The sequence below is a fragment of the Pseudoalteromonas sp. UBA6610 genome (assembly GCF_002433295.1).
In the GTDB taxonomy this organism is placed as follows: Bacteria; Pseudomonadota; Gammaproteobacteria; order Enterobacterales; family Alteromonadaceae; genus Pseudoalteromonas; species Pseudoalteromonas atlantica.
Map to the genome: position 1 here is coordinate 1 of NZ_DJHW01000038.1, position 44,073 is coordinate 44,073.

At 41.5% G+C, this 44,073-nt stretch carries 34 protein-coding genes; 23 read left to right on the forward strand and 11 right to left on the reverse strand.

Features of this window, described 5'->3' with window-relative positions; translation table 11 throughout:
- Positions 1 to 231: 231 nt before the first annotated feature.
- From B4F91_RS05190 to B4F91_RS05210, 5 genes are all read left to right on the forward strand, one after another.
- The gene (locus B4F91_RS05190) at positions 232 to 1,029 is read left to right on the forward strand and encodes a VOC family protein (RefSeq protein WP_288635407.1); all 798 of its coding nucleotides are present in this window, start codon (positions 232 to 234) and stop codon (positions 1,027 to 1,029) included.
- Between the two features lie 118 nt (positions 1,030 to 1,147).
- Positions 1,148 to 1,513, forward strand: a complete 366-nt coding sequence (locus B4F91_RS05195) for a hypothetical protein (RefSeq protein WP_029774302.1) — start codon at positions 1,148 to 1,150, stop codon at positions 1,511 to 1,513.
- Entirely contained in the window at positions 1,510 to 3,843 is a 2,334-nt protein-coding gene (locus B4F91_RS05200; protein ID WP_029774303.1) for a fatty acid cis/trans isomerase, read from the forward strand. Before B4F91_RS05195 ends, B4F91_RS05200 begins: the two co-directional genes overlap by 4 nt.
- Before the next feature lie 158 nt (positions 3,844 to 4,001).
- A complete protein-coding gene (locus B4F91_RS05205; RefSeq protein WP_286936619.1) occupies positions 4,002 to 5,726 on the forward strand; it encodes a response regulator in 1,725 nt (574 codons plus the stop codon).
- 77 nt (positions 5,727 to 5,803) lie between these two features.
- Positions 5,804 to 7,216 carry an ATP-binding cassette domain-containing protein gene (locus tag B4F91_RS05210; protein WP_286936620.1) on the forward strand — a complete coding sequence of 471 codons (1,413 nt, stop codon included), beginning with the start codon at positions 5,804 to 5,806 and terminating at the stop codon, positions 7,214 to 7,216.
- A 36-nt stretch (positions 7,217 to 7,252) separates the two neighbouring features.
- Here B4F91_RS05210 and B4F91_RS05215 read toward each other — a convergent pair whose 3' ends face one another.
- Positions 7,253 to 8,131 (reverse strand): TraB/GumN family protein, encoded by an 879-nt coding sequence (locus B4F91_RS05215; RefSeq protein ID WP_004589293.1) that lies wholly within the window; start codon positions 8,129 to 8,131, stop codon positions 7,253 to 7,255.
- Between the two features lie 866 nt (positions 8,132 to 8,997).
- Between B4F91_RS05215 and ilvG the strand changes: the two genes are divergently transcribed.
- From ilvG to B4F91_RS05255, 8 genes are all read left to right on the forward strand, one after another.
- Positions 8,998 to 10,647: an acetolactate synthase 2 catalytic subunit gene (gene ilvG, locus B4F91_RS05220; RefSeq protein ID WP_286936621.1), complete on the forward strand. Its 1,650-nt coding sequence runs from the start codon at positions 8,998 to 9,000 to the stop codon at positions 10,645 to 10,647.
- Positions 10,644 to 10,886 (forward strand): acetolactate synthase 2 small subunit, encoded by a 243-nt coding sequence (ilvM, locus tag B4F91_RS05225; protein WP_248531388.1) that lies wholly within the window; start codon positions 10,644 to 10,646, stop codon positions 10,884 to 10,886. Before ilvG ends, ilvM begins: the two co-directional genes overlap by 4 nt.
- A gap of 105 nt (positions 10,887 to 10,991) precedes the next feature.
- Positions 10,992 to 12,848, forward strand: coding sequence for a dihydroxy-acid dehydratase (gene ilvD / locus B4F91_RS05230; RefSeq protein WP_024032149.1), 1,857 nt, complete (start codon positions 10,992 to 10,994; stop codon positions 12,846 to 12,848).
- 2 nt (positions 12,849 to 12,850) lie between these two features.
- Positions 12,851 to 14,404, forward strand: coding sequence for a threonine ammonia-lyase, biosynthetic (ilvA, locus tag B4F91_RS05235; protein ID WP_004589297.1), 1,554 nt, complete (start codon positions 12,851 to 12,853; stop codon positions 14,402 to 14,404).
- A 144-nt stretch (positions 14,405 to 14,548) separates the two neighbouring features.
- Entirely contained in the window at positions 14,549 to 15,535 is a 987-nt protein-coding gene (locus B4F91_RS05240) for an ABC transporter substrate-binding protein (protein WP_288635408.1), read from the forward strand.
- A gap of 62 nt (positions 15,536 to 15,597) precedes the next feature.
- Entirely contained in the window at positions 15,598 to 16,773 is a 1,176-nt protein-coding gene (locus B4F91_RS05245; RefSeq protein WP_286937844.1) for a methyltransferase, read from the forward strand.
- A gap of 64 nt (positions 16,774 to 16,837) precedes the next feature.
- Positions 16,838 to 17,497: a carbonate dehydratase gene (gene can / locus B4F91_RS05250; RefSeq protein ID WP_024032154.1), complete on the forward strand. Its 660-nt coding sequence runs from the start codon at positions 16,838 to 16,840 to the stop codon at positions 17,495 to 17,497.
- 8 nt (positions 17,498 to 17,505) lie between these two features.
- Positions 17,506 to 18,153 carry an NAD(P)H-binding protein gene (locus tag B4F91_RS05255; protein ID WP_286937842.1) on the forward strand — a complete coding sequence of 216 codons (648 nt, stop codon included), beginning with the start codon at positions 17,506 to 17,508 and terminating at the stop codon, positions 18,151 to 18,153.
- A gap of 79 nt (positions 18,154 to 18,232) precedes the next feature.
- Here B4F91_RS05255 and ubiK read toward each other — a convergent pair whose 3' ends face one another.
- The gene (ubiK, locus tag B4F91_RS05260) at positions 18,233 to 18,496 is read right to left on the reverse strand and encodes a ubiquinone biosynthesis accessory factor UbiK (RefSeq protein ID WP_004589302.1); all 264 of its coding nucleotides are present in this window, start codon (positions 18,494 to 18,496) and stop codon (positions 18,233 to 18,235) included.
- A 161-nt stretch (positions 18,497 to 18,657) separates the two neighbouring features.
- Between ubiK and rep the strand changes: the two genes are divergently transcribed.
- Positions 18,658 to 20,676 carry a DNA helicase Rep gene (rep, locus tag B4F91_RS05265; RefSeq protein WP_248531386.1) on the forward strand — a complete coding sequence of 673 codons (2,019 nt, stop codon included), beginning with the start codon at positions 18,658 to 18,660 and terminating at the stop codon, positions 20,674 to 20,676.
- On the opposite strand, the gene B4F91_RS05270 is transcribed toward rep, so the two are convergent.
- The 3 genes from B4F91_RS05270 to elbB all read right to left on the reverse strand — a co-directional run bounded on the left by B4F91_RS05270 (position 20,669) and on the right by elbB (position 24,671).
- On the reverse strand, positions 20,669 to 23,242 hold the full coding sequence (locus B4F91_RS05270) for a sensor domain-containing diguanylate cyclase (RefSeq protein WP_273586605.1): 2,574 nt from the start codon (positions 23,240 to 23,242) through the stop codon (positions 20,669 to 20,671). The genes rep and B4F91_RS05270 overlap by 8 nt on opposite strands.
- 182 nt (positions 23,243 to 23,424) lie before the next feature.
- The gene (locus B4F91_RS05275; RefSeq protein WP_004589305.1) at positions 23,425 to 23,820 is read right to left on the reverse strand and encodes a c-type cytochrome; all 396 of its coding nucleotides are present in this window, start codon (positions 23,818 to 23,820) and stop codon (positions 23,425 to 23,427) included.
- Between the two features lie 203 nt (positions 23,821 to 24,023).
- Entirely contained in the window at positions 24,024 to 24,671 is a 648-nt protein-coding gene (elbB, locus tag B4F91_RS05280; protein ID WP_029773398.1) for an isoprenoid biosynthesis glyoxalase ElbB, read from the reverse strand.
- Between the two features lie 524 nt (positions 24,672 to 25,195).
- Between elbB and polA the strand changes: the two genes are divergently transcribed.
- From polA to B4F91_RS05295, 3 genes are all read left to right on the forward strand, one after another.
- On the forward strand, positions 25,196 to 27,925 hold the full coding sequence (polA, locus tag B4F91_RS05285; protein ID WP_029773397.1) for a DNA polymerase I: 2,730 nt from the start codon (positions 25,196 to 25,198) through the stop codon (positions 27,923 to 27,925).
- A 710-nt stretch (positions 27,926 to 28,635) separates the two neighbouring features.
- Positions 28,636 to 29,223: a YceI family protein gene (locus B4F91_RS05290; protein ID WP_029773395.1), complete on the forward strand. Its 588-nt coding sequence runs from the start codon at positions 28,636 to 28,638 to the stop codon at positions 29,221 to 29,223.
- On the forward strand, positions 29,220 to 29,738 hold the full coding sequence (locus B4F91_RS05295) for a DUF1285 domain-containing protein (RefSeq protein ID WP_286937838.1): 519 nt from the start codon (positions 29,220 to 29,222) through the stop codon (positions 29,736 to 29,738). Before B4F91_RS05290 ends, B4F91_RS05295 begins: the two co-directional genes overlap by 4 nt.
- A 10-nt stretch (positions 29,739 to 29,748) precedes the next feature.
- Here the strand turns inward: B4F91_RS05295 and yihA are convergent, their stop codons facing one another.
- Positions 29,749 to 30,405: a ribosome biogenesis GTP-binding protein YihA/YsxC gene (gene yihA / locus B4F91_RS05300; RefSeq protein ID WP_054982948.1), complete on the reverse strand. Its 657-nt coding sequence runs from the start codon at positions 30,403 to 30,405 to the stop codon at positions 29,749 to 29,751.
- A 280-nt stretch (positions 30,406 to 30,685) separates the two neighbouring features.
- On the opposite strand from yihA, the gene B4F91_RS05305 reads away from it, so the two are divergent.
- From B4F91_RS05305 to B4F91_RS05315, 3 genes are all read left to right on the forward strand, one after another.
- A complete protein-coding gene (locus B4F91_RS05305) occupies positions 30,686 to 31,318 on the forward strand; it encodes a c-type cytochrome (RefSeq protein WP_004589311.1) in 633 nt (210 codons plus the stop codon).
- A gap of 741 nt (positions 31,319 to 32,059) precedes the next feature.
- Positions 32,060 to 32,659, forward strand: a complete 600-nt coding sequence (gene yihI, locus B4F91_RS05310) for a Der GTPase-activating protein YihI (protein ID WP_004589312.1) — start codon at positions 32,060 to 32,062, stop codon at positions 32,657 to 32,659.
- Positions 32,660 to 32,671: 12 nt separating this feature from the next.
- Positions 32,672 to 33,187, forward strand: coding sequence for a DUF2489 domain-containing protein (locus tag B4F91_RS05315; protein WP_004589313.1), 516 nt, complete (start codon positions 32,672 to 32,674; stop codon positions 33,185 to 33,187).
- Positions 33,188 to 33,291: 104 nt separating this feature from the next.
- Here B4F91_RS05315 and hemN read toward each other — a convergent pair whose 3' ends face one another.
- Together hemN and yjgA are read right to left on the reverse strand one after the other, a co-directional pair.
- Positions 33,292 to 34,665, reverse strand: coding sequence for an oxygen-independent coproporphyrinogen III oxidase (gene hemN / locus B4F91_RS05320; protein ID WP_154944599.1), 1,374 nt, complete (start codon positions 34,663 to 34,665; stop codon positions 33,292 to 33,294).
- 112 nt (positions 34,666 to 34,777) lie between these two features.
- Positions 34,778 to 35,311: a ribosome biogenesis factor YjgA gene (yjgA, locus tag B4F91_RS05325; protein ID WP_004589315.1), complete on the reverse strand. Its 534-nt coding sequence runs from the start codon at positions 35,309 to 35,311 to the stop codon at positions 34,778 to 34,780.
- A 144-nt stretch (positions 35,312 to 35,455) separates the two neighbouring features.
- On the opposite strand from yjgA, the gene pmbA reads away from it, so the two are divergent.
- From pmbA to B4F91_RS05340, 3 genes are all read left to right on the forward strand, one after another.
- Complete coding sequence (gene pmbA, locus B4F91_RS05330) at positions 35,456 to 36,805, forward strand: metalloprotease PmbA (RefSeq protein WP_286939254.1); 1,350 nt, start codon at positions 35,456 to 35,458, stop codon at positions 36,803 to 36,805.
- 117 nt (positions 36,806 to 36,922) lie between these two features.
- Positions 36,923 to 37,405 carry a DUF721 domain-containing protein gene (locus B4F91_RS05335; RefSeq protein WP_004589317.1) on the forward strand — a complete coding sequence of 161 codons (483 nt, stop codon included), beginning with the start codon at positions 36,923 to 36,925 and terminating at the stop codon, positions 37,403 to 37,405.
- A gap of 250 nt (positions 37,406 to 37,655) precedes the next feature.
- Positions 37,656 to 39,731 carry a M13 family metallopeptidase gene (locus B4F91_RS05340; protein ID WP_138577683.1) on the forward strand — a complete coding sequence of 692 codons (2,076 nt, stop codon included), beginning with the start codon at positions 37,656 to 37,658 and terminating at the stop codon, positions 39,729 to 39,731.
- 154 nt (positions 39,732 to 39,885) lie between these two features.
- Here B4F91_RS05340 and B4F91_RS05345 read toward each other — a convergent pair whose 3' ends face one another.
- The 3 genes from B4F91_RS05345 to secA form a co-directional block, all read right to left on the reverse strand.
- The gene (locus B4F91_RS05345) at positions 39,886 to 40,953 is read right to left on the reverse strand and encodes a phosphotransferase enzyme family protein (protein ID WP_248531381.1); all 1,068 of its coding nucleotides are present in this window, start codon (positions 40,951 to 40,953) and stop codon (positions 39,886 to 39,888) included.
- Between the two features lie 5 nt (positions 40,954 to 40,958).
- Complete coding sequence (gene mutT / locus B4F91_RS05350) at positions 40,959 to 41,357, reverse strand: 8-oxo-dGTP diphosphatase MutT (RefSeq protein ID WP_248531379.1); 399 nt, start codon at positions 41,355 to 41,357, stop codon at positions 40,959 to 40,961.
- A 60-nt stretch (positions 41,358 to 41,417) separates the two neighbouring features.
- Positions 41,418 to 44,073 (reverse strand): preprotein translocase subunit SecA (gene secA / locus B4F91_RS05355; protein ID WP_288635410.1); only part of this gene is annotated, 2,656 nt, incomplete at its 5' end.

Sequence of the window (44,073 nt, forward strand, 5' to 3'; positions counted from 1 at the left end):
AGGTCACTTCGGTGGCCTTTTTTATTGCCTGAAAAAAAGTGATTAGTTTTTAGCTATCAACTTTTAGCTGCTTGGCGTTAATGTAAATAATGTTGTTTGGCTTGGCTTTACAAAGCCCGAGTAGAAGTGGTCACTGATGTGTAAGGGGGTTTATTGAGTGAATAACTATCGACACTTACATGGTATTAGCCTAAGCTAAAAATGGCTTAAATTTACAACAGGAAATGGGCGATGAATAATAAAAATAATTATCCGCAAGGTATATTTTGCTGGGCTGAACTGTGTACTCATAATTGGCAAGACGGGAAAGCTTTTTATACCTCGTTGTTTGAGTGGGGAAATGACGATCAGCCCATTGGCGATGATGAGTATTACACTATGCTACAAAAGCAAGGTGACGATATTGCTGCCATGTATCAAATGCCTAAAGAGCAAGTGGTCTCTACGCCTAGCTACTGGCTTACCTATATTGCCGTAGATGATGTTGATGCATGTGCAATTAAGGCGCAAGAGCTCGGTGCGCAAATTATAGCAGGCCCTCACAATGTTATGGATGCAGGGCGTATGTTAATGCTTAAAGACCCCGCGGGTGCCACGGTGGCATTGTGGCAAGGTAAAGAGCATATAGGATGTAAGCGTCCTTGTGAGCTCAACACGCCTTATTGGCATGAAATGGCAACGCGCGATAGTGAAACAAGCCGACATTTTTACTGTGAACTACTGGGGTGGAAAAGTGAAACAAAGCCTATGGAAGGTATGGATTACACCTTGTTTTTAGTTGCAGGTAAGCCGGTAGCAGGCATGCTACAAATGACTGATGAGTGGCCACAAGACGTACCCCCCCATTGGATGATTTACTTCGCCGTGGATAACTGCGATAGCTATGTAAAAAAAGCGGCGACTCTTGGAGGGCAAGTATGTGTACCTGCTACAGATATTCCTGATGTAGGGCGTTTTAGTGTTATTTGCGACCCTCAAGGGGCTGTATTTTCTATTATCGAATCGGCAATGGATGATATTAAAGCTTAGTCATTAACAGCGCTTAAGGCTAAATTTTAGACTTTAGAGTGGTTATTTAGGCGCAGTAATTATGTGCTTTTTTGCTATAATGGCGGGTAATTACACCGTCAGTCAGCAAGAGAGCACAATGGAATTTGAACAAGATAGTAAATTAACCTTACCGTTATTTATTTTAAATGAGTCGCTTAGTGAGCGAGATGTAGAAAAGCCCGATTTAGACATTTCATTTGCTCTTGATGATGAGCTACTGACGCAGATATGCCAAAACCCAGCACCTGATAGCAGTATCGCTATTAGTTTAAAAGAGTATGAGCTTGCGCCGCATAGCAGCGAATTTAATGCGTTGTTAAACCAAGAGCACGATGCACAAATAACGCTGACCCACGGGCCACTGTTAAGTGTGGTGTTAAATACCCACGACAACCAAACTTTTGTCTCTCCACAAATGGATATGATGCCAACCTTCGACCTGGGTGATGAGGACGAAGAATGAAAAAAATTCTGATCAGTACATTCGTCCTTATTATCCTCAGCGGGTGTGCTTATTTAGGCAATGCTCACTACAACGACTTATTTGGTGATGAACAAACGCAGCAGCGTATAGTGCCGCATGATACAGGTGCTGGTGCCGAGTTTTTGCAAGAAGTAAAACCTGTGCTAGATACACGCTGTGTAGTATGCCATGGCTGTTATGATGCGCCTTGTCAGCTAAAGCTTTCGTCCCCTGAAGGGATAGATAGAGGGCTAAGCAAAGAGCTTGTTTATGATGGTACACGGCTATTAGCCACTACACCAAGCCGGTTGTTATTTGATGCAACCAGCACTGAGCAATGGCGTAAAAAGGGCTTTACTCCGGTACTTAACGAACGTGACCAAAACCCAGAAGCAAACCTTGCCGGTGGGGTGTTATTTAATTCATTAGTGCTTAAGCAAAGCGCACCCTTACCAGAGAATGAAATTCTTGATGACGAATTTGACTTTTCACTTAGCCGCTCTCAAACGTGCGCCACTATGGGAGAATTCGATCGTTTAGCTGCAGAGCAGCCTCATGGCGGTATGCCTTACGGTTTACCGGGCGTGTCTAGCCAGGAATTTTATCATTTACAAAAATGGCTTAAAGACGGTGGAAAAATGGCGCATATTAAACCGCCCACCAAAGCCGAGCTAACAAACGTTAAAAACTGGGAAGCGTTTTTAAATCAAGACAGCTTAAAATACCAATTAGCCGCACGTTATATTTACGAGCATTGGTTTTTAGCCCATATTTATTTTGGTTCTGATAAACCACAGAGCTTTTTTAAACTGGTTCGTTCAAGTACGCCGCCAGGCGAAGAAATTAAGCTAATTAATACGCGCCGACCATACGATGACCCTAAAGTGAGTCGTGTGTATTACCGTTTACTACAGGATCGCTCAACTGTTTTATCAAAAACACATTTACCGCTAAAGCTTGATGATGCAAAGCTTGCACGTATTTATGAGCAATTTATAGCTCCCGATTATACGGTTACTAAAATGCCAAGTTATAAGAGCGAGGCGGCATCTAATCCTTTTAAAACGTTTGAAGTAATTCCTATTAATTCTAAGTATCAATTTATGCTTGATGAAGCTGAGCTAATTATTATGGGCTTTATTAAGGGCCCTGTATGCCGCGGCCAAATTGCACTTAATGTGATTAACGATCATTTTTGGGTTGCCTTTGCAGACCCTGAAAAAGTCGCGACTCCAGCAGTGGAAGATATGTTGCTTCAGCACGAAGAAGCCCTTGAATTACCTGCAGCAGAAGAAAGCAATGCATTGCCTATCTCTAGCTGGGTTAAATACTCAGTGCGTGAGAAAAAATACTTACAAGCCAAAGTTGAACTGGCTAACGAGATGTTTAAAAACGGAGAGCATTTAACAACCGACCTATTGTGGAAAGGTGAAGGCCATAACAAAAATGCAGCGCTTACAATATTTCGCCATTTTGATAGTGCCACGGTAGTGAAAGGCTTTATTGGTCAAGAGCCTAAAACTATGTGGGTATTAGATTATGCGCTATTTGAGCGTATTCATTACTTACTTGTTGCAGGCTTTGATGTATACGGAAATATCGGCCACCAATTAGTGACCCGCTTATACATGGACTTTTTACGTTTAGAGGGTGAGCAAAACTTTTTGGCTTTATTACCTGAAGCGAAGCGCCATCAAATTAAAAAAAGCTGGTATAGAAAGTCTCCGCCAAGCTTATCTAAGTTTTTTAAAAACAACCGAGAGTTTAGCCAACCTAGCGGTATTGAATATAAAACGGATGACCCACAACACGAGCTGTATGGGTTAGTTAAGCAAACTTTAGCGCCAGTACTGAGTGAGCACTACGACTACACAAAAGTACCCACGCCATTAAATGCACTGAACAATATGCCAGCTAAGGCTATAAATTTATTACCGCAGTTATCGTATATTTTGGTTAAGCAAGACGATGCTTCACATAAAGCTTATACGCTTATTCATCACAACGCGCATTACAATATTTCCAGCTTATTAAATGAAGATGGGCAGCGCGCTTATGATGAAGATACCGCCACCCTAGTGCCAGGCTTTATTGGTGATTACCCTGCGGCTATTTGGTATTTAAATGATCAAAATGAAGTGGGTGAATTTGCACAGCTATTACCTATGATGCAAATTGAAGCAGATTATGCTGCAATAAAAGTAAAATTTGGTATTCGTCGCTCACATCCAGAGTTTTGGAAATACAGCGACATAATGCACCAAGTAGCTAAAGAGTATCGCGGCGTTGAATTTGGTATGTTTGACTACAACCGATTAGAAAATCGCTAACTGGTAATTACAAAAGTGTCGCAAGTATTGCCCTTTTTGCCTAACACTTAATACATTTAGCCCAGTCATGTTACTGGGCTTTTTATTTATATAATTACTAAAGCTGATGTTGAGTTTTCTATATATAGGCTACACTTAAAATAAAAAAGCGGCCTTGTATGTTTAAAATTATTGCCAATGTAAGACAGCGTTACCGATGGGCGCTTATTGCTATTGCTCTGTTAATAAGTGGCTCAGCATTGTTGCTGCAGTATGGCTTTTCTGTACAAAAGTACGATGCCAAAATTATTAATATGGCAGGTAAGCAGCGCATGCTCTCGCAAAAAATTGCTTGGCATAGCAATGCACTTCTTTCATCACGAATCGATATTGCTACCCATACCAATTCCCTCGAACACTCTCTCGCACAATTTAAAACAGCTCATGAGGTATTACTTACTAAGCAAGGTAGTAGTTACCGTTATTTAACGCCAGAATTAGTAAAGTTATACTTTGCTGAGCCAGCTAATCTAGATAGCGAAGTGAATGAATTTATTGCCCAAGCTAGTTGGCTGCTGTACCAAAAAGGCGAGGTAGACACACAGGTGCTCAACGTAGCACATGTAGAAAACCTGCTAGCTAAGCTTGACCGCGCGGTTACTTTATTTGAGCAACATGCAGTAAAAAAAGTTAACCGCGTGTCTAATTTAGAATTGCTGTGCTGGTTAGTCGCCATGGTGTTATTGCTCGTTGAGCTAAGATTTGTGTTTATGCCGATGGAAAAAGAGGTGGAACGCACCTTAACAGCTCTTCAAAAACAAAAGGACTTTGTAGCGCAAATGAGCCAAAACAAAGAGCACTTTATTGCCAGAGCAAGCCACGAATTTAGAACACCGTTACAAGGATTAATTACGTCGATTGATGAGCTAACCATCGATTCCGAGCAGCAAAATATTAAAACGCAAGCAAGCTACTGCGCCCTTAGACTTCTATCTATGCTTGATGAGCTACAAGACCTACAAGCACTAAGCACAGGAAAGTGGGCGCCAATTCTTAAAAACGAAAACCTTTTAGAATCCATAAACAAAGTGGTGTTGGCGTATGAGTATGCAGCGCAGCAAAAAGGGCTAACATTAATCACTCATTTTGATGAGTCTCTTAATTGTTTTTGTAAGTTAGATCATCAGCGCTTACAGCATGTATTAACCGAGCTAATTAGCAATGCAATAAAGTTTACCGACAAGGGCGAGGTTGAAGTTGCTGCAAACATGCAAAACTCGCAATTACAATTAACCGTTAATGATAGTGGGTGTGGTTTTTCTAGCGAAATAACAGAACTAGAGTTTGACTCATTTAAACAAACTAACCACTTTCAAGGCCTAAGAACGGGATTAACACGGGCGCAGTATGTTGTTAAAGCGCTGCATGGTTCGCTTTCATTTAAAAACAACGCAGCGAGTGGCGCTCATGTTACGCTTAACTTGCCGATTGAAATTACTAACCAGCAAACAGAAAGAGAAGTCGAAAAAAAGCTTTTTTGCCTTGTGGTTGAAGACAACGAATTAAACACCTTGTTACTCACACGTATTTTGGCAACGTTAGGTGTGGACTATGAATGCGTTGTAAATGGCCTAGAAGCCTGCGAAAAGGTAGGTAAGGCTCACTATGATGTGGTGTTTATGGATTTAAATATGCCGGTCATGGATGGCTTTGAAGCGACTAAAAAAATACGCAAAGAGCTAAATAAAACCATGCCCATAATCGTTGTTACAGCAAATACCTCAGCCGAAGACATGGACTTGATTTATGAATATGGCGCGAGTGAGCATATTCATAAACCCATAAGTAAGCAGGCAGTGGCTGATGCATTAGTAAATGTGTGCATAGCTAATGAAATAAATTAATACGCAATTAAATACGCTTGCTAAAGCAATTTACTATACGTTAAGTTGTTTATTTAGCTTATGGTGAAGGCAGTATTGTGCAAAGTATTGTATTTGAACAATTTAGTGGTTATTTAAAAGGGCAAGGTAAAAGCCGTTTCACAATTAATGACTTAAGTTGGCAAGTGAATGCTGGTGAGCACTGGCTATTATTAGGCGCTAATGGCGCAGGTAAATCGGCATTGAGCGCCGCATTAACGGGTGAAGCTAAGCAGCAAAGTGGTACTTTTAAAAGTACCTTTAATAGCACGCAGCTTGTGTCATCTGATGTGCAAAAGCAGTTAATCAAAAACGAAATTGAGCATGAACATCACAGCTTAGTAAAAGATTTTATCTTCCCTCAAAATAGTAGCTACAATCATGAGCTACGTACAAAACTAATAGATGCCTTTAATTACAGCGCCCTTTTAGAGAGGCATTTTAGAGATCTCTCTACCGGCGAAACCCGTAAACTCCTACTTATAAATGCGCTAAGTAGTCATGCTGATTTAGTGGTACTAGATGAGCCATATGATGGCTTAGATAAACATTCGTGTGAGGTGCTAAACACTTTATTAGAAACACTTAGCTCAACAATTAACTTTGTGTTTGTGTTAAATAGGCTTGATGAAATCCCACCGTTTATTACTCATTACGCTTATGTAAATCAGGGGCAGTTGCAGCATGTACTTAATAATCCAAACGCAGAGCAGCGTGCTGACTTGCTTAAACTACTGCATTTAACCCATACCGCTTTAGAAATACCTCAACCGGATGACTCCCAAGGCCGTGCAGAGTATACCGCCGATACATTGGTTAAGCTTAGTAATACAAAGGTTAGCTACGCTGGGGTTGATGTATTTAAAAATCTCAATTGGCAAATTAATAAACATCACCACTGGCAATTGAGTGGTAAAAATGGCTCAGGTAAAACCTGCTTATTAAATTTAATAACTGGCGATAACCCTCAATGCTACAGCAATGATATTCAGGTATTTGGTTTTAAACGCGGAAGCGGTGAAAGTATTTGGGATATAAAACAGCATATTGGCTATATATCAAATGCACTGCATATGGATTATCGAGTAAGTATATCGGCATTGAATACGGTTATTTCTGGGTTTTACGACAGCATTGGCTTATATCAAAAGCCAACAGAGTCACAGGTAAATACAGCTAAGCAATGGTTAGCGCTGATTGGGTTAGGCGATAAACAAAATAGCTCATTTACGCAACTTTCATACGGCGATCAGCGCATGCTGTTAATAGTGCGTGCTATGGTAAAACACCCCACGTTACTTATTTTAGATGAACCTTGTTTGGGGCTTGATGAAGCAAATAGACAGCGAGTACTAATATTAATAGAGAAAATTTGTGCCGCAAATACCAGCACTGTAATTTATGTAAATCACCATGCGGCAGACAAAATTAAAGGGATTGAGCATTACTTAAAAATGGAAGATTTTAATTAAAGGCTGGGCTGAATATGCCCAACCTTTAACGCCACGTTATAGGCGAGTAATGGTAAAGCCTGCATCAGTTAACTGTTTAATTAAACCATGCTGCTCCGGTAAGTGCAGCGCGCCTACAGCAATAAATAGCTTTTCGTTAGTTAAGCGAGGCACTAATTGCTCCACCCATTTATTATTACGATTAACTAGCATAACTTGCTCGCTTATTTCACCGTAGTTACTCTCGTCAAAACTCATGTTGTAGTATTCAGTCAGCGTATCCATATCACCATTTTTCCAGGCGTTTACTAACTTAATAAAATAAGTATTAATATCGGCAAGCTGTTCAAACGTTTCTTCAATCATTTCATTACTGAGCAAAGCCATGCCATCAAACATTTGCAGTTGTTGCTCTAGCGTTTCTAACTCTCCAATCGTGATATTTTGCTTTTTAGCGTAAGCAAGTACTTGCTTGTCTATGCCTGTTTGGTCAGAAAACCCTGCATTTTGAAATTCAATCTGCATCATGGTTACCATTACAGCCCAAGGTTTGAGGCCATTAAACATAGCTATATCAATCGATTTTTTAGCAAAGTAGTCTTTAAGCTTATTGTAGTTTTGTTTTGAGAGTTCTGTTTGTAATGTTTTGCCATCTTTAAGCATCATAAAGGGCATTGAACGCTGCTGCATTTGCAAAGGCGTGAGTTTACTAATATCTACTTCAACAACAACTTGCTCGCTTTGATCTATAGCTTTAGTTACTTTTTCTGGTAAGCCTTTCATGCTGGCATCGCCTACGTGAACCGTGCCAAACAAGTAAGAGCTAGTACCGTTTTTTTCTACTTTAAATAATGCCGGTGCCGCGACACTATTAAAACTAGTTGCTATAAAAAGTGCCAGTATAAAAAACTGACTAATTCGAGAGAGGGCTTGCATGGTTTGTCCTTAAATCTAATTGAGTTGCCTAAATACTAGCTTAAATTAAAGCGCTTTAATAAACCTATTTGGTTATATTAAACACTTTTAAATGCGCTTATGAGTTTAGTTGCACTAGGGCACCTTGTTTAAATTGGGTGAATGTAATTGAGTGGTGCGTAATAGGGCTCGCGGAGTAAACCTGCCTAATTAGCAAAGTTTTAAGTTATTTACCGTGCTGCGCTGTTATTTGTACTACAATGTATCAAAAATTAATCAAGCCCTATATGGCTATTATGTGGCTAGTGAATTTACTTGTTGCAAATTAAGGTATATATTTTTCATTTAAGCCTTTTTTTGTGAATTTAAAATCCGTTTAAAGTCGCTTTTTGCTCTTTTGTTGAATTAAGTTTGGTGTTGACTTACTCGCCTCAGCACGGTACAAATACATATACAGAGCGAAGAGTATTACTTCGTAACAAATGAACACATTTTGGTATTAATTTCATGCTTACAAATGCACTTAACCTAGTCCTGATTATTATCGTGGTGATTATTCCCGCGAGGGCTTCGTAGTGCTATAAACTTAAGCATTAAAAAGCCCTCCGCACCTAACCGTTCGGAGGGCTTTTTAGTTTTAAGCACAAAGTTTTAAAAATTTTATACCAATTCGCTTAATTAAGTGATCTATTTTGAGGATAGATAAACGTGTTGATAGCTAGGCAAAAAATTTGCTATTTAGTTGTTCTAAATGAGAATTTTTTAACGCAGATAGCGACACTTTTAGCCCCCTCAAAATAATTAAGTATTATTGCGGATTGGTATTAGCTATAAGTTTTTTAAGTAAGTATGTAATTGGGTTGTCACTGAGGAATGAGGATTAATTAATGACAGGCGCAGAACTAACAATCGATTTATTAGCCAAGCACGGCGTAAATGAAGTATTTGGCTACCCTGGCGGAGCTATTATGCCCATTTACGATGCGCTGTATGGCGCGCCTGTAAAGCATTACCTTACTCGCCATGAGCAAGGTGCTGGTTTTGCCGCAGTGGGTTATGCTCGCAGCACAGGCAAATTAGGCGTTTGTTTTGCTACCTCAGGCCCAGGCGCTACTAACTTAATAACAGCACTTGCCGATGCAATGATGGACTCAGTGCCATTATTAGCAATTACAGGCCAAGTACCGACTGCCGCTATTGGCTCAGATGCATTTCAAGAAGTCGATGTACTAGGTATGTCACTGTCGTGTACTAAACATAGCTACATGGTAGAGCGCCCAGAAGACTTAGCTGAAATATTACAAGAAGCCATGCATTTAGCTCAAAGCGGTCGCCCAGGCCCAGTGCTTGTAGATATTCCAAAAGATATTCAAATGGCGCAAGTACCTTTTAAACCTTGGTTAGCTGCTGATGAATATTTACCACAATTTGATTTAAACCAAGTAGCCATTGCAAACCAGTTATTAACTGAAGCAAAGCAGCCAGTAGCGTATGTAGGTGGTGGCGTACAAGCCGCCGATGCGCAAAATGAGTTAATGCAGTTTTTAGACAAAACACAAATGCCAGCAGTCTCAACATTAAAAGCGCTAGGCAGTGTGTTACCAGATTACGAGCACTACTTAGGAATGCTAGGTATGCACGGCACACAAGCGGCTAACATAGCAGTACAAGAGTGTGATGTACTTGTATGTATAGGCGCGCGCTTTGATGACCGCGTAACGGGTAACTTAGCCAAATTTGCAGCCAAAGCAAAAGTAATTCACTTAGACATTGACGCGGCCGAAGTAGGTAAACGCAAACCTGCTAAAGCGTCCTTAATTGCTGATCTAAAAACCTCATTACCCGCACTTGAGTGTGTTGTAACACCTAAAGCATGGTGCGATACAAATAAGCTCATGAGCGAAAAACACGCGTGGCGTTATGACTACCCAGGCGAAAAAGTATTTGCTCCGTATTTATTGAACCAGTTAAGCCAGCGTATGCCAAAAACAGGCGTAGTGTGCTGCGATGTAGGCCAGCACCAAATGTGGGTGGCGCAACATATGAAATTTAACCACCCAAGTAATCACTTAAGTAGTGGTGGCGCAGGCACTATGGGCTTTGGTTTACCGGCGGCTATTGGCGCACAAGTAGCACGCCCAGACGATTTTGTAATAACGGTGTCGGGTGATGGCTCAATCATGATGAACATTCAAGAGCTTGCCACTATACGTCGTAACAATTTACCAGTAAAAATACTAATATTAGATAACCAACGCTTAGGTATGGTTCGTCAATGGCAGGAACTGTTTTTTGAAGGGCGTTACTCTGAAACCAATCTTTCAGATAACCCTGATTTTGTTCAGTTAGCGGCAGTATTTGGTATTCCTGGGCAAACTATTACTAAAGCCAACGAAGTAGACGATGCAATCACTGCACTGGTAAACAGCGAAGGGCCGTATATTTTACATGCCTGTATAGATGATAAAGAAAACGTATGGCCGCTTGTACCACCTGGGGCTGCAAATGACGAAATGATTACGGAGAAAGCACAATGAAACACAGCTTAACTATTGCATTGAAAAACCAAAGTATTGCGGTGGAGCGCTTTTTACGTGTTGTGCGTCACCGTGGTTTTGACCTTACGCATTTTCAGCTTAATACAGATGAAGCTCAATATACGATAGCAATGACGGTCGATAGCGATAAGCCTATTCATCTATTAACCAGCCAGCTAAATAAGTTGGTAGACGTGAAAAAAATCAGCTTAGAAAATTTACAGCAACAAGCAGTGTAACTGCTAACGAAACACATTTACGCGTTACTGAATATAACCATCAGTAACTCAACAATTTTTAGAATGAGGAATGCCCGCTTACACAGCGGCAAAACAGAGGTAACTATGGCTAAATTAAGAAGTGCAACAACAACTGAAGGACGTAAACGCGCAGGCGCACGTGCATTATGGCGCGCAACAGGCATGACCGACACCGACTTTGGTAAACCTATTATTGCTGTAGTTAACTCGTTTACGCAATTTGTACCAGGGCACGTACACCTTAATCAGCTTAGTGAGCTAATGGCTGAAACAATCACGCAAGCGGGCGGCGTACCAAAAGAATTTAACACCATCGCAATTGATGACGGCATCGCAATGGGCCACGGTGGCATGCTTTACTCACTGCCTTCTCGCGACTTAATTGCAGACTCTGTTGAGTATATGGTTAACGGCCACTGCGCTGATGCGATGATCTGTATTTCTAACTGTGACAAAATCACCCCAGGGATGATGCTTGCAGCGCTACGTTTAAATATACCGGTTATTTTTGTATCGGGCGGGCCAATGGAAGCGGGTAAAACCAAACTTGCTAACATCGATATTAAACTAGATTTAGTTGATGCCATGGTAAAAGGCGCTGATGAAACAGTAAGTGATGCTGATTCAGAGCAAGTAGAGCGCTCTGCGTGTCCTACCTGTGGCTCGTGTTCGGGTATGTTTACTGCCAACTCAATGAACTGTTTATTAGAGGCTATTGGCCTTGCACTACCGGGTAACGGAACAACGCTTGCAACGCATAAAGATCGTAAGCAACTGTATGTAGAAGCCGGCGCTCGCATTGTTGACTTGTGCCGCGAGTACTACCAAAAAGACAACCACGACGTGTTACCGCGTGCAATTGCTAACAAAACAGCCTTTATGAACTCTATGGTGGTTGATATTGCTATGGGTGGTTCATCTAATACTGTATTGCATTTATTAGCAGCGGCACAAGAAGCCGGTGTAGATTTTGATATGTCGCACATTGATGAGCTTTCTCGTAAAACCCCATTTTTATGTAAAGTAGCCCCAGCTACACCTGAGTACCACATAGAAGATGTGCATCGCGCTGGTGGCATGATGGCAATTGTACGTGAGCTTGGTAAAGCAGGTTTAGTTGATTTATCGGTAAACCACGTAGCGGGTATGACGATGGGTGAGCTTGTTAAAAAGTGGGATGCGACTGATCCTACAAACGAAGCAGCACAAAAGTTTTACCGTGCAGGCCCTGCCGGTATTCGTACTACAAAAGCAATGAGCCAAGAGTGCCGTTGGGATGAAGGCGATAACGACCGAGAGCATGGTTGTATCCGTAGTGTTGAGCATGCCTTTAGACAAGATGGTGGCTTAGCTGTGCTTTCAGGTAACTTAGCGGTTGATGGCTGTATTGTTAAAAGCGCAGGCGTAGTTGACGAAATGCTGCATTTTGAAGGCACCGCCGTGGTGTACGAATCACAAGATGATTCAGTAGAAGGTATTTTAAACGACGAAGTAAAAGCCGGTGATGTTGTGGTTATTCGCTACGAAGGCCCTAAAGGCGGCCCAGGTATGCAAGAAATGCTTTACCCAACGAGTTACTTAAAATCAAAAGGCCTTGCTGAAAAATGCGCCTTGATCACCGATGGTCGTTTCTCGGGCGGCACCTCTGGTTTATCAATCGGCCACGTATCGCCAGAGGCGGCAAGTGGCGGTGCTATTGCGTATGTTGAAAATGGCGACAAAATTATCATTGATATCGCAACACGTGAAATCACCCTTGCATTAAGTGATGAAGAGCTAGAAGCACGTAAACAAAAGCAATTAGCGCGTGGTAAGCAAGCGTATAAGCCGCTTGATCGTGACCGCTATGTATCGTCGGCATTAAAAGCGTATGCATTACTTGCAACCAGTGCCGATAAAGGCGCAGTACGTGATTTAGCCAAACTGGAGGAGCTTAGCTAATTATGGTTTCTCAAGAGCTCGATTATTTTCGCGCTATTATTCAGGCCAATATGGAACCGCTAGCTAAAGTAACTGAGGTCAGCGAAATGCGCGACCTCAGTGATAAATTAGGCAACCATGTTTGGTTAAAGCGTGAAGATCAACAGCCCGTGTATTCGTTTAAGTTACGCGGTGCTTATAATAAATTAAACAAGTTACCAAAAGGATCTGTTGTTATTACGGCATCTGCGGGTAACCATGCACAAGGTGTGGCGCTTAGTGCTTCACATCTTGGCCATAAAGCCACTATTGTTATGCCAGTTACCACGCCTGAAATAAAAGTAAGTGCGGTACGTGCGCTGGGCGGTGAAGTGGTTTTACATGGCCATCATTTTGATGCTGCAAAAGCACATGCACTTGAACTAACAGAGCAACGCAATGGCGTATTTGTACCGCCTTTTGATGACCCTGACGTAATTGTGGGGCAAGGCACAGTGGCTCGCGAGCTTATGCAGCAACTCAACGAGCTTGATGCGGTATTTATCCCTGTTGGCGGTGGTGGCTTACTTGCTGGTATGGCGGTTTATATCAAATCATTACGCCCCGATATAAAAGTCATTGGCGTAGAAGCTGACGAAAGTGCATGTTTACAAGCCGCGCTTAAAGCGGGCGAGCCTGTTGAACTTGACCGTGTTGGCAGTTTTGCCGATGGCGTAGCGGTTAAAATTATTGGCAGTGAAACATTTCGCTTAGCGCAAAAATTTTGCGATGAAGTTGTAACTGTCAGTGGCGATGAAATTTGTGCCGCCATGCAAGATATTTTTGTCTCTACTCGCGCCATTTCAGAGCCCTCAGGTGCACTTGCAACCGCAGGGCTTAAAAAGTGGAGCCAGCAATCGGGCTTAAAAGGGCTGCATTTAGCAGCGGTGCTTTCGGGTGCTAACTTAAACTTTGATCGCTTACGTTATGTGGCTGAGCGTACTGCGCTAGGTGAAAAAAACGAAGCGCTACTTGCGGTGACCATTAAAGAAGAAAAAGGCAGCTTTAAGCAGTTTTGCACCTCTTTAGGTGGTCGGGCTATTACTGAGTTTAACTACCGTTATGCAGGCCCAGGTGAAGCGCAAATATTTGTAGGTATTGCCCTGCGCCAGGGTGAGCAAGAACTCAACGAGCTAAAACAAGACCTAACTAACAACGACTACCAATTTTGCGATTTATCAGATAACGAACTCGCTAAATTACACGTACGTTATATGGTAGGGGGTAAAGCACCGGAGCAGTTACACGAAAGGTTATTACGGTTTGAATTTCCGGAATACCCAGGAGCCCTTGCGCGCTTTTTAGATACCCTAGGTAGCAATTGGAATATTACTTTATTTCATTATCGCAATCATGGGGGGTCTATCGGAAATGTACTGGCGGGCTTTGCTATTGAGCCAAGCCAATTTGATATGTTTAACGAGCACTTAAATCGCTTAGGTTACAGTGTACAAGATGAAACACATAACCCGTGTTTTACGCAGTTTTTAACCTCTCAGCCACAAAGCCCAAACGTTGACAATTTAGCCTCAGCTTAGGGTTTTTATAAGCAAGTATGCACGTTTGCATGCTTGCTTTATCGTGTGTTTTAAATATAGTTACAGCTAATGACTACTATTTGGAACACCCAGTTGCTTATTAAAGGATTAATATTTGTAATTTTGCTTTTTTGCAGCCAACTAATGGCTCAAGAATCAGTCACTTTACAACTAAAATGGACCCACCAGTTTCAGTTCGCCGGCTATTACATGGCTCAGCAAAAAGGCTACTACAAAGACGCCGGACTTGATGTAACCATACGCGAAGCCGATCCTAAAATGCCTGACACTTTCACGCCTGTAGCAAGTGGAGAAGCCCAGTTTGGCGTAGCGCATTCGGGGATTTTACAACAAAGAGTAAACGGCCAACCGTTTGTAGCAATGGCGGCTATTTTACAGTTTTCTCCGTACTGTTGGATGGTAAAAGACAGCTCTGATATTTTTCACCCTCGCGATTTTACCGCTAAACGTATTACCGAAGTGAGTAAAAAAGACAGTACCGAGCTGCTAGTTATGCTTAAACGCAGCGGTATTGATATTGCTACTTTAGAGGTATACGAAGGCGATGAGCCTGCGCTACAAGCGTGGCAAGAAAACAAACTTGATGCAATGCAAGTGTATGTCACCACTCAGCCTTACTTTATGACTCAGCAAGGGGTATCGCACCGCCTTATATGCCCACAGCGCTATGGCATGGATGTGTATGGTGATGTGTTATTTACCAGCGAATCAATGCTTAAAAAGCACCCGCAAACGGTCGAAAAGTTTTACCAAGCGAGCTTAAAAGGTTGGCGCTACGCGATGATGAATATGGATGAAGCCATAGCAATTACTCAGCAAGTGTATGCGCCAAACAAAAGTTTTCATCAGCTAGCTTATGAAGCCGAAGTATTGAAAGACTACATAATGCCGCCTACGACCCATTTAGGGAATATGTCGATGGCCAAGTGGCGCTTAATTGCTGATTATTATGGCATTAAGCAAACGCAATTTGACGAGCACAAAGCTGGGTTTGTTTATAAATACCAAGAGCCAGAGCGATTACAACTGTCGTGGATGCTAATAGCCGCCTTTATTGTGAGTATTATTTCGATCCCCCTTTATTTGCGTTTAATACTTGGAAAAAAATAACCGCTTAATGCTGCTCTGCGCAACTGGTATAATTAAACGTCTTTTTACTATTTTAAGTTGTTATGAACCTAGCTGAGCAGTTTGCAGCACTCGATGCAGTGCTAATGAATACCCGCGAATATTGGCAATGTACAGCATTTGATTTTGATGAATTACCGTGGCCTGAGCTACAAGCGGCGTTAAATAACTTATCAGATGAAGATGTCGCAAGGCTTGATAACGATCAACAACAGCTTTATCAATTTTTTAGCCCGTTTATTGCCGGGGTAGAGCAGCTACCTGAGCTGTGCAGTTTACCAAAAAGCCAGCAGCAACGCGGTGAATACCCGTTTTGGATAAGTAACGGTATTAAAGGGCGTAAGTTTGAGCAACTGCAAGACTTTGTTTCAGCATTAACGAGTAATACACAGCCTGTACTTGAATGGTGCGCAGGTAAAGGGCATTTAGGCCGAATGCTTGCTTATAACGGCGCGCAAAGCGTACACAGTGTTGAGCTACAAGGGCATCTTTGCGAGCAAGGAGAGCACAGTGCACGCAAGCAAGGTTTAGCGATGAAATTTAGCCAAGCTAATGTGCTTGAAGATGAAACACGCCATTTTTTTAATACCGACACACATGCGGTTGCACTGCATGCATGTGGCGCACTGCACCAAACATTTATGCAACACGCCAGCGCCGCTAGGGTAAAACGTATTAGTTTTTCGCCGTGCTGTTATCACTTATTTACCGATAGTCGTTATCAGGCAATGAGTGAGCTTGCCCTTGCTAGTAAGCTTAATTTAACGCACCGCGATCTAAAACTGGCGCTGCAAGAAACAGTTACAGCCCCTTCACGTGTAGCTAAAATACGAAAAACTGAGGTGGAATGGCGCTTAGGGTTTGACGCACTTCGAAAGTCACTCACTCATGAACAATATTACGTGAGTGTGCCTTCAGTTAACAAAGCCGTGTTTTCTGATACGTTTGCACAGTTTTGCGCTTGGGCGGGGGATAAAAAGTCTATAAGTATCCCTCAAGATACTGATTACGATAAGTTTTTATTAATTGGTAAGGCGCGTAAAAAAGTAACAGAGCGAATCGAACTGGTTCGACATGTGTTTAGAAGAGCAATAGAAGTTTGGCTTGTGCTCGATCGTGCTTTATATTTGCAACAGCAAGGTTATCACGTTTCAGTTACCACCTTTTGTGAGAAACAATTAACTCCTCGCAATATTTTAATTCTTGCAAACACCAACTAAAAAGGCGCTCATTATTTGTCTTTTCTGGGGTGTAATTTCTATCCCGTCCTAAATAAGAGATGCAATGAGAAAGCTAAAAAATTTATTCGAAAACAACAAACGTTGGGCTGCACGTACAACCGAAGCCAACCCTGAGTTTTTTAAAATATTATCAATGCAACAAAACCCAGAGTACTTGTGGATTGGCTGTTCAGACTCCCGTGTTCCTGCCAACCAAATTGTTGATTTACTGCCGGGTGAATTATTTGTACACCGTAATGTAGCTAATGTGGTGGTACATACTGACCATAACTGTTTATCGGTAATGCAATACGCGGTAGAGGTGCTTAAAGTAAAACATATTATGGTGGTTGGACACTACGGCTGTGGCGGTGTACAAGCGGTATTAAATAACGCCAAATTTGGTTTTATTGATAACTGGTTACGCCATGTTGGCGACGTAAAAGAAAAACACTTAGAGCAGCTTAATGCAATGGATGAGCAACAGCGTTTAAGCCGCTTAATAGAGCTAAACGTTATTGAGCAAGTACGCAACGTGTGCAGAACAAACATAGTTCAAGATGCATGGGATAAAGGTCAAGAACTCACAATTCATGGTTGGGTATATGGATTAGAGAACGGCCACTTGCACGATTTATCATCGGTTGTAACCTGCGCTGATGAAGAAGGCGATGTGTATAAAAAAGCCGTTGCACATGTACTCGCTAAAGCCGGTTGCGAGTAATTTAAACAATGACTAAAACGGCGATAATCATAGGGGCAACAGGGGTTGTGGGGAGTGAGCTATTAACGCTTTTACTGCAAAGCCCTGCGTTTTGCCATGTGATTGCTATAACTCGCCGTAAGCTGGACGTTGAACATACTAAGCTCACTAATCAGGTTATTGATTTTGATTGTTTAACTAACTACTGCGCGTTATTTAAAGGGGATGTGTTTTTTTCGTGTTTGGGCACTACTAAAAAGCAGGCTGGCTCAACCGCGGCGCAGCGTAAAGTTGATTTTGATTATCAGTTTATTGCGGCGCAAATGGCGGCAAACAATGCAGTGAGCCATTATTGCTTAGTGTCATCAAGCGGCGCTAATGCGCACAGCATCAGCCCTTACTTAAAAATGAAAGGCGAGCTTGAGCAGCACATAAAAACGCTGGGCTTTGCAAAAGTAAGTATATTCCAGCCGTCTTTATTAATGGGTGAGCGAAACGATACACGAATAGCTGAGCAAATAGGCGCATTTGTGTTACCGGTTATTACTCAACTTCCTTTTTTAAAACGTTATAAACCCATTACGGGTAAGCAAGTGGCGCTAAAAATGTGTGCTGTAAGTTTGGCGCAGCAACAACCACTGCAATATTATGTATTAGAGGCACTTTTTAATACATAGTGGGTAAATGTTAAAGCTAAAAGCAAAAAAGCAGCCTTGGCTGCTTTTTTTGTGGCTGAGTATACAGATGTAGTACGTGCTACTCGGCGTTATTTTTAGCATTTAGTTGTTGCTCTAGTAACACAACTTTTGCTTCAAGCTCAGTGAGTTTTTCACGAGTACGAATAAGTACTTGGCTTTGCACATCAAATTCTTCGCGGCTAACAAAGTCCATTTCAGCCAGCTTATTTTGTAAAACTTGTTTGGTTTTACCTTCCAGTGTATCTGCTAGGTTTTTTACACCTTGCGGCATGTTGTTGGTGATTTGCTTAGCAATTTCTTCAAGTTTTGCTGGATTGATCATAATCGTCCCTTGCTGTTGCCCTAAAATGATAATGACTAATATTACCTTATACCTAAGGTATTTAATACATGATCACCACAATGGAATTAATTAATCTAATGGCTATGCCTGTATCTGTGGTTACGGTAAAATTAGCTGCCTTTTAAAACTCCATGGTCGTTATGAAACTCAATCCAAAACAAGATGAAGCAGTAAAATATATTAGTGGTCCGTGTTTAGTACTCGCGGGTGCAGGCTCAGGTAAAACGCGCGTAATCACTAACAAAATTGCTTATTTGGTGCAAAAGTGCGAGTACAAAGCACGTAATATTGCTGCGGTAACGTTTACGAATAAAGCGGCCAAAGAGATGCGCGAGCGTGTATTACAAACGCTTAATAAGCAAGAGGCGAAAGGGCTGTGGGTATCAACTTTTCATACCCTAGGGCTTGAAATAATTAAAAAAGAGCTCAAAACGCTTGGCTTTAAAGAAGGTTTTTCACTGTTTGATGACCAAGATACTAACCAGCTGCTAGGTGATTTAACCGAAGACGAGCTTAAAAAAGACAAAGACCTACTTAATCTATTAAAAATGCAAATAGGCAGCTGGAAAAACGAATTAATTTTACCAGAGCAAGCTATACGCGAAGCACGTGATGCGCAAAAGGCGTTATTTGCGCAGCTTTACGCGCGTTATCAAAATCAGCTGCGAGCATATAACGCACTGGATTTTGACGATTTAATAATGATCCCCACTTTATTACTTAGTAGTAATGCCACCTCACGAGAGCGTTGGCAGCAACGATTTAGGTATTTGCTGGTGGATGAATATCAAGATACCAATACCAGCCAGTACCAGCTTGTTAAGTTATTAGTAGGCGAGCGAGCGCGTTTTACTGTGGTGGGGGATGATGACCAATCTATTTATTCATGGCGCGGAGCCCGCCCCCAAAACTTGGTACTGTTAAGTAAAGATTACCCCGGCCTTAGGCTCATAAAGCTTGAGCAAAACTACCGTAGTGCCCAGCGCATTCTAAAAGCAGCAAATATTTTAATTGCCAATAACCCGCACGATATCGAAAAAAAGCTATTTAGTGAGCTTGGTTACGGTGAGCCGATTAAAGTGATTGGCTGTAGGGATGAAGAGCATGAGTGCGAGCGAGTTGTTGCTGAAATAATTTCTCATAAATTTATGAAGCGCACCAGCTATAAAGATTACGCTATTTTGTATCGTGGTAATCACCAGGCACGCGGTTTTGAAAAATCATTAATGAGTAACCGCATTCCCTATAAAATTAGTGGCGGAATGTCGTTTTTTTCGCGTTCAGAAATTAAAGATATTATGGCGTATTTACGCTTGTTGGTTAACCAAGACGACGATAACGCTTTTTTACGCATTGTTAATACGCCGCGCCGTGAAATAGGCACCGTTACACTTGAAAAGCTAGGCACACTTGCAAACGAAAAACACCAAAGCTTATTTGCCACCTGTTTTGATAACGACCTAGGCTACCGCCTTAAAGGGCGTGGCTTAAATGCGCTTTCGGGGTTTGCACGTTGGGTTGTTGAGCTTTCAGATAATGCAGTGCGTAGCGATACGCTCGAAGCGGTAAAAGACTTGGTACGTAATATTAACTACGAAGCGTATTTATATGAGTCATCGCCAAGTGCCAAAGCGGCAGAAATGCGCATGAAAAACGTCTCTGAGCTGTATCGTTGGATCACCGATATGCTCACCGGAGATGTCGATAACGAACCGATGACCTTACCTGAAGTGGTCAGCAAATTAACGCTTCGCGATATGCTAGAGCGTAACGAGGAAGAAGATGAGTCTGATGCGGTACAGTTACTTACTTTGCATGCATCTAAAGGCTTAGAATACCCGTACGTATTTATGGTTGGTATGGAAGAGGGGTTATTGCCACACCAAGTAAGTATTGATGAAGAAAACGTAGACGAAGAGCGCCGTTTAGCATACGTAGGGATCACACGGGCCCAGCAAGAGCTGACACTAACATATGCAAAAATACGTCGTCAGTTTGGCGAAACCTCACAAACAGAGCTAAGCCGCTTTGTGCAAGAGTTACCGCAAGATGACCTAGCGTTTGAAAACAAAAAAGCCCCAAGCTCGCAAGCTGAGCGCATGGAAAAAGGCCAAGCACGGGTCGCTAACTTAAGGGCGATGCTGAAAAAACCTAGTTAATAGACTGCGCGGCGTTGTTATTAGCCGCTACTGACTCCGATAAGCCTTGCTGCTTAGCAACAAATAAGTTTAGTCCGTATTTATCTAGCAAGGCTCTAAAGTTGAGTATAGAAGGGCCTTTGGCAATGACTTTTATGCCTTTTAGCTGAGTGATTGCCAGTACACCTTGTAATTGCAAGTTAAAGTTTTCTTGTTGCAGTACGCGTTTACTAAAGGTTGAGCTAAGTAGTACATAATCGAAGGTAATGTCGGTCAGTGCATTTAGCTCACAGCGGTCTTTTGCAAAGTTATTTAAGCCAATGCTGTAGCCAAGCTGCGAGAGCTTTTTAAGGTTTTCTAGCTGAGTTGCACAGGCGTAACGTATTTCTTGGTCGTCAAACAATAAACACAGTTGGCTTTGCCCTTGCAGCTTACTTAATACCTCAGTAAATAAATTAAATTCAAGCGCTTCTAAAAGTAGCCCTGAGCATGGCAATAATACCATGGCTACATTTGCCGCTAAGGCGTGGGCGTAGGCGTGCTGCAAGAGTTCTAATTCAACTTGGAGGTGCTGCTCTTTATCGGTTGCAAACTTTTTCAGCACTTCAAAACTGGTATAGCCTAATACAGGGTGTTCACCAAAGGCTTCAAACAGTGACTCTGATTGCTGTTGTTCATCAAGGTTTATAATATCTGCACTTCTAAAACTCATCGGAAGTGAATCAAGATGGTGCTGTGCTGGAGATTCTGCACTTGTTAGTGTTTGCGTTAATAACGGGTGGAACAGCTCATAGCGGTCGCGCCCCGCATTTTTAGCATAATACATAGCAGCATCGGCATCGCGAATAATTTCATCGGTATGCTGATAACTTGAATTTGAGTACGTTATACCAATACTTGCACCACTTTGAATGCAGGTACCTTTACTGCAAAATGGCTTTTTCATTATATTAATAATGCGATCAGCTACATCTTCTGCTTGTTGTAGCTCTGTTAAGTGGGTAAGCAAAATTACAAATTCATCACCACCAAGGCGAGCGAGTAAATCGTGTTCGCGAATACAATGCGAAAATAAATCAGCCACACTTATTAAAAATTGATCGCCGGCATGGTGACCTAGTTGATCGTTTATATCTTTAAACTTATCTAAATCAATAAATAACACAGCAAAGTGATGATCAGGAAAACGATGGTAATGCTGCAGTGTTTTTTCTAGCTGGGTTAAAAACAAGCTGCGGTTAGGCAGGCCCGTTAATGAGTCGTGATGCGCATCATGATAAAGCTGTTGCTCTACTTTTTTACGCTCATCAATTTGCATTTGTAAATGTAGGTTAGCTTGTTGCAGCGCCTTTGTTTTTTCGTTAACTCGATACTCTAACTCTTGGTGGCTAGATTTAAGTGCTTGAGTGGCTAACTTTGTTTGTAAAACCGTGGCAATTTGGTGTGATACAAACGTAATAAGCTCGCAGTCGTCTTTGCTAAAAATATGATTATTATTATACGCTTGGCATGCAATTAAGCCAATAACCCCTTGCGATGTTTTAAGCGGCGCACCTAGCCAGCTGGTGGCCATTTGCTCCTCTGGTACTGGCTTATTTCGTTGTACATCACCACTTTCTAATAGCTCTTTGGCTCTACTAGGGTGAATAAGTTGGGTCTGCTCGCTGCTAATAACCAGTTCGCTATAACCTTTTGCAAACGGCCTCGGCTCGGTGTTGTCTTTAAATTCATCCACACAGTACGGGAAGCTAATCCAACCAGTCTCTTTGTTATAAAGTGCAATGTATAAGTTTTCTGCGTATGTAATGGTTTTTATTATTTGATGAATTTTTACATAGGCATCATCTAAGTTTTGCGCTTGCGTTGCCAGCTCCGATATTTTAAACAAAATTTGTTGGCGTTGTAGTGCGCGTTTTCGTTGTTCAATTTCTAGGTTTAACGCATCATTACTTTGCGTGAGCGCACGGGTACGAATTTTTACTTCAGATTCGAGCAGCTCTCTTTTTTTAACTCGCTCTATGGCTGTGGCTAAGTATAAAGACATTACTTCGAGTAAATGCACTTGCTGGCTGCTGTAATCTTGGTGTTTATCGTAACTTTGCGCAGCAAGTACGCCAATAATGTTTTGCTCTTGATAAATAGGAACACCAACCCAGTACTCTGCAGGTGAGCCTAGTGCTTTAAATAAGCCGTTTTGTGCAGCGCTTTGCATCTCTTGTTTGGTAAAGCAGGTGGTTTTGCCAAGCTTATAAACGTAGCCTGTAGCGCCTTCTTCAAAACTATTATCTTGATTGAGGGCGACTGATATACCATCTTTTTCATCACAAAAATAAGAAAGTTCCAAGGCATGAGTATATTGATTAGCAAGCACCACGTAAAAGCTTTTACTAGGTAGGTATGCTTGTAAAATGTCATGGATAGCGGGGTAAAGTAAGGTTAATTCGGCAACAGAGCTTGCTTGCTCTGATAGCTGGATCAGGGCATTTTGTAAGTGGTGAGATTGCTTATACTTTTCTAATAGCGCTTTAAGACGTTTATTTTGGTGCGCTAGTTTACTCGGTGCCGCGGGTTTATCTTCCGATGACATGAATCATATTATTTTATTATTGTATGTTTATTAGACGTATAATTTCACTTTTAGTTGCGATCGTCAAGTAACTAATGCCCCAAAACAGCAACTAAAAAGATTATTTTAGGAATAAAAAAAGGCCTATTATAAAAATAGGCCTTTTTAAATTAATCACCCTAGTTATCAGGGGTTTAATTAAATTATTTAGATGTCATGAAATCAATAGCTGCGCTAATCTCATCATCAGAACAATCCATACATGTTCCTTTTGGCGGCATCGCATTAAAACCGTTGATAGCGTGATCAAGCAGTACATCTTTACCTTTAGCGATACGCGGTGCCCAGTCATCAGCTGATTTAGGTGCACCTAGTGCGCCAGTACCGTGACAGGCAAAACATGCGCCTTGGTACACTTGCTCACCAGAGCGAGGGCCTGTAGGGGCTGCGGCTGCAGCAGCTTTCTCGCCTTCAAGATAAACAGCGCCAACTGGTGCTAAACGTTTTTTTATCGCATCTTCAGTCATAGAGTTATCATATGGCTGTGCGTATGCGGTGGTTGCTAGCACTAATAATGCTGCAGCTGATAGTTTTTTCATTTTGCCTTGCTCACTTCGATTTGAACGTGATCAATCACGATTATAGATGACGGAAATTAAACCGATTATACCTTTGTGTAACGATTTATAAAACGCCCACTGGTGTTTTTATCAATAAAACTGACTAATTTTTGCGTCAACGCAATAAAATTGCATGTTTCAGTTAACAAACATTTATAATCGGTGGCTTAGTAAATCACTATTTAAGCTAATGCTAGTACGTTTTTAACCAATTTTTCGATCCCCGCATCGGCATCTAAAATAGACTGCGCCAGCATATAAGCAGGGGTGGTAACGAGTTTATTGTCCTCATCAATCACAATATCATCAACCGCACAGGCTGCGTGAGTAGAGCCTAGCTGGGTTAAAGCGCTTGCGGTCTGTTCATCATTACCTATGGTTAAAGTAGCATTGGGATATATAAACGGAATTAAAGCCGGCGCAATACACATGTAGCCAGCGGCTTTTTGTGCATTAGCAAATTGTTTACAGGCCTCTAATACTAGGTCGTTTATCTGCGCATCAGCGCCTTTAACGGCAAAATCACATAAGTTTTTAGCGGCACCAAATCCCCCTGGTACTATTAACGCATCAAATTCAGATGCCTTTAATTCGCTTAATGATTTTATATCACCACGGGCAATGCGTGCTGCCTCAGTGAGTACATTACGGTTGCTTGGCATTTCTTCACCGGTAAGGTGATTAATAGTGTGAAGTTGTTCTATATCAGGAGCAAAACATTGATATGCAGCACCGTTTTTAGCTATGTGCAGCAGTGTTAATACTGCTTCGTTTATTTCACTGCCATCGTACACACCACAGCCGGCTAATATTACAGCTATCTTTTTCATGCTTTTGTGCTCCTCAAGTATTTTAAATAAGTCGTTTGGATGAAGTTTAACACGGGCCAAAACACACACTAAAATAATTTTTTAGTTTAAAAAGTATTCGCAGTGCAAGTTGTATTGCGGTTTATGCCATTTTTGCCAGTGCGCTCGTAAAAAAAATTATAAAGGATCGCTATGATCTTTGATCCATTATGCTAGAATACTCCTCCGGTTATTTAAATGGATACAAATAACTAAAGTGACTAACAGCGGATGTATCAGTTAGAAAACCTTTTTCCACATTGGTTTTAAAATAATAAAAAAAGAACCTCGTATTATCTTTTTTAAACAAAACAAGCAGTTATTTATTTTTCTAAGCATTTTATTATGCATTGGAGGAATAGCTTGTGGCTGTTATCTACAAAGTTATCCACAGGTTGCTCCGCAATAATTATGGCTACTAAGCGTAATTCACTGTCGTTTTATTCACAACCTTATGGCATGCTTGTAATAATATTACTTTTTTGTATTTAGGATCCAAATTCACCATGGCTCAGATCCCCGAAAACCCGCTAATTTTAGTTGATGGCTCTTCATATTTATTTCGTGCTTATCATTCTCCACCGCATTTAACCAACTCTAAAGGTGAAGCAACTGGCGCTATTTATGGCGTGGTAAACATGCTTAAAAGTTTGATCAAACAATATGATCCGAGCCACATGGTGGTGGTGTTTGACGCCAAAGGCAAAACGTTCAGAAACGACATGTATAGCGAGTATAAAGCTAACCGTCCGCCTATGCCTGACGATTTACGAACGCAAATAGCGCCACTGCACAGTATTATTAAAGCGATGGGCTTTCCGCTAATTAGTATTGAAGGGGTTGAAGCCGACGATGTTATTGGTACGTTTTCGCGAATAGCAACTGAGCAAAAGCGCCATGTATTGGTTTCTACAGGCGATAAAGACATGGCTCAGCTAGTTAATGAGCATGTTACGCTAATCAATACCATGACCGACAGCATTTCAGATCCTCAAACCGTTGTTGAAAAATTTGGTGTGGGTCCTGAGCTAATCATCGACTATTTAGCGCTAATGGGTGATAAGGTTGACAACATCCCAGGTGTTGAAGGCTGTGGACCTAAAACAGCTGTTAAATGGCTACAAAAATATGGATCGCTTCAAGGTGTAATTGATAATGCTGGCGACATTAAAGGCAAGATTGGTGAGAAGCTTGCAAACGCCCTTGATCATTTACCACTTAGTTATGAACTTGCCACCATTAAATGTGATGTTGAGGTAGAGTCAGACCTAGATACCTTTAAAGTACAAGAGCCAAATAAAGATGAGCTTATTGCACTGTATGGTGAGTGTGAGTTCCGCCGTTGGTTAGCTGAGCTGCTTGATAACCCAAAAGATGCAGAAAAAGCGCTCCCTACTGAGGCAAATGAACTGCCAAAAGTAGAAGATGCACATTACGAAACTATCTTAACCGAATCACAATTTGATACGCTTATTGAGCAGCTAAACAGCGCTGAGTTATTTGCCTTTGATACCGAAACAACCAGCCTTGATTATATGCAAGCGCAGTTAGTAGGTATGAGCTTTGCTGTAAAAGCAGGCGAAGCAGCTTACTTACCAATTGCACACGACTACCCGGGTGCACCAGAGCAATTAAGCCTTGAATATGTAATGCAAAAGCTTGGGCCAATCCTCGCCGATGCTAACAAAGCTAAAGTAGGGCAAAACCTAAAATACGACAAGAGCGTACTGGCTAATGCAGGCTATGAGCTCAATGGCATTAAGTTTGATACTATGCTTGAGTCGTACGTATTTAATAGCGTGGGCACTCGCCATGACATGGATTCATTAGCGCTTAAATACTTAGGCCATAAAAACATTAGCTTTGAAGATATAGCCGGCAAAGGGAAAAAGCAGCTTACCTTTAATCAAATTGAGCTTGAGCAAGCTGCGCCTTACGCAGCAGAAGATGCCGATATTACACTGCGTTTACACCAAGTACTTTGGCCAAAATTAGAAGCTGATGAGAAGTTAAAGTCAGTATTTGAAACAATAGAAATGCCATTAGTGAATGTTATTTCTGATATTGAACGCACCGGCGTAGCAATTGATAGCAACATGCTGGCGGCACACAGCCAGCGTTTAGGCGAGCGTTTACTTGAACTTGAAAAAGAAGCGTTTGAGATAGCTGGCGAACCATTCAACCTAAGCTCGCCAAAGCAGCTGCAAGTACTTTTATTTGAAAAACTTGAGCTGCCAGTCATTAAAAAAACACCTAAAGGTGCACCTTCAACGGCTGAAGAAGTGCTACAAGAACTTGCCCATGACTACCCACTACCTAAGGTGATTATTGAGCACCGTGGTTTATCTAAGCTTAAATCAACCTATACCGATAAATTACCGCTGATGGTTAATGAGAAAACACAGCGCGTGCATACTTCTTATCATCAAGCTGTTACGGCCACAGGGCGTTTGAGTTCTACCGATCCTAACTTACAAAATATCCCTATTCGTTCTGAAGAAGGACGCCGTATACGTGAGGCATTTGTAGCGGCACAAGGCTATAAAATTGTGGCTGCCGATTACAGTCAAATTGAGCTGCGTATTATGGCGCATTTATCGCAAGACAAAGGGCTACTAAATGCCTTTGCTAATGGGTTAGATGTACACAGTGCAACCGCTGCTGAGGTATTTGGGGTTGAGCTAGAGGATGTAACCACAGATATGCGCCGTAAAGCTAAAGCAGTAAACTTTGGGTTAATTTACGGCATGTCAGCCTTTGGTTTAGCGCGTCAGCTTGATGTACCACGCCACGAAGCGCAGCACTACATAGATAAATACTTTGAGCGTTTCCCAGGGGTACTTGAGTACATGGAAACAACCCGCGAAAAAGCGGCCGAGAACGGGTACGTAGAAACTATTTTTGGGCGTCGTTTACACTTACCCGAAATTAATGCACGTAATGGAGCTCGTCGTAAAGGCGCCGAACGTGCAGCAATCAATGCACCAATGCAAGGCACAGCCGCTGATATTATTAAAAAAGCAATGCTGAGCGTGCATAGCTGGGTTAATCAACAAGCTCCCAATACCATTAAGTTACTAATGCAAGTACACGATGAATTGGTGTTTGAGATTAAAACCGATTGTGCGCAAGCATACACAAAGCAGATTTGTGAGCTAATGTCGCAAGCGGCTAGCTTAGATGTCCCTTTAATTGTAGAAGCTGACGAAGGTGAAAACTGGGAACAAGCCCACTAACCTAAAACATGCTTACATTTTAAAAGCGCCGCAAGGCGCTTTTTTATTGCCTCTAAATAACTCACTCAATTAAGCGAATAGATATAAGTATTTCTACGCGTAAACAAAGTTTAGTTAAAAGTAGGTTAATTTAAGCAACTATTTGTATTAAATAGTTATATGTTCGTCAATTCGAACTATTTTGGCGGAATATCATTGTATTTTTATGCGCGCTTTTGCTAAAGTGCGCGCGTCCTCATCCTGTAGGACATCCTGTTGATGATGCATCTGAAAAGGTGCAACAAATTGATAGCTTCTCCCCAGTTTGCTATATCGGCCTGCTTGTTTTAAGCAGGCTGCTTTTTCTTCCTCATTAGATTGCCCTTTAAAGCTAAATAGCACCTCAAAGCGCTTTTTTACTATTCACACTTTATGCTCATTTATGTTTATTATTTTTTGTGCCATACCTTGCGCGCCCTCAAACGGGTATATGTATAAAGCAGTTATAAAGCAAACGTAGGCAAGTAAAGCTATCTCACGCAATTATTAGCGTGGATGTTGCGCTACGCCCCTAAAAAGCATCAGTTATAGGCTGTTATATCGTTATTAATTTTTTAATAACTGTACAGGCTAAGTAATTTAGCGCCGTCTTTAATTTGAGGTGGTTTGCCCCTATTTCAGGTGATAGTATCGAAAGCGCTATTATTCTCATTTTATTTTAGGAGTGCGTTATGTTTAAAACGTTAGCCATTATCGGTTTATCGTTATCAAGTGTTGCTTTGTCTAATGCCGCTCATGCAGATTGGCAGCTAGTCAATGACAAGAGCCAATTAAGTTTTGTTTCTATCAAAAAAGACTCGATTGCTGAGGCACATCATTTTACTAACCTAGAAGGAACACTTTCAGACAGTGGTGCTTTTAGTGTAAATATAGACTTAACCTCTGCAGAAACACTGATCCCTATTCGCAATGAACGTTTAACTCAATTTGTATTTGAAGCGACTAAATTTCCTCATGCAGTTTTAACTGCGGATTTAAAAAAGCAATTAAGTAATATTAAAAAACCGGGCCAGCATGTATTAAAAGAGGTTGATGCGCAGCTTGATTTTCATGGTAATAAAAAGCCATTAAAAATAAATGTACTTGTTAGCAGTGCCGAAAATGGCGATTTAAGCGTGTCGTCGTTTACGCCTGTGATTGTAAATAGCCAAGACTTTGGTGTGACTGAAGGCGTTAAAAAGCTACAGCAATTAGCTGGTTTACCTGGAGTTGCTACAGCCGTACCAGTTACTTTTGCGCTAACACTTAAAAAACAGTGATCTCGTTAACGGCGCTTAGTAAGCAATTAAGCGAGCCTAGTAAACCGTTTGATAGTTGGCAGCCAACCCAGTGTGGTGAGCTGCCGATTATGATTAACGAGCAAGGGCAGTGGTTTTACGATGGCAGCGAAATTACTCGCCCTGCGATGGTAAAACTGTTTGCCAGTGTTTTATGCAAAGAAAGTGAGCAGTTTTATTTAAAAACACCCATCGAAAAAATAGCGATAGAGGTGCAAGATGCGCCTTTCGTTATCGTAAGCTGGCATATTGAAAGCACAGCGCAAGGGCAGGTTATGTGTTGTATAGATAATTTAGCACGGCAATGGTTAATCAGTGCTGAGCAGCCTCTTTATATAAAAAACTATAAAAATGCAGCGGTGCCTTATTTGCAATTACCTTATGGGTGTAGCGCGCGGGTATCACGAAGTGTGTTTTATCAGTGGGCTGAAATAGCCGACGCTGATGAGCGCGGCTATTTTATAAAATCAGCAGGGGGAAAGTTTTATCTTTCGTAGGTGCTTATTTTTAAGCGTCTGAGCTGTCTTCATCACTTTGCGGTGCAACAGCCACAATTGGTCCTAAATACCACTCATCTAGCTTTTTAGCGACTTCTGGTAAACCTGTTCCCTTAAGTGATGAAAAAGCGTGTACTGTGATATCACCGTCTAGTTCACTTAATTCACGGCGTACTTGCAGTACTTGTGCTTTACGTGCACCTTGCTTAAGCTTATCGGCTTTAGTTAAAAGCGCCAATACTGGGATTTCGCTGCCAATAGCCCAGTTAATTAAATCTTTGTCTAAATCTTTTAATGGGTGGCGAATATCCATTAATATAACAATACCTTTTAAACTTTGACGTTTTTGTAGGTACTCGCCCAGTGACTTTTGCCACTTCTTTTTCATTTCAATAGGTACTTTAGCAAAACCATAACCGGGTAAGTCGATTAAGCGCATATCGTCTACTTCACCTAATTCAAAGGTGTTGATTAATTGCGTACGACCTGGCGTTTTACTGGTACGAGCAAGTTTTTGATCTGTCAGTGCATTAAGAGCACTTGACTTACCTGCATTAGAGCGACCTGCAAACGCGACTTCAATTCCCGTATCAGCAGGTAATTTAGTGATGTCTGGCGCGCTTGTTACAAAAGACGCAGTATTATATTTGATACGAGATTTGAGCACAGGCTCTCCTAAAAACGTAAAAGTTAATCTTATTGAGCTAAATTCACTCAGGGCGCGTATTTTATACTATAAAGGATGTATTAAAAAGCGTATTTAAACACCTAAAAACTCTATAAATGGCACTATTAAAGCTGCTTAAAGGTTAATCTAGGTCAAAACCCTATAAATTATAAGCTTAATATGAGTAGAAAACGTGCCAGAGAATTTTTTATCGTGTAGAATACATGAATTACAACATCCATATTGTAGATGATACAGGGTCGGAAACAGAGAATTCACCATGAAAAAAATAGCACTATCTTTAACAATATTGCTTGGTGCGTTGTCAGCAAGCAACGCAACAGCATTTGATGGCGATGTAAACGCAGGTAAAGAAAAATCAGCAACGTGTGCGGCTTGTCACGGCCCAGACGGTAATGCACCGGTTAATATTTACCCTAAACTTGCAGGCCAGCATCCAGATTACATCCTTAAACAACTTAAGGATTTAAAATTAGGTATGACTTCAGGCGGTAAAGAAGGCCGTATGGATCCTGTAATGAGCGCGATGGCTATGCCACTTAGCGAACAAGACATGAAAGACCTATCTGCTTATTTTTCTTCATTGAACATGACTGAAGGCGCCACCCCAAAAGACGTGGTTGAAGTTGGTCAAATGCTTTACAAAGCAGGCGATGCTGAACGTGGTATTCCGGCTTGTGCGGCGTGTCATGGTCCGCGAGGCAATGGTTCGTCTCTTGCAAAGTTTCCTAAAATTTCTTTTCAGCACCCAGAGTACATTAAAGCTCAGCTAGAGAAGTTTCGTGATGGAACCCGTAAAAACGACCATAACGGTATGATGCAAGATATAGCGAAAAAGCTAACCGATAAAGATATTGAAGTACTATCTCAATACTTAGGTGGCTTACACTAAAGTCGTATTTATCTAGTATTAGCTAGTGTAATACTATGAAATATGATTAAAAAGCAGCTTACGCTGCTTTTTTTGTGTCCACATTTTAACGATATCACCCTTTAGTTTGTGAGACATTTGCCATGCTGTTTTGTAAGAAATAGCTTATTTTAAAAATAATTTTACAGTTAAATTTATGTTTATTATAAATTTTTTGTTTTTTATATGTGCTCTATGTAAGAAAAATTATATAAACCAGTTGTAACAAAAATATTAACGGGTAAATTAACCACTGTCGCAAAACAACAATAACAACATGGATTATGCTAAAGGAAAATGGCGCGACACGACTGAATAGCACATTGAAGGTGCTACAAAAGGAAATAACAAGAAAGCGTCAGGATGACCGTAAATAATAAAATCTCAAGGAAGTTTAATAATAAAAACAAAATGGAATGTAACAAGGAAGGTTAAAATAATAACAATACGGACTGATAATAATAAAAATAATAAAGACTAAAAAAAGTCGAAGGGAGAAGTGTCCAGATAATGGCGCTCAGATTAGTAGGCGGTAGAGATGTTTTCTCTACCGCCTTTTTATTTGTCCTGTTACAATACCCACCGTTTAGCAATAAGCTAATGCGCTAATTCAACGAGCAACCCAAGCTTTAATGCGCAAATCGAATTCTTCTGGCTAGGCCAGCACTGCGATGCTCATGTTATGTGCCTCGCTCAAAACCTCTTAAGTGAGATGATCAAGATATGAGTAGAAAGAAAAAATCACGCAAAATTCCTTCAAACGGCCCTGTTCGTTTAAGCCAAGATAAGCTTAAAGAAATGCGTGCGTTAAAAGAGCAACGAGTTAAAAAACCAAAGGGTGCTAAGCCTGGTTCTCGTAATGCACCTGAGCTATTAGATAGCGATACTAAAAAAGCAAACTCAGCGCCAAAAGATAAGCGCGTCGGCAGTAAAAAAGCCGTGCCTTTAGTGGCTAGTGCACCACAGCCTCAAGTAGAAATGAAGCGTAACTTAAAGCCAACAGTTGAGCTTAAAAAGGTTACAGAGCCAGAGCTTACGCCGGAGCAAGAGCTAGAAGCGCTTGAAAACGATGAGCGTTTACTTAAGCTCGTTGAGCGCCATGAGCAAGGTGAAATGCTGACGGGTAAAGATGCGAAGTACTTTAATAGCCGTATTGCTCGCCACCAAGTACTTTGTAAGTTACTAGGTATCGAAGATGAAGACGAAGACGAGTTTGAAGATGATTTTGAAGATAACTTCGAAAGCGATGGTAACTCAGATTTCGATAAGTACCTTTCAGATGATTTAGCCAATGAGTGGCTAGATGATGATGACGACAAATAGTAAGGGCGCTTAATGAGTACCGCAGTGATTGTAGCCTTGTTTGTAGGTGCTGTTATTATTGCTGGCTTAGCATTTTATGCAGGTCAGTTGCTCTATAAGCTTAACGCGCAAAAAAAGTTAATTGCGCAAAAGCAAGCAGAGCAACAGCAAAAGCTTAAGCAGTCGCGCTTAAAGCGTAACGCTAAACTTGCAGATAGCATTCATCTAATTGCTCGTGCAATGGCTGAAGAGCAATGTGAGTACTCTGAAGGCTGTTTACGGATTTGGGTTTTAATGTCTCAGTACGCTTTTGAAGATGAGCGCGATTTAACGCTAGCGTACCCAGGCATTTATAAAATGTATAACGTTGTGAAAGAAATGCCGACTCACGATGCACGCAAAAAATACTCTAAAAAAGAGATTTTTAAGCAAGATACAGCACGTTGGCGAGCTGAAGAAAACTTTAGTGATGAGATTAAAGCCGATTGCGACAAAATCATTGTTGAGTTTAAAGCTGCGCCGGGCAGCGAAAACATCGTGTTTAATTAAACTCTCTAGAAAATACAAAAAGCAGACTCAGGTCTGCTTTTTTTATGCCTGCTTATCGACACGTTTTTACCACCTCAAACGTGATAAGCGAATTGGTATACTAATTAAATCACTCGTGAGAAACGGGTTTTACTTATTTGCTTTTGTAAGTGAGCATCAAAGCACATACATATAATACGAATAAATAGATTTCCGCGAGGCGTGACGCGTATTACCTTATCGTTTATATGCACCATGTCATCGTCTATTAAAGGCTTTAGCGCTAACAGGGCATCCGCAAAATACTCATTAAAATGTATAGAATGCTTTTTCGCAAATGCGTGTGTGTCTAATTCAAACTGGCAAATAAGTGATTTAATAGCCTCAGCGCGTATTACATCATCGTGCGTTAAATGCATTCCTTTATGTATAGCACTGCCGGCTTGCGTTTCTATTTCGTGATAATAATGCTTAAGCACTTTTTGGTTTTGTAAAATGGTCGTGCCAATTTGCGAAATAGACGAGACCCCTAAACCTAATAAGTCGCAATTACCGTGGGTGGTATAGCCCTGAAAGTTGCGATGTAGCTGCCCTTTATTTTGCGCGACTGCAAGTTCGTTGTCGGCTTTTGCAAAATGATCCATACCAATAAACTGATAGCCTGCAAAGGTCATTTGCGCCAAGGTGTTTTTAAACATGGTTAGCTTGTCGTGGGCACTGGGTAAGTCAGCCTCTTTTATTTTACGTTGCGCTGCAAAGCGCTCTGGTAGATGCGCGTAATTAAATACAGAGACTCTGTCTGGGCTTAGGGCAATTAATTGCGCTATTGTTTTTTCAAAGCTTTGGGGTGTTTGTTTAGGTAGGCCATAAATCATATCTGCATTTATAGACTTAAAGCCAAGCTCGCGGGCTTGGGTTATCAGTGCTTTAACGGTATCTACTTGCTGTGTACGGTTAACCGCTTGTTGTACCTCATCGTTAAAATCTTGAATACCAAAGGATACGCGGTTAAAGCCTAAAACCCGTAAGTGTATAAGCATATCTTTAGCAAGGGAGCGTGGGTCTATTTCAATGCCTCGCTCAGTGTTGCGGGTAAAGTGAAAGTGCTGCTCTAATAAGTTAATTAAGCGCGTCATTTGCTTTACAGTTAAAAAGGTTGGCGTACCACCCCCTAAATGCAATTGCTCCACTGTGTAGTGTTTAAATAAAGGGGCATGTGCTGCTATTTCTTTTGTTAAATAATCTAAATATACATCGGCTTTAGACTGATGGCGTGTGATCACCTTGTTACATCCGCAGTAATAGCAAAGCTCACTGCAAAATGGGATATGAATATACAAAGAAAGTGAGCGACTAGAGGATGATTTTATAGCGCTAACAAGGTCTTGTTGCTGATACCCCTCGCTTAAAGATAAAGCGGTGGGGTAGGAGGTATAGCGTGGCCCTGACACGTTATACTTATTTATAAGAGTTTGATCCCATTTTGGAAGCTTTATCATCACGCGCACCTTATGTATTAATGAGGTGTTGAGTATAAAAAGCTTTTAAGGGAGGGGTTTTGATCTACAACAAAAAAGGTGCCTAAGCACCTTTTTAAAAGAGTATTTTTTGTTAATACGTTATGTTGTGGGCATCTTTTAAGTATTGAAACAATTCTTTATAGCCCTTGCCTGGCTTTTCAGCTTTAACTTCTTTAGCGGCGTTGCGTACCAATTGGCGCATTTTTTGGCGCTCAAGGGTCGGGTATTGCTCAATAGTTTCGTTAATTAAATCATCGCCTTGCTCAATTAAGTCAGTACGTAATTGCTCAATTTTTTTAATTAAAACCTCAGCTTGGTTATTTTTATTAAGCATTACGTCAATAATAGCTTTAATTTCTTCAACGTTTTCTACTGTGCGTAGCGTTTTAGCAATGTAATTTAAGTGGCGGCGGTACGCATCGCTTTTATTACTGATTTTATCAGCAACTACCATGGCTGCTTTCAAATCGTCATTGAGTGGTAAGCGTTCGCGTTGCTTTTTCCCCATTTTAGCAATTTCAGAACCTAACTGATGAAACTCTTGCGCGTCGCGCTTTAGTTCACTTTTTGATACGTAAATAATTTCTTCTTCAATTTCAGCAGGCTTGCCTTTTTTCTTCGCCATGGGGTGCTCTTAAGTAAAAATAACTTTTGCCATTATACGCGATTCTTTTAGTGATTAATATTAGCTGATGTGGTGCAGTGAGTGTGTTAGCATTTAAAGATAAGAAATGCGTGCAATATTGCCTTAAGGCTCAGGACTTAATTTATGAAAAGCCAACAACACGATCCAATTTATTCTCAAATCTCTCAAGTAAAAGATGCCGTAGCTGAAGTGCTCGAGCATGCTAAAAAATTGGGTGCCACTGCCGCAGAAGCTGCTATGTCTAGTACATCGGGTTTATCGGTAAGCACACGCATGGGTGAAGTAGAAACCATAGAGTTTAACCAAGATGGTGGTTTAGGTATCAGTGTTTATGTAGGGAATAATAAAGGCTCGGCGTCTACTGCTGATCTAAACCCAAAAACACTGCGCACGGTAGTAGAAAAAGCCATTGATATTGCCAAATTTACCTCAGATGACCCTTTTAATGGTATTGCCGATAAAGAATTACTCGAGTTTGCCCCTAAGGACCTTGATTTATATCACCCGTGGGATGTAAGCCCTGAGCAAGGTATTGAGCTATGTCACGCTGCAGAGCAAGCCGCTTTAAATGCTGATGAGCGCATTGTTAATTCAGATGGTGCAAGTTTTTCATCGCACCAAGGCTTACGTGTGTATGGTAATAGCCATGGTTTAATTGCTGGTTTTCCACGTACGCGCCACAGCATTAGCACGATGGTAATAGGCAAAGAAGGCGTGCACATGCAGCGCGACTCTGCTTATACTGTTGCTCGCGATCAGGGCGGACTTAACGACGCCGCTGCGGTAGGCCTAGAAGCCGCCACCGAAACACTGGCTAAACTAAATAGCCAAAAGCTGGGTACTATGAAAGTCCCTGTTATTTTTAGAGCCGATATTGCCAACTCATTGTTTGGCCATTTAGTGTCGGCAATTGGCGGCGGGGCGCTTTATCGTAAATCGAGCTTTTTACTCGACAGCCTAGGCACTCAAGTATTTAGTAAGAGCGTTAATATTGCTGAGCGTCCTCATATATTAAAAGGCTTAGCGTCGTCGCCTTTTGATAGCGAAGGGGTAAAAACGATTGACCGTGAAATTATTCAAGGCGGTGAGCTGCAAACCTACTTATTAGCAAGTTATGCAGCGCGTAAACTAAATATGGCTCCAACAGGCCATGCAGGCGGTATTCATAACTGGTTAGTTGAGCAAACGCACAACGATTTATCGGCTTTATTAAAAACCATGGGAACAGGCTTATTAGTTACCGAGCTGATGGGGCAAGGCGTAAACACCGTTACGGGTGACTACTCGCGTGGAGCGGCCGGTTTTTGGGTAGAAAACGGTGAAATTCAGTACCCTGTTAGTGAAATTACCATTGCCGGAAATTTAAAAGACATGTTTAAAGGTATTTCGGCCATAGGGGGCGATATTGAGCGCAGAGGCGGCATTCAAACCGGCTCAGTACTTATAGAGCAAATGCAAATAGCAGGCGCATAATAGCAATTTGCAATAATACGTAATTAAGCGAATTGGTATAATATACAAGCACATATTAAAGCCGAGCATTTAAACGCTTGGCTTAAACGTGCTTTATTTAAATTTTTGAGGTGTTGAATGGCTAAAGATAGGTACGCACCAAAACCCCTGACTGACATTATGGCAGGCCTTAATAATCGCTTATCGGCCTATGCAGGTAAAAGCCAAGCGCTTGATAAGCAACAGGTGTTGCTCAAAGAGTTTTTAGGCCCAAAGCTTGCTGAAAAATGCCGTGTGAGTAATTACCGCGATGGCACGTTGATGATTGAAGCTGTATCGGCGGCAATTGCCCTTAAACTTAATTATTTAAAAATGGATATGCAGTCGCATTTTAGAGCGGCAGGCATGGCTGAGCTCGGACAAATTAAAATTGTTGCAAACCCTCAAGCAACAGCGCGCTTAAGCCCAACTGCAGATAAACCCGGCCCCGCAGGTAAAGCACCTGGCAATTCAAGAAAAATGAGCCAGCAAACTTCAGATTACCTTAATGCCATTGCCGCATCAGCGCCACCTTCGCTGAAAGAAAAGCTAGAGCGCCTTGCTCGCCATGGTAAAAAATAACTCGCAAAAGTGCGATTATGGTTGTTGGTAGGGCTATTTTGTTACCTCGTCTCATAGAAAATACTTTGTTACATATTCTATTTTATTGTTTCTTTAATGGGGTTTATCATAGAAATTCGGCGTGTTGTTTTAACCGCCTAAATATTAATTTCATTAAGTGAAAGCATCGCAGGGCGCTTTTATTTTTTCTCTGGCATGCAATAGTTTAATGAAATAGATATTTTATTCTTTACTAACAAACGGAATAATTATGAAAAAAGTAACTATTACCGCTGCAAGTATCGCACTTGCACTGGGCCTAGTAGGTTGCGGTGAAAAACAACAAGAAACGCAAGTGGCCGACACCGCTGCCGTTACAGCACCTGCAGAAAAAACGCTTGAGCTAGGTGTAAACCTTGCCAATATGGATGAGTCGGTTCGTGCACAAGATGACTTTTATTACCATGTGAATGGACAGTGGCTTGCTAAAACAGAGATCCCTGGCGATAAGTCGAACTACGGCTCGTTTACACAGTTATACGACGAGTCGCAAAAAGCGATGAAAACAGCGCTTGAAAGTGCCGCTAATAATAGCAGTGCTAAAAAAGGCAGCGATGAGTACAAAATTGGTGCTTTTTACAAAAGCTACATGGATAAAGACACACGTGATGAGTTAGGTATTACACCTTTACAACCTTCACTTAATACCATTGATAGCCTAGATTCAAAAGCTGACCTTGCTCCTTTAATGGCTAAAATTCAGCAGCAAGGTGCGAGCTTACCATTTGGCTGGTTTGTAAATAACGACGCTAAAAATTCAAGTGAATACGCGTTGTACTTATCGCAATCTGGACTTGGCTTACCTGATCGTGACTATTACTTAAAAGATGATGAAAAATTTACTAAAATTCGCGCATCTTACGAGCAATACATAACCGATATTTTAGCTAAATCTGGCGTTGAAAATGCCGCTGATGCCGCGAAAAACGTTATCGCATTTGAAAGCGCTTTAGCTGAGGCGCAATGGAGCCGAGTACAAAGCCGTGATGCAACTAAGTCATACAATAAAATGACCGTAGCTGAGGCAAATAAGCTAACAGGCGACTTTGATTTAGCTGCATTTTTCAAAAGTGCTGGGGTAGATACCTCAGACATTATTGTACGTCAGCCAAGCTACTTAGAAGGGTTTGCTGATGTGTACAAAGAAACAGATTTAGCAACGTGGAAAAACTACTTAAAGTTTCATTTTGTAAGTGGTTACGCGCAGTTACTGAGCACTGACTTGGTTGATCTTAAATTTGATTTTTACAGCACCACATTACGTGGCGTAAAAGAGCAAGCGCCACTTTGGAAAAAAGCGGTTGATGCATCTAACAGCGTACTTGGCGAAATTTTAGGTAAAGTATACGTAAAAGATAACTTCCCGCCTGAAGCAAAAGCACGTATGGAAGAGCTGGTAGATAACGTTATTAAAGGTTACGGCGTTGCTATTGAAAACCTTGAGTGGATGAGCCCTGAAACCAAGCTTGCAGCCCAAGAAAAGCTAAACAAATTTACCCCAAAAATTGGCTACCCAGATAAGTGGAAAGACTACTCACAGCTGAGCATTAACCCTGATGAATTAGTGGGTAACTACATACGTTACAGTCAGTGGGCTTATAGCGACATGATTGCTAAATTAGGCAAGCCAGTGGACCGCTCTGAGTGGCACATGACGCCACAAACAGTGAATGCTTACTACAATCCAGTAAATAACGAAATTGTATTCCCAGCTGCTATTTTACAGCCACCGTTCTTTAATTTAGAAGCCGATGACGCTGTAAACTACGGTGCAATTGGCGCAGTAATTGGCCACGAGCTAGGTCACGGTTTTGACGACCAAGGTGCTAAATACGATGGTGACGGTAACTTACGTAACTGGTGGAGTGAGTCTGACCTTAAACAGTTTGAAGAGCGTACCGGCGCGTTAGTAGCGCAATACAACGAATATAAACCATTTGAAGATGCGGGTGTTAACGGCGAGCTTACCCTTGGCGAAAACATTGGCGACCTAGGTGGTTTAACGGTGGCTTATAAGGCGTATCAATTATCGTTAGGTGAGAACAAAGCGCCTGTTATTGATGGCTACACCGGCGATCAGCGTTTCTTTATGGGTTGGTCACAAATTTGGCGTCGTAAGTACCGCGATGAAGAGCTACGAAACCGCTTAATGACAGACCCGCATTCACCAAGTCACTACCGTGTTATCGGTATCTTGTCGAACATGCCTGAGTTTTACCAAGCGTTTGACGTAAAAGAAGGCGACAAAATGTATATCAAACCAGAAGACCGCGTAAAAATTTGGTAATTGATAGCCTGTTAGTTAACTTGAATCTGGTTAAGAGATAAATTACCCAGCTTTTAGGTTAGTAAATAAAAGCCAGTAAGTGTTTAGCTTGCTGGCTTTTTTATATTTAAATACTGAGTACTAATACCAATGCGCAATAATACTTAATTTAGGGCTACTGCATGAGTGTTTTATGCATCCAGCTTTGATTGCTTAAAATATTTTTATACAAAGCCAGCTGGTTTTGCGCACGTTCTAAATTATGTTCTGCATGGGTGGTTTTAAAGTACACGTCGTTATTTAAGTAATCAGTTAAAAACCGCACACTGAGCATTAGCGGCATAACTTTAGCGCCAAGTAGCAAACTTGCTTGCTCTTTGTTGCTAATAGCCGATTTAAGGGGGGCAAGGTAGCCTTTAACAAGCGCTGTAAATACCTCTTTGCGAATAACCACTTTATCAATATTAATCGAATCTTCTGCCTCAGCGCAGCAAAATGTGCGCACCATGTCTCCAAAATCATACAATAAAAAGCCTGCCATACATGTATCTAAATCGATAACTGCTTTTGCTTTATATGTATTGCTGCAATACAGCATATTATTTATTTTAGTGTCGTTGTGGCACACCCGGGTGGGCAAATCGGCTGTTACGTCAGCGAGTTCTTTTACTAAATGCTGTTGTGCAATGCAGTAGTCAATGTCGCTTTTACACTGCTGCAGCCGCTCTTTAGTGGCGGTGCTAATAGCTGTATTAAGCTGCTCAAAGCGCATAGCTAAGTTATGGAAGTCAGTAATAACAGGGCAGAGGCTTGATGCGTCAAAATCGAGCAAGGCACGTGTAAAGGTGCCAAATGCAAATGCGGCTTGCTGTGCGTGATGGGGCTCTGTAACCACATCTTCGCTAATACTTTGGCTAATAAAATTAAGCACGCGGTAGTACGAGTTGTTAATTGTAATAAGGTATTCACCTTGGTAAGTACTTATATGCTTAACAATGTCGAGCGGGTAAGTATTTGCTTGTTGTTTAGCGCTTAGGTGCTGCTCAATTAACTGTGCGTTATTAACCAGTTGTGCTGGGTTTTTAAATACATGGGTATTGAGCTTTTGAACAACAAATTGCTGCGCAGCATTAGTTAACAGCCATGTGGTGTTTATATGTCCGCTGCCTAAAGAGCTCACCTGAGTAAGCTCAGGGTTTAGCGCTAATAGCTCACTTAATTTATTTTGTATTGCTGTATTCATGTGCTTTACGCGTATCGCGTTTGTATTTTTTCGATAATCTCGGCGTTAGCAGCAGGGAACTCATAGTTACTAAGCTCATTAATAGCGACCCATTCACTTGGTTGCCCTTCGGCGCCATGAGCTTCACCGCTAAAGTTACTCACAACGTGAATATCAAGCTTTACACATTTATCGCCATAGTCATGTTCAATTACCATAAGTTGGCTAGAGCTGTGAATGGTAATGCCAACTTCTTCACTTAGCTCACGCTTAAGTGCAGCAAATACGCTCTCGCCAGCTTCTACTTTCCCGCCTGGAAATTCCCATAAGCCACCTTGATGTTGCTCATCAGCACGCTTGCAGATAAAGATGGCGTTATTTTTTTTTATTACGCCTACCGCTACATTTACAATTTTTGTTGTCATGTTTTTTCTCCATAAAAAAAGCGACGCTAGCGTCGCTTTTTAATTACATACAATGCGTCGTTACTTTAATTTACCACAACATTGCTTAAACTTTTGTCCTGAGCCACACGGACACGGATCGTTACGGCCAACTTTAGGCGCTGTTCTTGCCATTACAGTTGCGCTTTGAGGTGCTTCACCGCCTACATGTTCAGCTTCTTCGTGTTGGTACTCGCGAGGGGCATTTTCACTTTTACGGTGTTGCTCTTCTACTTTTTCAACATCTTCTTCGGCACGAACTTGTACTTTACTTAAAATGCCCACTACATCAACTTTTAAGTTTTCAAGCATTTCGGTGAATAGCTCAAACGACTCGCGCTTGTATTCTTGCTTAGGATTCTTTTGTGCATAGCCACGTAAGTGAATACCTTGGCGTAAATGATCCATTGCAGCAAGGTGATCTTTCCAGTGCTGATCAAGACTTTGAAGCATAATCGCTTTTTCAAACTGACGTAGTACAGAGTCGCCAACTTGCTCTTCTTTTTGCTTGTAAGCTTGCTCAACCGCTTGCTCAATACGCTCACGAAGTTTTTCTTCGTATAGTTTATTGTCATCAGCTAACCACTGCGTGATAGGCAGCTCAATCAGGAAGTCTTGTTTTAAGCGCTCTTCAAGGCCTGGTATATCCCACATTTCAGCAAGGCTTTGTGGTGCAATGTATTGATCAATAACACCGGCAAGTACATCACCACGGATTGCTGTAATGGTTTCTGAAATATCGCCTTCTTCAAGCAGCTCGTTACGTTGAGAGTAAACAACACGACGTTGATCGTTTGCTACATCATCGTACTCAAGTAATTGTTTACGTACATCAAAGTTACGTGCTTCTACTTTACGCTGAGCGTTTTCAATTGCACGGTTAACCCAAGGGTGCTCAATGGCTTCGCCGCGTTGCATGCCTAGTTTACGCATCATGTTAGTCATGCGCTCGCCGGCAAATATACGCATTAGCGCATCATCCATCGATAAGTAAAAACGGCTAGAGCCGGCATCACCCTGGCGACCAGCACGGCCACGTAATTGGTTATCTATACGGCGCGATTCATGACGCTCAGTACCAATAATGTGTAAACCGCCAGCGTCAATTACTGCATCGTGGCGAATTTTCCACGCTGCTTTAATTTCAGCAATTTGCTCATCTGTTGGGTTTTCTAGTTTTTCAACTTCGCTGTTCCAGTTACCACCAAGCACAATATCGGTACCACGACCGGCCATGTTGGTTGCAATTGTTACAGTACCTGGTAAACCAGCATCCGATACGATGTCAGCTTCTTGCGCGTGGAATTTAGCATTAAGTACGTTGTGCTTAATTTTTTCTTTGCGTAAAAACTGCGATAAATACTCAGAGCTTTCAATCGAAATAGTACCTACAAGTACAGGCTGTCCGCGCTCTTGGCAATCTTTAATATCGGCTAAAATAGCTTCGTATTTTTCTTCTTGTGTTAGGTAAACTAAATCGGCGCGATCATCACGGATCATCGGCTTATTAGTTGGCATAACAACCGTGTCTAGGCCGTAAATAGATTGAAACTCAAATGCCTCAGTATCGGCTGTACCTGTCATACCGGCTAAAGTTTCGTATAAACGGAAGTAGTTTTGGAAAGTGATTGAAGCCAGTGTTTGGTTTTCGTTTTGAATTTTTACACCTTCTTTAGCTTCAACAGCTTGGTGTAAACCTTCAGACCAACGACGACCTTCCATTGAGCGCCCTGTGTGCTCATCGATAATAATGACTTCGTTTTCTTTAACAACGTAATCAACATCTTTTTGATAAAGCTTATGGGCACGCAGTGCGGCATACACATGGCTCAGTAATGTAATGCTTCCGGCAGAGTAAAGCGAGTCACCTTCTTCAATTAAACCACGCTCAGTAAGTAGGTCTTCTACTTTAATTTGACCGCGCTCAGTTAAGTGAACTTGCTTAGACTTTTCGTCGATTGTGTAATCGCCATCGCCTTCAATGCCTTCTTCGTCTTCTTTTTCTTGAAGTTCTAAAAGCGGCACAATTTTATTGATTTCGATGTATAGCTCAGAGCTATCTTCAGCTGGGCCTGAGATAATAAGTGGTGTACGCGCTTCATCAATTAAGATTGAATCCACTTCATCCACTACCGCATAAAACAGTGGGCGTTGTACACGCTCATCAATGCTAAATGCCATGTTGTCACGTAGGTAGTCAAAACCAAACTCGTTATTAGTACCGTATGTAATATCGGCACTGTAAGCTTGTTTTTTCTGTTGTGGCATCATGCCTGGTACGTTACAGCCCACAGTAAGGCCTAAGAACTCAAATAACTCGCGGTTTGTTTCAGCATCACGTTTAGCAAGGTAGTCGTTCACGGTAATTACGTGCACGCCTTTGCCTGTTAAGCCATTTAAGTAGGCTGGAAGTGTGGCTGTTAGGGTTTTACCTTCACCGGTACGCATTTCTGCAATACGACCTTGATGTAAAACCATGCCGCCTAATAGCTGTACGTCAAAGTGACGCATGCCATTTACACGCTTTGACGCTTCGCGTACCACAGCAAATGCTTCTGGTAGAATGTCGTCAAGGCTTTGTCCGTTATCGTAACGTTCTCTAAACTCAGCTGTCTTAGCTCTTAAATCTTCATCAGAAAGCGCTTCTAATTGCGTTTCTAGCGCATTAATTAGCGCGACCGTCTTTCTTAGGTTTTTA

What these genes read in the sequence shown, in the direction of transcription:
- B4F91_RS05190 (WP_288635407.1), top strand. Translation starts at nt 232, where the DNA reads ATGAATAATAAAAATAATTATCCGCAAGGTATATTTTGCTGGGCTGAA.
- B4F91_RS05195 (WP_029774302.1), top strand. Translation starts at nt 1,148, where the DNA reads ATGGAATTTGAACAAGATAGTAAATTAACCTTACCGTTATTTATTTTA.
- B4F91_RS05200 (WP_029774303.1), top strand. Translation starts at nt 1,510, where the DNA reads ATGAAAAAAATTCTGATCAGTACATTCGTCCTTATTATCCTCAGCGGG.
- B4F91_RS05205 (WP_286936619.1), top strand. Translation starts at nt 4,002, where the DNA reads ATGTTTAAAATTATTGCCAATGTAAGACAGCGTTACCGATGGGCGCTT.
- B4F91_RS05215 (WP_004589293.1), bottom strand. Translation starts at nt 8,131, where the DNA reads ATGCAAGCCCTCTCTCGAATTAGTCAGTTTTTTATACTGGCACTTTTT.
- ilvG (WP_286936621.1), top strand. Translation starts at nt 8,998, where the DNA reads ATGACAGGCGCAGAACTAACAATCGATTTATTAGCCAAGCACGGCGTA.
- ilvM (WP_248531388.1), top strand. Translation starts at nt 10,644, where the DNA reads ATGAAACACAGCTTAACTATTGCATTGAAAAACCAAAGTATTGCGGTG.
- ilvD (WP_024032149.1), top strand. Translation starts at nt 10,992, where the DNA reads ATGGCTAAATTAAGAAGTGCAACAACAACTGAAGGACGTAAACGCGCA.
- ilvA (WP_004589297.1), top strand. Translation starts at nt 12,851, where the DNA reads ATGGTTTCTCAAGAGCTCGATTATTTTCGCGCTATTATTCAGGCCAAT.
- B4F91_RS05240 (WP_288635408.1), top strand. Translation starts at nt 14,549, where the DNA reads ATGGCTCAAGAATCAGTCACTTTACAACTAAAATGGACCCACCAGTTT.
- B4F91_RS05245 (WP_286937844.1), top strand. Translation starts at nt 15,598, where the DNA reads ATGAACCTAGCTGAGCAGTTTGCAGCACTCGATGCAGTGCTAATGAAT.
- can (WP_024032154.1), top strand. Translation starts at nt 16,838, where the DNA reads ATGAGAAAGCTAAAAAATTTATTCGAAAACAACAAACGTTGGGCTGCA.
- B4F91_RS05255 (WP_286937842.1), top strand. Translation starts at nt 17,506, where the DNA reads ATGACTAAAACGGCGATAATCATAGGGGCAACAGGGGTTGTGGGGAGT.
- ubiK (WP_004589302.1), bottom strand. Translation starts at nt 18,496, where the DNA reads ATGATCAATCCAGCAAAACTTGAAGAAATTGCTAAGCAAATCACCAAC.
- rep (WP_248531386.1), top strand. Translation starts at nt 18,658, where the DNA reads ATGAAACTCAATCCAAAACAAGATGAAGCAGTAAAATATATTAGTGGT.
- B4F91_RS05270 (WP_273586605.1), bottom strand. Translation starts at nt 23,242, where the DNA reads ATGTCATCGGAAGATAAACCCGCGGCACCGAGTAAACTAGCGCACCAA.
- B4F91_RS05275 (WP_004589305.1), bottom strand. Translation starts at nt 23,820, where the DNA reads ATGAAAAAACTATCAGCTGCAGCATTATTAGTGCTAGCAACCACCGCA.
- elbB (WP_029773398.1), bottom strand. Translation starts at nt 24,671, where the DNA reads ATGAAAAAGATAGCTGTAATATTAGCCGGCTGTGGTGTGTACGATGGC.
- polA (WP_029773397.1), top strand. Translation starts at nt 25,196, where the DNA reads ATGGCTCAGATCCCCGAAAACCCGCTAATTTTAGTTGATGGCTCTTCA.
- B4F91_RS05290 (WP_029773395.1), top strand. Translation starts at nt 28,636, where the DNA reads ATGTTTAAAACGTTAGCCATTATCGGTTTATCGTTATCAAGTGTTGCT.
- B4F91_RS05305 (WP_004589311.1), top strand. Translation starts at nt 30,686, where the DNA reads ATGAAAAAAATAGCACTATCTTTAACAATATTGCTTGGTGCGTTGTCA.
- yihI (WP_004589312.1), top strand. Translation starts at nt 32,060, where the DNA reads ATGAGTAGAAAGAAAAAATCACGCAAAATTCCTTCAAACGGCCCTGTT.
- B4F91_RS05315 (WP_004589313.1), top strand. Translation starts at nt 32,672, where the DNA reads ATGAGTACCGCAGTGATTGTAGCCTTGTTTGTAGGTGCTGTTATTATT.
- hemN (WP_154944599.1), bottom strand. Translation starts at nt 34,665, where the DNA reads ATGATAAAGCTTCCAAAATGGGATCAAACTCTTATAAATAAGTATAAC.
- yjgA (WP_004589315.1), bottom strand. Translation starts at nt 35,311, where the DNA reads ATGGCGAAGAAAAAAGGCAAGCCTGCTGAAATTGAAGAAGAAATTATT.
- pmbA (WP_286939254.1), top strand. Translation starts at nt 35,456, where the DNA reads ATGAAAAGCCAACAACACGATCCAATTTATTCTCAAATCTCTCAAGTA.
- B4F91_RS05335 (WP_004589317.1), top strand. Translation starts at nt 36,923, where the DNA reads ATGGCTAAAGATAGGTACGCACCAAAACCCCTGACTGACATTATGGCA.
- B4F91_RS05340 (WP_138577683.1), top strand. Translation starts at nt 37,656, where the DNA reads ATGAAAAAAGTAACTATTACCGCTGCAAGTATCGCACTTGCACTGGGC.
- B4F91_RS05345 (WP_248531381.1), bottom strand. Translation starts at nt 40,953, where the DNA reads ATGAATACAGCAATACAAAATAAATTAAGTGAGCTATTAGCGCTAAAC.
- mutT (WP_248531379.1), bottom strand. Translation starts at nt 41,357, where the DNA reads ATGACAACAAAAATTGTAAATGTAGCGGTAGGCGTAATAAAAAAAAAT.